The sequence below is a fragment of the Paenibacillus sp. GM2FR genome (genome assembly GCF_002803325.1).
Classification (GTDB): domain Bacteria; phylum Bacillota; class Bacilli; order Paenibacillales; family Paenibacillaceae; genus Paenibacillus_AQ; species Paenibacillus_AQ lautus.
Window position 1 is genome coordinate 4,262,444 of sequence record NZ_MKZM01000008.1, and the last position, 57,671, is coordinate 4,320,114.

The following is a 57,671-nucleotide window of genomic DNA, read 5'->3' on the forward strand; positions in this document are numbered from 1 at the left end:
TACCCCGTCACAAATACAATACAGAGATGAGGCTTCTGCTCAAGCAGCTGCTCTGCCAGCTCAATGCCGTTCAATTCCGGCAAGCTGATGTCCAAAAACACGATGTCGACGTCCCTTGCAAGTATTTCGTTTCGTCCTTCATAGGGATTCGTATATGTACCTATTACATCTATAGACAGGGTATCCAGTTTTAACAGCTGACGTTCTAAATATTTCAAGGCCAACGGTTCGTCATCTACGAGAATTACCTTCATTCATATTACTCCTTGGATTGGAAAAATACGGTCACATTTAACTATATTGATTCCTTCGCATGGTTGCAACAAGCGAAAGCATGTTTATCACAATATACTCGTTATTTTTCCTCTTGAAAAACTCACAATACCAAGTATAATACTTGGTATAAAGATGATTAGCAGTTTGCTAAGGGGGCTTTCAACTTGGATCAATGCGATAAAGAACCGACATCTCTGACCCTCGATGATTATCTGGATCTTCTCGGTTTGGCTATTCGCTTAGAAGATCGGAAGTGGCAAGCAGACATTATTCGTACACTTCATCACTTGCAGGAACCGCAGGGCGAGAACCAAGTGAAGTCGGAGGAATGCACGGAACAAGAGCTGTGGCAATGCGTGAACCAAATCAATGACCGCATGTTTGCCCTGTACAATGAACTGAAAGCAACAGATGATCAAGATATGCAGCGGAAGCTGCTGGACCAGATGTGGGAACTTAAAATAGCCCGGGTTGAGGTTTTCCGCAAAATACGCTCGATATATCAATAACAAACAAAGACGATACTCCGGAAGGAGGTATCGTCTTTGTTTGTTATTGATGACCCTGCGTTATGATAAATCCAAATAATAATACGCAAATTCTTCATCCTGCACATACCCTGCGGATTCATACAAATGCTGAGCAGGCACGTTATGAAGCTGCGTGGACAGGGTCAGCCCCTTGGCTCCGGTCTGAAGGGCGTGCGCTTGGGCTTGATGGAGCAGTTTCCTTCCGATACCAAGCCCGCGATATTCGGAATCCACGTACAGATCATTCAAGGTCCACAACCTGGACATCGATAGCGATGAGAAGGATGGATATAACTGTAGAAAGCCAGCCGTGACCAGGGTTCCCCCGCTATTGCAATCCGCTAAATAAATTACGGAATCGCCTTGGGTCAGCCTCTCCCTGATATATTGCTCGGCCCCATTCCAATCAGCTTCCCGCTTATAGAATTGACGATACTGATTAAACAGAGCGGCTGCCTTGTCCAGATCCTTCCGTTCCGCTTGATATATATGAATCTCTGTTTTCAAATCACGCACATCCTTTACATCCGACATTACCCCAAGCGTACTAGATGGCGGCAAGGGTTTGGAATGCAGAAAACCACGAATGGTTTGCACGCAACTTCATGGTTCAGGCAGCCAGGATGCTATTGCCCTTGATGGTACAGCGCCCTGTATTCCTCCTCCAGCATGCTCATTATAATGGAATCATGGTAACGATGTTGGTAGTACAAAGCGTCTCGCTGAACCCCTTCGCGCTTGAAGCCCACCTTCTCATATGCCTTGATGGCACGCTTGTTATAATCAAACACCTGCAGTTCGATCCGATGAAGATTAAGGATTCCGTAAGCGTATTCGAGCAAAAGCCTGATGGCTTCCGGTCCGTACCCCTTGCCAAGATGCTCACCATTATCAAGGGCGATTCGCATGTTGGCGTTCCGGTTCACATAATCGATATCCTGCAGCGCGATGTCGCCAATCATCTGATCGTTATCCGATAAAGCGATCAGCAGCAGGATGGTGTCATGATTACCGGATTTCTCCTCGATATACCGACGCACCCCTTCCATCGTAAAAGCCTGCTTCGTCCCGGTCAGCCTCCGTGTTTCAGGATTAAACAGCGTTTGAAAATACGCTGCGGTGTCCTCTTCTCCAAAGGGACGCAAGTAGATCCGCTCGCCTTCCAGAAACCGTATCGGCTTCATATTGGTTATGTTTGTGTTCATATCGAATATAACCTCCCGTTTCCTCTGGAACTTAAAGCCCCTTATACTATATCAAGAAATTAAACATATCCAAATATACAGCGCGAATGCTTCCTGTCAATATCATAACACCATGAAAAAGCTGTCCTCTCATTTACCGGAGGGACAGCTTTTTTATAGGTTAGTCTGCTACTTTAAAGAACAGCATAAATCAATCCATTAAACGAATCGACACTTAAACGGCACGACCTACAATGACCAAATCCCGCTTGATGCCGTCAAGCTCCGCAACCCCGGGGAGAAGCCCCCATTGTTCAAAGCCGAACTTCTTCAACAGCTTGAGGCTTGGTTCATTATGACCGAATACAAATCCGACCAGATTACTGACGCGAAGGCGCGGACTCTCCTCGATTGCCTTCTGAATCAATATGCTGCCGGCACCAATGCCGCGATATTTCTCGTTTACGTATATACTGATCTCAGCTGTGCCGTTATAGGCAGGACGACCATAAAAGGATTGAAAGCTCATCCATGCCACCATCCCGTCATCGGACCGCATAACCCACAGCGGACGAAAATCGTTGCTGTGCTCTTCAAACCAGCGTATACGGCTCTCCACCGTGACCGGCTCCAGATCGGCGGTTACTTTTCTGCCTGAGATCGTCGAATTGTAAATGTCCACAATGGCCGGCAAATCCTCTTTGACGGCATAATCGATACGATATTGATGCGTCACGATGCCCTACCTCCGAATAGATGCGTAATCTTTTTGTACGAGATCTATTGTACAAGAGGCAGCGAAAAAACGCTTCTATTTTTTCAAGGCGTTAATTTACGAAGGTGTTTCGCACACGCTTGGAGCGAATGAAATACGGGATCCAGATACTGGCGTATAATAACGACCGGATCCATTCACTCATGAATTTCCCGTTATCCCCCTGAGCCATAATTTCAATTTGGCTAACAGCAGCATAGTCCACGATGCTTACCAGCAAACTAAATGATATATAACCGATCATCAATTTGGGAAACGCCTTTTTTTTGCGATAAAGTATAAATAATGCGATGACTGCGGTGATAACAAATATCACATTAAACACGGTCTCAAATATGATGAGCTGGATGAGCGCTTGATTATAACCCGGTGACGTTTTATCCGTAATCAAATTCCACGTCTCGGGTTCGAATACCGGGAATAAAATAGTAACCAGCACATACATAATCGAGATCAACGAGAAATAAAGTGAAATCTGAACGAATACAAGCCATCCGCCAAGTCCCTCCACTTTACTTACGCGATTGAACGCGATACCCTAACATTAATGGTGTGACAACCGTCTTCGGATTAAGAAAGGAATGAACAGGATGAATGAACGAATGCAAAGTTTGCTACAATCCATGAATACACAGGGCTGGGATCATGTCCTGGTAACTGACCCCAAGCATGTTTACTATTTGACCGGATTTGCGAGTGATCCCCATGAACGCTTTTTGGGCCTGCTCCTCTCCTCTGCGAATGATCCGGTGCTGATCGTACCGGCGTTGGATGCAGACGCAGCCGAGGCTGCTTCAACGGTTAAGCATATTGTCACGCATCAGGATACCGATAATCCGTATCTCTTGCTGAAGCAGCAGTTTCAAGGCGCAGCCGGTACGCTGGCGCTAGAGAAGGATCAGCTTACCGTCTCCCGTTATGAGCAGCTGCAGCAGCATGTGAACGCGAACCGGATCGAGGATGTTGGCGCTGTGCTCCGAGATCTCCGAATCCGAAAATCGGCCGATGAAGTGAAGATCATCAAGCATGCAGTAAGACTGGTTGAGGATGTTCTGACACAAGGCCTCGCCCAGATCAAAATCGGCGTCAGTGAGATTGAGGTTGTGGCAGAACTGGAGTACTTAATGAAAAAATTGGGTGCGGATGCTCCATCCTTCGCCACCATGGTATTATCCGGCCCCAACACCGCCTTGCCTCATGGTGTTCCCGGTACGCGCCGGATTGAAGCAGGGGATCTGCTCATGTTCGATTTGGGTGTGTATGCGGGGGGTTATGCGTCGGATATTACCCGTACCTTTGCGGTAGGCGAGCTGAAGCCCGAAGCCGTCAACATTTATGAGACGGTTCTCGCAGCGAACCTGGCCGGCATTCAGGCTGTAAAGCCCGGCGTAACCTATGGATCGATTGACCAAGCCGCTCGCAAAGTGATTGACGACGCAGGATACGGACAAGCTTTTGTACATCGCTTGGGGCACGGGCTTGGCATGGATGTTCACGAATATCCATCCATCCACGGGTTGAACCAGGACATTTTGCAGCCGGGGGCTGTATTCACGATCGAGCCCGGCATTTATCTGCAAGGCGTAGGCGGCGTGCGGATCGAGGACGATGTGATCGTAACCAAGGATGGCGTCGAGGTGTTGACTTCTTTCCCGAAAGAACTGACCATCCTCGGATAATGCAATGTTCAGCATACGAAAAAAGCCCGAATTACCGTTTCACATACGGTATTCGGGCTTTCTCTATGTACTAGAAGAGCCATCCTCCGGCAGAAACAATGCCTTCAAGATGGCTCCCACGGATATGTTATGCCTGAACCATATCCAGTTCAATGTTGTCGTCGTTGTACACGTCTTTATCCACTTCATTCATGACTTTCCCGGTAATCACGCCGGCTGTCATGGAGTCATTCACGTTCAGTGCCGTCCGTCCCATATCGATCAGCGGCTCGACGGAAATTAACAGGCCCGCCAAGGCAACCGGCAGGTTCATCGTGGAGAGCACGATGAGCGATGCGAAGGTAGCTCCGCCTCCGACACCCGCCACACCGAAGGAACTGATCATCACGACCACGATCAGGGTAAGGATGAACGACCACGAGGTCGGGTCCACGCCGGCTGTCGGCGCAATCATGACGGCCAGCATGGCAGGATAAATGCCTGCGCAGCCGTTCTGCCCAATCGTGGCGCCAAACGATGCCGATAGGTTCGCGATGCCTTCCGAGACGCCCAGCTTTTTGTTCTGGGTCTGCACGTTAAGCGGGATCGTGGCCGCGCTGGAACGCGACGTAAAGGCAAAGGTCAGCGTCGGGAACACCTTTTTGACGTATTTGAACGGGTTGAACCCGAATATCGCCAGCAGCACCAGATGGATAATGAACATCGCGATCAAAGCCACGTACGAAGCAAGGACGAAATCGATCAGATTTATGATCACCGCAAGATCGGTCGTGGCGATCGTTTTGGCCATGAGTGCCAGAATCCCGTAAGGCGTCAGACGAAGCACCAGCGTCACAATGCGCATAACCACGCCGTAGACCGCAGAGATCATGTTGCGGAACGTTTCCGCCTGCTCCTTGTTTTTTCGGTCCAACCCGAGAACGGCGATCCCGATGAAGGCCGAGAAAATGACGACCGCAATCGTCGAAGTTCTTCGTGCCCCCGTCATATCGGCAAACGGATTGCTCGGAATGAAATCCAGGATCTGCTGGGGCAGCGTACGGCCCTCAACATCCCCGAGCCGCTCTTGCAGCAGGGCACCCTGCTGCTCCTCCGCAGCACCGCCCTGGATATTCACCGCGGACAAATCGAAGGCCAGCGCGGTCGTAATCCCGACAGCAGCGGCTACGGCTGTCGTCAGAAGCAGCACCGTAATGATAAGCCCGCTCATTTTGCCCAGATTCTTTCCGCCCTTCAGCTTCATGATGGCCGATATGATCGACACCATGATAAGCGGAATGACCATCATTTGCAGAAGTCTAACGTAACCGTATCCTATCAGATTAAACCAATCGGTGGATTTCACCACCACATCGGAGGTCGAAGTATAGATGAGCTGCAGTGCCACTCCGAACAACACACCCAATCCAAGTCCGGCAAACACGCGTTTGGTAAACGAGTAATGCTTTCTCTGCATCCAGTACAAAATACCGACCAGCAGAATCAGAACAAGGACATTGATGATAACCCAAAGCGTTTCCATCCTAATGATTCCTCCCATTCTTTAAATAAGGATATATGTGCTCCATCCTCATGTCATAAGTGCGCTAGTATGTATTCATATCCATTACAGCCCACTCTAAACATATCATTACCCGATTGAGAAAATTCCTGTCAAAAATCGTTAGTTTCCCATCGATGCGGATTATGTCGACTATGTTGATCGGATTACCACTGATATCACTCTACTATCATATCATGTAAACTTCAAAAGGAGAACCACAAATATTAACACAATCGTCTCAATCAGTTCATTAAGCGCTCCGTAAGTATCTCCCGTCAGTCCTCCAAGTCTTCGGCTCATCCGTTCTGCCGTTAAACTTCCAGCCGCCCAGGCGATGATGGGTATGACAAGGGTTCCTCCGATTTCAATCATCCCCAGATTAGTCTCGCCTGCCGTGATCCATAGCAAACCTACAATAACTAGCGTTAACAGGGCGGCCATTACGCCTGCCATCGATCTCCTTCCGGCGGTCAATCCGTGAAATAGAGCGGCAAGACCCTCGCTCCCCCGTGCCATCGGCCAGCGATACATCGCGTGGACCATAAACCAGCGGCTCCAAACGGGAGCGAGCACCAGCAGCCATGCCTCTTGTTTCCATGCCCCGGCTGACAAATCCCACACAGACACGATCAAGGAAGCTTTCAGAAGGAGCAGCAGCATACACGCCATGACCCCCATCGCACCTACACGGCTATCCTTCATGATTTCCAGCATCTTCTCACGCGAACGATGGCTGAGCAGCGCATCAGCACTATCCATCCAGCCATCGAGGTGCAGCCCTCCCGTCAGCGCTACCCATACAACCAGCAGAATGACAGCAGCAGGAAAAGAAGGCAGCACAAAGCTTAGGCCCAGTCCCAATCCGGCAACGATAATACCGATAACCGCCCCTACCAATGGATAAAAAATGACGCTCCGTTGCTGCACTTCCGGCGTAAAAGGAATTTCCCTCCGCACCGGCAGCCTCGATAGAAATTGAAAAGCGGCCGCAGCCGCTTCGATCATCTTGCTCATATGCGATACTCCCTGCTCTTGATTTCCATCGGAATTCCCGCAGTCACCAAAAACACTTCATCACATGCCTGGGCCAGCCTCTGATTCATAATCCCTGCCCAGTCGCGATATATTCGGCCTAGCGGGTATTCCGGAACAATCCCCGACCCCACTTCATTTGTTACCAGAATGACCATTCCCGGATAACCCTGCACCGCTCTTGCCAGTCTGCCGATTTGAAGTCTCAGCCGTTCTTCCATTGCGGCACTTCCTTCAGGCTCGGCTTGCAACAGCACGTTCGTAAGCCACAGCGTCAGGCAGTCCACTACCACCGCAGGGGCATCAGGTTGGGATTGGCCCAGCGTATCCAGCAGTTCCGGCAGGGCGACAGGCTCCTCGACCGTCTCCCAACCGTAGGCGGAATCATGCCGACGGCCTTGATGAATTCGGATCCGCTCCCTCATCTCATCGTCATAGGCTTGCGCAGTCGCCACGTACGTTCCGGACTCCGAGCGCTTCATGCACAGCTTCTCCGCGAATGAGCTCTTCCCGCTTCTGGCCCCACCCGTTACCAACACGCTTCCACGATGGCTCATATGGACCCTCCGCTGATTCCGGCGCTCTCAAACGTCGCCATCTCATTCATGATTCGGCACGCCGCCTCGACCAGATGCAGGCACAGTACTCCGCCTGTACCCTCGCCAAGACGCATGTCCATTTGCAGCATCGGATGCAGCCCCAGCTCTTTCAACAGAAGAACATGTGCCTGTTCATGCGAAACATGAGAGGCAATCATATAGGGGAGGGCGTCCGGACAGATGCATTTGGCAACCAGCGCCGCCGCACTGGATATGAAGCCGTCAATGATAACGGGACAGCCATGGGCAGCCGCACCCAGAATCAGTCCAGCCAACCCGCCGATTTCATAACCTCCAACTTTGGCGAGCACGTCGAGGGGATCATCGGCATGAGGTCGATTAACTTGTATAGCCTGTTCCACAACTCGAATCTTATGTAGCAGCCGTTCATCGGTTACGCCGGTTCCCCTGCCCACGACTTCAGATGGCTGTTTGCCGGACAGAACGGAGAAGATCGCCGCACTCGGTGTCGTGTTCCCAATGCCCATCTCCCCGGTCACGAACATTTGCGTTCCTTGCGATACCAACTCGGCGGCTACCTCAGCACCGGTTACAATGGACTGCAGTGCCGCTTCCTTTGTCATCGCGGGCCCTTTGGCCATATTGGCGGTTCCTCTGCCGACATTCCGCGACATCAGCTTCTCATGGTTCAGCTCGATCGCAACACCGATGTCCACACAATGCACGTTTGCCCCCGCCTGACGGGCCAGCACATTCACAGCCGCTCCGCCATTCAGGAAGTTCATGACCATCTGGGGCGTTACCTCAGCCGGAAATGCGCTGACTCCTTCTTCACAGACTCCATGATCACCAGCCATGACAACGACGGATTTTTGGGTGAACGACGGCTTCATATTCCTTGTGATCCCCGCTAATTGGATCGCTAGCGACTCCAGCTTGCCCAGACTGCCCGGAGGCTTCGTCAGCGTATCCAAATAAGCGGCTGTTTCGTTCTGCACCTCCACGCTCAGCGGTTTAATGTTTGCCATGATGCGATTTAAACGATTCACGATTGTATCCGTCAATGAAACGACCTCCTCATATCTTGTTCCTAAATCTTACATCCCCAGCGGAACATGCGGCAACATCGGTCAGGACCACGTGCTATTCGCCGTTAACAGCACCTGCGGAGCACCATTCTCGGGATGGGCGACAATCGAGGGCTCCACCCGAAAGATTTGGCGTATATACGCCGCTGTCAAAACTTCCTCCGGCTTGCCAACCCCCGCGATCTTTCCCTGATCAAGCACCAGCAGGTTGTCGCAAAATTGAGCTGCCAGATTCAGATCATGCAGTACGCTGATCACCGTAATCCCGGACGAGTTCCGCCACTCCGCCACCATATCCATGAATTGTAGCTGATAGCGGATATCCAGATAAGTCGTCGGTTCATCCAGCATCAGCAGCGAAGGCTCCTGGACCATTACCTTGCCAAGTGCTACACGCTGGCGTTGACCGCCGCTTAACTCGGTAAGCCGCCGTTCCTCCAGTCCATGCAGATCCAGCTTTCGGATAACGGCCTCAATGAGCGGTGCTGCATCCTTTTCTTCACGGCCAAGCCAGTTCAGGAATGGGAATCTTCCCATCTCCAGCACTTCCCGGACGGTAAAATCGGTAGGATCAAGCCCTTCCTGCTGAAGCACCGCCACGATCCGGGCCAGTGCCTTTCGATTATAGTGTCCAAGCGCCTTCCCCCGAAGCGTCACGATTCCTTTCGTAGGACTCTCCACACCGGATAACAGCTGCATCAAGGTAGACTTACCGCTTCCGTTCGGACCGATGATTCCCCACCATTCCCCTTCGGCAATATGAAGGTCCACGCCTTCAAGAATCGGCACCTTGCCATAGGCTTTGCCAAGTCCTTGAGCTGTAATCATGATAAACCCTCCCTGCGCCGTTTTTTGTTCCGGTATAGCAAATACGCAAAGAATGGAGCGCCTATGAATGCCGTAACCACACCGAGCGGTATTTCCGTTGGTGCCAGCACGGACCGTGCCGCCGTATCGCACCAGACCATGAATATCCCGCCGCCCAGAGCCGACAGTGGAACAATGACGCGATAATCGGAGCCGGTGATCAGCCGGATCATATGCGGTACCACAAGTCCCACGAATCCAATCACGCCGGAGACCGACACGGCTGCGGCGGCAAGCAGGGTAGCCACGATGAGCACGCTGGTCTTCAGCCGATCCACATTCAAGCCCATATGGGCGGCCTGCCGTTCCCCCAGCGACAAAATATTAAGCGCCCGGGACCTGCTCCATAAGTATATAAAACCTGCGATAAAATACGGGAAAAGGATGGCCGTATACGACCATCCACGCATGCTCAGGCTCCCCATCGTCCAGTACAGGATCTGGTTTACCGTATCTTTGGACATGACCGTCAAAAAGGAAACGACGGCGCCCAGAAACGACTGCATCACCACACCGGACAGAATGAGCCCGTGGATCGGCAGTTTTCCTTGATCCCTTGCCAACAGCAGAACAGCCCATAGGGTGCCTGCTCCGGTCATAAACGCTACCAGCGGCAGCGTGTAACCTCCGGCAAAGGAGTATTCCATCCCGAAAAAAATCAGGGATGCTGCGCCAAGCGCAGCACCCGAGGATACACCGAGCGTAAACGGATCCGCCAGCGGATTGCGAAGTACGCCTTGAAAGGCGGCTCCGGCCACCGCCAGGGAGGCTCCAACGAGCATCCCAAGCAGGATCCGCGGCAATCTCACCTTCATGAGGATTTGCTCGGAGGAAGCTTCCCAGCCCGGAACGATGGAATCGCCGATTCCCGGCAGCCGGTGCAGCAGCATCGCCCCAATCTCTCTCACAGGCAGGTGCACGGAGCCGATTCCGAGACTGACAACCAAGGTTAACAGTAATAGGAGTATGCCGGCCGCACCGAATCCTGCAAGTTTTTTACTCATGGATTCATCAGTTCCGGATAAACGGCCTTCGCCACTTCAATCAACCCTTGCGTCACACGGGGACCCGGACGGCTCAGCAGGTTCGCATCCACGGAAATGACCTGATCATTCTTGATGGCATCGATCTGATCCCAGCCGCCTCGCTCCTTAATCAGCTGATCCAATGTTTTCTTGGTTGCTTCATCTACCACATCGTCCGTGTACAAAATGACATCGGGGTTCGCAGCGATAATATTTTCCTCGCTGATTTCGAACCAGCCTTCCGCATCGCCGGCTGCGTTGACGCCGCCAGCTAAGGTGATGATCTCATCCATAAACTCGCCCTTGCCGACAGTCCATCCCGGAGAGAATTCTACGTATACTTTCTTCTTGTCTTCATCCTTCACGGCTTTCACGGCTTCCGTAACGGTAGCCAATTCCTGCTTCATCTGATCCACGACCGCTTTCGCCTCCGCTTGACGGTCGGTAATTTGCCCGATCAGTTCGATGTTCTCCATCACGGCATCAATGGTTTTCGGATCATTGACGAACAGGGTAACGCCAAGCTCACGCAATTTCTCGGCATTCTGGGCATTCATCGAAGCGGCAAATACCACATCGGCATCGGCTGCAATAATAGCCTCTTCATTCACTTGAAACCCGCCCAATTTAGGCTTGGATTTGGCCGCTTCCGGATAATCGTCATTATCGGACACGCCAACGATTTCCTCATCCAGGCCCAAGGCGAACAGTTTTTCCGTCTCGGACGGTGTCAGGGATGCAACTTTGGCCGGAGCTTTCTCAAACGTCATTTCAACCCCGGTTGAATCCTTAACGGTCAGCGGATACGCCGTTTTAAGCTCTTCGCCGGAATTTGCCGGCGCTTCGTTATTCTGCTCTTCCTGCTGTGCAGGCGGCGTTGTATCCTTCGGCGCCGCTTCTTCGCCTCCACAGCCGACCAAGGCCAGGGCCATCAGTATGGCTACCAGAAGTACGGACCATGTTTTGTTCAATGCTTTCATCTCTTGAAATCCCCCTATACATAATTGAGAACCTGGCGCTGCAAGTCTACATTCCTTCAACTGATCCTTACCGGGAGAAAAACATCAATCGTCATACTCCAAAAGAAGCAAAAATCCCTGACTCCTCGTAAACAAGGACTCAGGGATTACGTTTTAACATAAGGACATCTGGATAACCGTTCACAGATAGCGCCTTAAACTTCCGCCCATACAAACTGCATGGGTTCGGCAAACGTAATCCTCTCCTCGAAGGACCGTCATTCATTCGCCGAGGGCAGGTCTCCTGACTTGCAGGCTGTAACGACTTCTCCGCCTTCCCAAGCGCTATGGCTCAGTGGCATATGGAGAAGTCCCTGCTTCACAGTGGCGGGACCGTGCCGGACTTGCACCGGCTTCCCTATTAACCCGGCAGAAAGACAATAACGCCTTCTGTCCGGGACCCTCGCAAATAATATGAATTTATGTATGATAGGCCAAGCATGGTTTCTCTGCCCAAGATTATAGGCGATAAACCCTCCTCTTACAACCGAAAGTTTCGGTCGTTTCAAATGCATCAGGATACGGATTCATCCCGTTATCGCCCATTCCGCACCGATATCATACGATTTCATTTATTCGCTTACCCGTACGCCTTGCCAGCGTTCTCCATCCCATGTCAATTGCAGCTTGAGCTCCTCGCCCGGCGATACCTGCGTCCCCCAGAATTCCGTATGCGGAAGGGTGGCTGCGGCGATCTGCCGGATAACGCCCCCATGGGTGACCACAAGCACATCAAGCCCCGCTCTCTGTGTTCCCAGGCCGTAGCCAGCTGCCTCTGCCTCTGCCTCTGCCTCTGCCTCTGCCTCTGCCTCTGCCTGCACAAGGGTATCCGGATCTTCCTCCACATGCAACAGTTCCTTCAAATCCAAAGACAATCCGGTCAAAAATGCCTGAACCCGGGAACGGAACGCTTCCCAGCTCTCCCCATTCGGCGGCGTAACTTCTGCAGGGTTATCAATCCAGCGCCGATAGGAGGCATCCGACTTCAAATCCTCGTAGGTGTTCCCTTCCCAATCCCCGAAATCAAGCTCGCGCAGGCGCGGATCATACTCGACACCCGGTATAAACCTGCCCAAAGCTTCATCATCAGGAATAGCAGCCATTGTTGAATCCGATAGGATAACATTCAGCGTCTGCCTGCATCGAAGGAGATCACTGCAATAGATCCGGACAAACTGCCCGGTAAAAAACCTTTCCCGCAGCGGGAGAAGCTGCTGTCTGCCTTCCCTCAGAATCCCTTGATCCTCGTGACCGAGATAACGGCGCTCCTCGTTCCACAGCGTGCGGCCATGACGGACCAGATGCAGCGTGATCCTCATATCCATAACCTTCCTCCTGATGCGGCAACAAGTCCGAGCACCACGGTACCCAGTAACGTAAACAAAACCGATACGCCCAGCAGCAAACGGTTGGTCACCCGGATATCCTCCGCTTCAAGCGGGCGATCAGCATCCCCCATGTAAGCCCGGAACGAGATGATACCCTGATAGGAATTCTCGCCTCCCAGACGAATGCCCAGAGCACCGGCAACGGCCGATTCCGGGAAGCCGCTGTTCGGACTGGGGTGCTTTCGCGCATCTCTTCTGACCATCTTGATTGCTTTTTTCCATTGCAGCGAAAACATCGCAGCTACCATGGTCAACAGCCCTGCGGTCAGGCGTGCCGGTATCCAATTGGCCATATCGTCCAGCCTTGCGGATGCCCAGCCGATATGCTGGTATTTCTCGTTTTTATAACCGACCATGGAGTCGAGCGTGTTTACGGCCCGATAGGCCATCGCCAGCGGCGCTCCCCCGATCAGAGCAAAAAACAGCGGAGCGATGACCGCATCCACGATATTCTCCGCAACCGTCTCCACCGTTCCACGCACAATCTCCGGTTCATCCAGATGGCCGGTGTCTCTCCCGACAACCATGCTGAGCGCGCGCCGGGCCTCCGCGATATGGCCGGAGCGAAGATGGCCGTAGACCTCCAATCCTGCCTCTCGCAGCCCCTTGATGGCAATCGTAGTCGCAATAAGCACGATCTCCACCCCCCACGCAAGCCAAGGATGAATCGCCGCGCACAGCTCCAGCAGCAGCCACGCCAGCACGAAGGAGCCGCCGGCCACGATCACCGGCAGCAGTATCCCCGCCCGCTTCAGGCTCTGAGCGGAAGTCGCCCAATGGCGAATCCAGCCTTCAACCCGGCGGATGGCTTTCCCCATGCCAATGACGGGATGGGGGAGCCATCTCGGATCTCCGATCAGCAGGTCCAACACGACCGCAGCCCAAATGACCCACACGACGGTCATATCCGGTCCTCTCTTTCGGCGACAATGCTTTCCGTAACACTCTCGTAGACAAGGCGGCCGATCATGCCGCCCAGATCGGTTGCGGTTCCGGCATAATGGTGATTTACGCCATAGGCTGTATTGCCGCTGACCCCAAGGACCATGGCGTCCGTTGTCGTCCCGGTCGCGACGGCTCCGGTTTCATGATCCTTCACGCCCAGGTCATGCAGCGCGGCGGCCTTCGCTTCCGTCGCGGTCAACACGGCGTTCAGCATGCATGCCGGCGTCATCATCCCGTCGATCAGCAGCATAATATTAATCGTGCCCGGCTGGTAAGCCGCAAAGGTCGTCCGGCTCGACCCGGCACGGGCTGCATTGCCCACGCCGGCGGTGGTGCAGCAAAGGATGGAAACTTGTTCACTCCGCTCTTCCCGGATGGAGGCATATTTCAGTTTTACCGCCGTCATCAATCCAGCTGTGGATTCAGCCGGATAACCGTGAGCACCCATAAAGTTAAACATATCGTTCACGGGGTCGCTGCAATCATAATGCCGGTCCACATAACGGTTCACGATATGATCCAAACGTACGAATCCGCCGCCATATATAGCGCTGCTAATAAACGCAGCCGGCTCCGGAAGCGATATGCGGATATGCGGCTGTTCCTGCTCCGATTCGAGGGACACCACCGCTCCTTGCCACGCATTCGAACGATATAAGCGATTCTTGCCTTTCAGAAAAGGTACGGCCATGCTTCTCTCTCCCTGCTCTCTATGATCTAAATCCGCCTGATCCCAAACTCTTTTTTGCCGCTTGATACCCTAGGTTGCTTCTTCTTCAGAGGAAATCCCAAAAACCTCCGCCATAATGGCAAGCAGCCTGTCGTTATCTTCGACATGTTTAACGGCCAGCCGGATATGACGCTCACCGAGGCCCGGGTACATGGCGCAGCTGCGGACAAGCACGCCGCGTCTCCCCATCTCCGACTGAAACATCTCGGCATTCCAGGGCCGCGGAAGCTCCATGAGTAGAAAATTGGCCTCCCCCGGCGTAACGTCAAGCCCCAGTGCTCGTACACCCCGTATGAGCTTCTCGCGCTCTGCGCGAATCAAATGCAGCGTATTCTGCTCGTAGTCCCTGCCGCTGCCAAGACATGCCTCTCCTGCAAGCAGCGCCAGTCCATTGACGCTCCATGTCACCTGCTTGCCTGCCATCTTGCGTATCACATCGGGATGCGCGGCCGTATACCCGAGCCGCAAACCCGGAATCGCATAAAACTTGGTCATCGATCGGACAATCACGGTTCGAGGATAGTGATGAAGCTCTGGCATCAGGGTCTGTCTGTCTTCAAGCGGAATAAAGTCGATAAAGGCTTCATCCAGCACCAGCCAGGTCCCTTCTTGCTCTGCGCATGCCGCTATTTCACGGATATCCTCAAGGCTGTACTGAACCCCGTTCGGATTGTTGGGCTGTCCCAAAAACACGAGATCCGTGCGAGCCAACAGCTCCATCACATCCGCCTTGTCTGCACGCCAGTCCCTCTCCGGATGTCCGCACACGGAGCGGATGTCCGAGCCAAATTTTAAGGACAACTCCCGGTATTCGGAAAAACACGGGTCAACCACGCCCACAGTCCTTGGCGTAAGGCCCATTAACAACAGCGCCATACACTCGGCCGCCCCGTTGCCGACTAAGATTCGCCGGGGATCGGTGCCTAACTCCGCTGCGAGCAGCTCCTTAAACTTGCGGTGTCCCGGATCCGGATAACGAATGACTGCACTCATTCCCTCTTGTATGGCCGTAATTACCCCTTGCGGCGGTCCGAGCGGGTTAATATTGGCGCTGTAATCCAGGAAAGCCGAGGCTTGCCTTCCGAATGCGGCAGCCGCCGTCTCCACGTCCCCTCCGTGGCCGTACACCTCGATCAAGGGTTGTTTTTTGTCGTTCATAAGGGCTCCTCCTGTTCCATGCCTTGGCTCTTGCAAGCCCTGCCGTTATGTAATGCCATCATTATGTCGCTACCGTCCCTGACTCGTCAACATGGAATGCTTTGTCTCTGTCTTAAAATTGGTTTACAATAGTCTGGAAGCACCACATTTTGAATTGTGACGACGGAGGATACTATGCTATTTATCGATAATCAGGGGATCCATGATCCATCCATTAACCTAGCGATTGAAGAATATGCCTTGAAGCACTTGTCCATGGACGAGAGCTACCTTCTCTTTTATATCAACAAGCCTTCCATTATTATCGGAAAGCATCAGAATACGATCGAAGAGATCAACCAGGAATACGTTCGTGACAACAACATTCAGGTTGTACGCCGGTTGTCCGGGGGCGGGGCTGTTTACCATGATCTCGGCAACCTGAATTTCAGCTTCATTACGAAGGATGACGGACAGTCCTTCCACAACTTCCTGAAGTTCACGCAGCCGGTCATCAACTTCCTGCAAAAGATGGGCGTACCCGCCGAGCTCAGCGGCCGGAATGACCTGCAGGTCGGCGAGAAGAAAATTTCGGGGAACGCGCAGTTCTCGACGCGGGGACGCATGTTCAGCCACGGCACACTCATGTTTGACCTGAACCTGGATGATGTACAAGCATCGCTGAATGCCAATCCGGAAAAATTCAAATCCAAGAGCACCAAATCCGTCCGCAGCCGCGTGGCGAACATTAAGGAGCTGCTTGGTACGGATATGACGATTGAACAGTTCCGCGCGGAGCTGCTTCGCTCGATTTTCGGTATGGAGCCTGATCAAGTACCCCAATATGTCCTTCAAGAGAAGGACTGGGAGATCATCAACCAGATTTCGAAAGAACGCTACCAGAATTGGGATTGGAACTATGGACTATCCCCTGAAAGCAATGTGAAGCATGCCAAGAAGTTCCCGGTGGGCATTATCGATATCCGTATGGACATCCGTGAAGGGCATATCGGAGAGATCAAGATTTACGGCGACTTCTTCGGCGTCGGCGATGTGGCGGATATTGAAAACCTGCTGCGCGGCAAACGGTATGAAGAAACCGCGGTGCGCACGGCGCTATCCGGCATCGACGTCAAGCATTACTTCGGCAACCTGGAGTTCGACGATCTAATCGGCCTCATCTTTCTTGAGGAATAGATCCGGCTGAAATCTAAATAAGCCTCCCGCCCCGTGTGCAATTTGCATAAGGGTGGGAGGCTCTTTCATTTCAAACAGGAATACCTCGGATCAAGAGGAGGCCATAAACACATACCAAACAAGGACCAGCGTCAACACAATGCATGCATTCTCTACCGTGCGTCCCCATTTGCTTCCGGTGCTCATGATTTTCAGTTTAATTCTCCATTTGAATGGAGGAAGCGGACGAATTCCGCGGTTGGTCAGTGCATCTGCGAGCAAATGAATCGAGTAGGATAAACCGCCGGCAAACCACAGACTTTCCCCGTCGATCTTGCCCTGCGATGCAAAATACAGCAGACCCGTCCATCCGGCTGCGGCATAGACGGTATGGGTTAACCCCCGGTGGGTTACCAAGGAGCCTGCAATGAGCACGCTGCCTGCGATCGTGTTCCATGGGCTGAAGTCCTGCCCGAAGGATATCAGTCCGAGACCGATCAGGAACATGACAATATGGCGCAGGGTCCGGCTTGGCAGGTACGAAACAACCCCGATCAGCCCGGCCAGGGCGATGTTCCATGGGGCATACTCCTTGCCGTAGAAGACAACGAAGATGGCTGCGCCAATCATCGCCAGCTGAAGGATTCGCAGCAGCCCGGAAGGAATGGCTTTGCGAACCAGCAGGGAGTTGGGCTCGTCGATGTCGGGAAGCAGTGCGCTAACCAAAGCCACTGCGGCAGCCGGCAATGTGACAGGCACTCCGCTCATGCCCATGACGGATAACGTGACCCCTGTGCTAATAATCAAATGAGCTCTGCCCATCATGATGACAATCTTCCTTTCTAAGCTCAATGCTGACTATGGGATCGATGGATCGTTGCCGTCTTCACGTCCGATAGCCCAGGGTTATGAGAATATACGTTCGGTTCAATAGTATAGCAAAATCATCCTCTTTTTGTCTACCCCTTCCACTTGGGTTAGGCTTAAAAATGGTTGTCCGATTCTCTGATATGGGATACAATTTGATCACTTGCCCAAGGTTGCGACCAGGGACGAATGCACGGGAATCTCATCAGGAGTTTCACATCTTCAAGAAAGGATGACTACCGAGTGAATCGCTCACGAATTGCCGATCTCAGCCTGCTTCTGGTGGCTATGATGTGGGGATCTACGTTCCTCATCGTTCAGCATGCGGTCCGCGTGCTCCCGCCGATGGCTTTCAATTCCGTCCGCTTTTTGGGAGCGGCCCTGCTCCTTGCATTGATCATCACCCTCTTTTACCGGAGCCAGTGGAAGCTAATATCCGGCAAAATGCTGCTGCATGCTTGCCTGCTGGGTCTTTTTTTATTTATAGGATACGCCTTTCAAACCGCGGGCCTTCTGTACACAACCACGTCCAATACAGGCTTTATTACCGGCTTGTCCGTCGTGCTGGTCCCTTTCATATCCTATGCCCTGTTAAAGCACTCCATCTCCAGATTCACCTGGATCAGTGCCTTGCTTGCGGCAGCGGGTCTGTATCTGCTTACCTTCACGGGTTCCGGCATGAGCTTGAATAAGGGGGATTTGCTGGTATTCGTCTGCGCCATCGGTTTTGCGCTCCATATTGGTTATACGGGCGTGTATGCCGGTCGATATCCCTCTTTGCTGCTGGCGGCGCTCCAGATGGCTGTCGTGGGGGTATTTAGCTTAGCGGCATCTGCACTAACCGAACATGTCGGCAATGTAACCGACCTGATGGACAAGCTAACCCAACCGAACGTGCTGTGGGCACTGGTGGTATCCATCGGACCCACCAGCGCATTCGCCTTCTGGATCCAAACTGTCTGTCAAAAATATACGACGCCGTCCAGGGTGGCCATCATCTATGCAACGGAGCCGGTATTCGCCGCACTGACCGGAATTCTGTTTGCGGGAGAGCGGCTTACGCTCACCGGCGGCATCGGTTGTCTATGCATTTTGGCAGGAATGATGATTGCGGAATTGAAGTCTGCGCCACAGAAGGTACAATAGAGTTAAAGACAGAGACAGAATCCAAAGGAGAGATACCCATGACAACTTACAAATTGATGGCGATCGACATTGACGACACCCTGATCAATGACGATAAGGAAGTAACCCCCGGCGTCCAGCAGGCGCTTGAGCAAGCCGTAGCCCACGGTGTCGTTGTGACACTGGCAACCGGACGTGCCTATGCGTCGGCTCAGGCAATTGCCCGTCAAACCGGACTTAATGTTCCTATTATCACCTACCAAGGTGCCTTAATTAAAAATCTGCTCGACGAAAAGGTTCTCTACGAACGCTTCGTTCCCGTCGACGCTGCCGTGAAGCTGTATGAATACTGCGTAGAGCATAATCTCCATCTGCAAACCTACATCGATGACAAGCTTTATGCCCGTGAAGAGAACCAGAAGCTGATCGATTACTGCGCCCTGAACCGGACGCCGTATTATATCGAGCCTGATTTTATGAAGATGGTTCAGAAGCCGACCCCGAAAATGCTCATTATTGACGATCCCGACTATCTGGATGAACTGATCCCTGTATTCCGCGAGCTGCTGGGCGATGAAGTGCATATTACCAAATCCAAGCCTCATTTTCTTGAATTCATGCATAAGGAAGGCACGAAAGGACATGCCCTCACCTTCCTAGCCGATCATTTTGGCTGCGATCTCAAGGAAACCATCGCTGTCGGCGACTCCTGGAACGATCACGAAATGCTGGAGGCCGCCGGACTTGGCGTCGCTATGGGCAATTCGATTGAGCCGCTTAAGGCGATTGCCGATTACGTAACGCTTGGGAATAACGAAGACGGCGTGAAACATGTCATTGATAAATTCGTGCTTAACCGAGGTTAATATCCGGGACAAATAGATATACGCAAATAAGCCTCCATGATATCCATGGGGGCTTGTTCATGTCTATACATTGAGTCCATGGGTTCATTAACAAGTAAATGGGCAGCGGAAAGCCGTCTCGGCCTATCCATCATTCCCGGTCCGGGTTAAATGTTAGAATCGGCTTCAGAAGTGCCGCATCGTTGAACTCCAGCAGGCCTACCTCCATGCACAGCTCCATCAATTTATGGATGCCGTTAAATTGCTGCAGATTCCGCTTATGAATGACGGATAACGCTTCGCGAACCATTTTTTGGGCCTGCTCAATGCTTTGATGCTCCACGGCCTGAATAATCTCCTTGATGCTCTCCAAGTAATACACGGTGCGCCTTAGCGAGCGAATCAGCAAAATCTGCCTGACTTGCGATGGGCTGTACAGCCGATATCCATTCTCGGGATTTCGATCCGGGGTGATCAACCCTTCCTTCTCCCAGTGACGGATGGCGGACGACTCCACGTTGGTCAGTTCGGCGACTTCCCCGATCGTCATATGGGCTTTGAGCTTTCTGTCTTTGATAATGTTAAGCTCCGGGTTCTCGAGCAAGGCAAGCGTTTCGCCCGCAATATTTTTTTCCTGCTGAAGCTTGACTTGCTCCCCATTCACGATCCAGAGGGCTTCATCCATCTCCCTCTTCTGAATGTGGCGAATCACATCATAAGTAACCGCGTAACCGAACCCGGGAAACATGGCGCGGAGACAACGGAAGTAGGCCAGATGCATCTGCGTGTATAAACGGTATCCTTTCTCGTTCCGGTCAGGAGGGGGTACCACTCCCCAAGATTCATAATGCCTTAAAGCACTCGTGCTGATTTGCAGCTCTTTGGCGATATCTTTCGGCTTGTAGTAATGCACGCCGGTTCCCTCCCCAATCACGATTGAGAACCTACTTTACCAGAATCGCAGGCCATTGGCAAACCTTAAATTAAAACATTAAAGTGCTATGAGAAGGTCTACGGGACAACATCCTCGGCTTGGTTGAATTTGCTACAAGGCATCTTCTCACTTGCATCAATGTTGTATATTGAGTGTTGTAGAGGCAAGTGGAACTCATTTCTTAACAGCGGGAGGCTGATTATGATGAATATGCACATAACCGAAGAATGTCCACAGCGTAAAGAATACATGGACCTAAGATTAGATGCAGGACTGCCTGAGGTTGAGATTTCGGCCATAGAGACGGCGCTAAACCGCAGCTTGCTGTCCCTTCTAGCCCGAGACGGCAATGACCAGCTAATCGGGATGGGAAGGGTCGTGGGCGATGGCGCGTTCTATTTTCAACTGGTGGATATTATGGTTGCGGACTCCTATCGGGATCAAGGGCTTGAAGATACGATCGTGTCCGAACTGCTGGCTCGCCTGAAAAAAATAGCACCAAGCGGAGCCGAGGTCACCGTCATCACGGACGTGCCCGGAATCAAGCTGTACCAGCATGCCGGCTTCAAGCTGCTGTACCCTGATCGATACGGCATGGCCAGGTCTGTGTAAGAGAGCGGAGCCTTCAAACCTGTGCAAGGCATCCCACTGGGCTGCGAAATCGCCTCCGCTACATTTTTGCACTCCTAGTCACACAAACTCACTATTTTTTTCATTTACTCAGCTTTACGGTCATCCCCGTCCTCGCCACACGGACTCCCTCCGGAAGAGGCAGCTCCTTCCGAACATCGACGTCATGAGACATATGGGTATACACCGTTTGGCGAGGCTTCACCTCGGAGAGCAGCTCTGCCGCTTCCTTCATGTCATAGACGGAGCGCGTCTCGAATTTGGCGGTTTCATGAACAAAGCTGGTCCCCAGCACCAGGAGATCCACACCTTTCAGCGGCTCCTTTTCCTCAAGGCTTAGATTAATCGAATCCGAGTTGTATACCCATGTGTACCCGTCCTTCTGGAACCGGTATGCGTAGGAATACCCGTTCTGGCCATGGTTTACCTTCCAGCAGGAAATCTCCCAGCCGCCAAGCGTCATCCCATCGTCCACAGCCGTCATCTCCATCTGGCGTGGAAGCCATGGGTACTGGCGTACAATCTGCTCCAGCACCTCGGCAGGGGCGTATAACCGACCTTTTTCCCTCTGCCATCTGCAAGCATCGCTCCATTCCGGAAGGCCGCCGATATGATCAAAATGGGCGTGCGTAACCAGCATATCGCTCATCTTCCGCTTTCCCAGCCCTTCCATCATCGAGCGCCAATCCGGGCCGCAATCGATCATGAAGGACGTTTCGCCGCACTCCACCATCACGGAAGAGCGCAAACGCCGATTGATTCCCGTATTCCGGGCTTCCGTGCATACCTCGCAATCGCAATATACCCTTGGAACGCCCATGGCATCTCCCGTTCCCAAAAAAGTTAATGTATCCCCGCTCACATGGCATCCCCCACTTGTGTTTATAGATTCGTTCTTGGTTATGCAAACCTTGTCCCTATATTGTATAAGCGCACAAAGAAAAAACAAAGACCGCCCGGCTCATCCCGAACGGTCTTTCGTCATTTCTGTCATACGATAGATATGGCTATGATAGCAATTCATTAAGCAAACGAGGGCTTATTATCGTCAACGGCTCCGCTGATGACCTTGACGTATTTCTTATCTACACCTTCTACGGAAGGACCAACATATACACTATTCTTGCTTGGGCGTCTAACCGAGCGCTTCCGGGATTTCAGCGTACTCATCATCGGTACGGGTCCCCGAACCACCCAGCTGCTGCCATTGGCGGACCCCTGCGGATGACCTGACGTTCTCTTCTTCTCATTCCTGCTCACGACGAATCCCCTCCAACTAAATGCCTGATGGTACGAAGCAGCTCACGATTCTGTTCTACAACCTCCGCGAGATCTTCATCCGTAAGAATCTCATGTCCCGTAAAATGCACGGACAATACATGATTTACACCTAAAGGATAGCAGAACACATACACCTGTGCAACTTCCTCTTCGTGATAAAATGCCCATTTTCCACTATTATAGACATCCATCACATAAATCGACTGGTTACTTGGCGAATGTTCCTTATTCCCATCGAACGGGAAATACCGTCCTCTACCTACATTACCCCCAATTTGGGCAATGCCTTCATCTCTTCGGCCCCAGAAGGCGGCGCCGGTCACCCTGAAATCCCCTGCAGCCGGCGGGAGCAAGGAGTTTCGGACAGCTTCACTCAGTGCATGATATTTTTCCGATTCATCCGTCACATGCACATTTCGATTATATTCCCAGAAAAAATGCAGCACACTTTGCTTGCGCCTCAGCTCTGCATCCTTCTGCTCAATCACGGTGCTCGGGTTGTTGTAGAACCCTTCGGTTTCGATCGCACTCAGAATATGCCCGCAAGCGACATCGACCGCTGATTTGTAATCGTCATCGCTTCGCAGTTCGTATTCGAGCAGCGTTAAGCCCTGCAGGTCGGAGAGTAGATGGTAATCCTTAACAATAACGTCTTGAACGGAGCTGCTGTCTGCCTCCACTTGATCCGGGATGATGCAGTACACCCTTCGCCGCCCGAGCCTTCCCCAATACAGCCCCATCTCGAACAACGTGTTGTCGCGGGTAACAAATACATGCTTGCCTCGAATGAGTGCGACATCATCCGGAGAAAAGACGAACACACCAAAATCACTGGACGCCAGCTGTTTCTCCAAAGCTTCCATCGTATACATGTTCGCCCCGAACGTTCCGCCGTACCAAGGTGTCACTTGAGCGGATCGTTTGAGCTGTTCGTGGATCGCCCTTGCATACTTGATGGCCTCTCTGGAAGAACCTATGAATAAATTCGGCTTCGGTATGGTCATAGGCACATCCTATTCTCCCTTTGTTATACATTTTAGTCTTATTCGACCATTATAACAAAGTTGCCTATTTTTGGGTGAAAATTATGGCAGGCGCATGTTGGTATAGTATATGCTACGGTTTCAAAACAGACCCCATAAATAACCATGCACCCGTGTCCCGATCTTCAATGGCAAAGAAAAAAGGGCGGTTGATATTCATGGCGATCGGCTCGGTAGGCTCGGCGCTTTCCGTTATTCCCACCGCTGTCACAGCTGCAGCCTCTGTCCCTTTTTCGCTGACATCGACAATTGTCCGGTGTGTGACATGATCGATCCAAAATCCATCCCCTTGTTCGGCCATTTCGCTAAAATCAGCCTCGGCGGTATCAAACGCTTTGACCATGCCAAGGCTCTTAAGGGCATCCGGAAGCTCGAAGCTCTGCTCCGCCTTGAACTTGGGCAGACCGAGCTGAACCGTCTCGTACGAGTAATCGCCTTTCCAGACGGACGCATCCTTCCACAGCTGCCGATGCAGCTTATCCATCGATGAGGATTCCTTCGGCAGGATGACCAGCATATGCATCCGGCCGTCTCCATATGGAATGCGAATGGCCTGCCAGGACTCCCCTTCTTTATAGCTGTATCGTCCTTCCCGCTTCATCATCGGGACTTTTTGAGTGGTGCCGTCAGATAGCGTGAATTCTTCATCCACGGTATTCGCCGGATCAAATTCATCCGTCCATCCTCCATTGAAATAAATGGCATTGATCAGGACCGCAACACCCCCTGGCGGCTCATTATATATCGAAGGGATCATGCCGCTGGTCTTGTCATTCACCCACTGGTTAATCTCATTCATCGCTTCCTCCTGCTTAAGGTCCGTCTCCCTGACCTCCGCGCCATAACTGTCCTTTACGGCTTCCATATAGGACTCCTTCAGCTTAAGACCTGGCCGGTGCCACACGGAATTGGCCACATTCAGCACGACGCCTCCCCCGTTCTCCAGCAATGATCGCAGCTGGCGGTTCCCATCGTTGATATGGGCCACACTCATGCCCTTCCATCCAAGTACGTCGGACATCTCGGCGGCCGTATCGCCCGCTGTCCCGTTATAGGCCAGTGCCAAAGCTTGCGTAATGCTGTACGGAGAAATAATCAGATTACCGTTCGAGTACTCCGGGTTATTCGATAACGCTTGATGCAATCGTAAGCCAAAATCATTCTGCGCTTCCACCATGCCGGTATCAATCTTGGTCAACACCTCTTTGCGTTCCTGAGCCGACAATTCCTTCACTTTGGGCTGCTTATGCACAATGTCTTGCGGTTCCCCTGATTGGATCTCGCTGCCCGGAGCGCAAGCGGTAAGCCCAATAAGCAAACATAGGCCTGTGAGTATCTTTATTTTCCGCATAACCTTGTCCCCCTTCAATGTCAGATTCTTTGTCTATCTACTATTGACGGAATGACGTCACCTAATGTTTCATATAAAGGAGCATTTATCCAAATTCAGTTGGCAATCAACTTCATCACCGTTACAATGTAGAGAATCAGCACCGTACTTCAGCCTATACAGAATACAGAGCGAAGGGAATTTCTACATATGCAAAAAATCCGCCTTGAAGGCAGCAAAGTTACGCTAAGATCCAGGAAACCCGAGGATACCCCGGTTTTATATAATCTGATCTATGGCACCAAGAATCCGGAATGGAAAAAATACGACGCTCCTTATTTCCCGCTCAAGCCGATTTCCTACGAAATATTTGAAACGCAGTGGAACGCCGACTTCGAAACCGATCAATTTCCGAATGACCTGCTCATCGAAGCGGAGGGAAAGACGATTGGCATCGTCACGTTCTATTGGGAGCATGAAGCCTCACGCTGGCTGGAAGCCGGAATCCTGATATACGATCCGAGCCATTGGAGCGGCGGGTACGGCACCGAAGCGCTGTCGCTGTGGATTGAATGCCTGTTTCAAAATCTCACCATTGCCCGTGTCGGCATCACCACCTGGTCCGGCAATCCGAGAATGATGCGCTGCGCGGAGAAGGTCGGCATGCAACTCGAAGGCCGCATGCGGAAGTGCAGATATTACGCGGGCGTCTACTACGATTCCATTCGCATGGGCATTCTGCGCGAAGAATGGGAAGCTCGGAAAGCCCAAGTATAAAGCAAAATTGTTACTGCACAATCCGTATACGTGGCATCCTTGCAGCACACGAGGCGTCATTCAAACGATTGCTAATGTTCTCTACACAAATAAGCGAGCCGGCCCAGGAGATCCTGGACGGCTCGCTTTCTCTTTTTTTGATCGACGGGCCATTTACGAAACGGAACTCAGCACACGACTATCCCTCATGAGTCACCCTCATGTGTCCATCCAATCGCTCCGTCTGCGATCGAGCGTCATAGCCCGGCGAGCACCTGATACCAGACTCCGCGCTTGGAATACAGCGTCTCGCGCACGTGATCCCATCCGCCCAGATACTCGATATCGAATAGCCCCGGCGGGTTGGAAAACTGATCCTTCGTCTGTTCATACACCGATTCTTCAACCGGACGGAACCCATATTTCACGAATATGCTCTGCGCCTCCGGCGTGCGCAAGTACTCCACAAAAGCCGCCGATACATCCTGCGTGCCATGTTTTTCAGCGAAACGCTTGACGACTGCAGCAGGATTCTCGATCAGCATCGTATGCTGCGGCACAACGATATCATACTGGACGCCTTGGGCAATCCGGGCAAGCAGCTCATTCTCATACGTTACGATTACATCTCCGACCCCGTATTCAAAGGCCGCCATCGAAGCCCGCCCGCTTTTATCGAGCGATTCCACATTGCGGTGAACCGCTTCAAGGAAAGCTTTCGCTTCGGCAGGATCACGCTTTCCGTTCTCTTCCGATTGTTTCAGCCCCGCGCCGTAGATCGCGTTAATGTCCCACTGCGCACCGCCCGAGGTCTTCGGATTCGGATACAGCACCTTAACGTCCGATCGGGTCAGATCGTCGAAATCCCGTATCCCCTTCGGATTTCCCTCGCGCGTGCCGAGAACGACAATCGAACGTGTCACCATGCCGTTATACGGCTGAGATTTCCATTCGGGGTCCACAAGCCCTTCCCTGACCAGCTTGTCGACATCCCCTTCCATAGCAAGCAGCGTGACGTCGGCCTCGAATCCGCCCGTGATGGCACGAGCTTGTGTTCCGGAAGCCTCGTAGGACTCCTGAAACCGAATGGTTTCTCCCGTCTGTTCCTTCCACTTCGCTTGAAAAGCAGGGATGATCTCGGACAGGGCGTCTCTGGCCACGCTATACGCGCCCAGAACGATCGTTCTCTCTCCGGCTGGGGATGTCACTTCCTCGCTATCCGGCTGATCACTGACGCATCCTGCCATGAAAAAACTGAAGAGAAGCGCCATGCCAACCAGCAGGAATGAGGTACGTTTCATATTCAAGATCCGCATGAATGAATCCACTTCCCTTCGGATATTTTGACCCATCAGATCATAATTGGCATCGGGTCGACCTTCAGTCGATTCTCCTCGATCCAGCTGTGCTCCTCATTAAAGAGATAAGCCCGGTGAACGAGGACGCGGACCTCTTGACCCGGATACAGCGTTTCCTTCTCCAGTGAACGGTAGGTGATCAGCTTATGTCCCTTAACCTCCACCTCCACCAGCCATTCGCTGCCGCGGAAATGCAGATGACGAACGATCCCCGTCTCCGTTGCAGACAGCACGCTGAAATCATGCTTGTTTCCAATCTCGATATATTCCGGGCGAATCAGCGCACGCGTCGCATTCTTGTTAGCCGCTGCCTCAAATCCCTTCAGCTCGGCCGCGCTCGAAATCACGGTAGATTCCCCTATGAATGAAGCGACAAACGGCGTCTTCGGCTCCTTGTAAATATCCCAAGGCGTCCCCTTCTGCTCAACGCGCCCCTGATTAATAATCATAATTTCGTCGGCGACTTCAATCGCCTCATCCTGGTCATGCGTAACAAAAATCGATGTAATGCCGACCCGCTCGATCAGCTCGCGAAGCCAGGAGCGCAGCTCCTGACGGATCTTTGCATCGATGGCGGCGAACGGTTCATCCAATAAGAGCAGCTGCGGTTCGGGCGCCAGCGCTCTGGCAAAGGCTACACGCTGACGCTGTCCGCCCGATAACTGGTGCGGATAGCGGCTCTCGAAGCCTTTTAAACCGGTCAGCTCCACCAATTCCATCACCCGGTCCTTGATGATGGCTTTGGGAGTCTTCTTCACCTTCAAACCGAAAGCGATGTTATCGAACACGGTCATATGTTTAAACAAGGCATAGTTCTGGAACACAAAGCCGATCCCGCGCTCTTGCGGCGGTAGATCATTGACGACTTGGCCATGAAAGGAGATTTGTCCGGAGTCCGGATTCTCAAGCCCGGCCAGCATGCGCAGGATGGACGTTTTACCGCCTCCGCTGGGCCCCAGAAGTCCGATCAGATGTCCCTTCTCAATCTCAAAGCTGACATCTTTGACGGCATGAAACGTACCGAAATGCTTGTTCAGATCGCGAACTTCCACATGCATATCAATGCACATCCTTTCTTTTTTTGGCCCATTCCATCAGCAGCAAAAGTCCTACCGAGAAGGCAGCCAATACCAATGCGACGCCATTCGCCGCAGCCACGTTAAAATTCTCCACATCCTGATATACCAGCGTCGTCGCCGTCTGAGTTTTGTTCATGATATTACCGGACACCACCAGCACGGCACCAAACTCGCCCAATGAACGGGCTACCGTGAGCACCAGGCCATATACGACAGCCCACCGGATGGAAGGCCACGTTACTTTCCGGAACGTTGTCCATTCGTATGCCCCTAGCGTCGCTGCCGCTTGTTCCTGATCATTTCCAATTTCCTGCAGGACAGGCATGACTTCGCGAACCATGAGTGGAAACGTGACGAAGAGTGTCGCGATCACCATGCCCGGGAAAGCATATACCACCTTAAACCCGATCCCTTCAAAAAAACCGCCAATGATGCTGTCAGGTCCGAGCAGCAGGACAATCATCAAACCGCCGATAACCGGCGATACAGCGTAGGGCAGATCGACAATGCTGTTCAGGATGCCTTTGATCTTTCGGCTGAGCCAATTCGCCCGTACCAGGTACAACGCCATCATGATGCCAAATAACGCATTAAAGAACGTAACGAATACCACAATAAGACCCGTCATCATCAGGGCATGCAAGGCTTCCGGCCTGAACAGACCTTCGGCAAACCCGCTCAGCCCTTTATCAAACGCGCCGATCGCAATTCGGGACAGGGGAATGATTAGCAGAATGATAAATACGGCGTACGTAAGTCCGATCCACAGACGTCTCAAACTCGTCTCCCCCTCTGCTGAACGGCATTGATCACCCAGAGGATGATGAAAGAGAGGGTAAGGAGCAGAATCGACACCGCAGCTGCTCCAGCAGGATTATCGCTCTCGACCTCACCAAAAATAAAAACCGATGCAATCAGCGTTCTTCCCGGAATGTTGCCGGCCACCAAGACAACGGCACCGAATTCGGCCAATGCCCTTGAGAATGCCAGCATCCCTCCGCTGATAATCCCCGGCAGCATCGACGGCAGGATAACCTTAAAAAAGGTTCTCGTCCTGGAAGCCCCCATCGTATAGGCCGCTTCTTCCTCCAGCGGGTCAAGCTCCTCCAGCAGCGGCTGAACCGCCCGGATAACAAACGGAAACGTGACAAACATCATCGCTATCACAATCGCGGGCTGGTGGAACACAATTTCAAAACCCAATTTCTCTGCCAAACCACCGAGAAAGCTCCCGGGTCCTAGCAGCAGCAATATCATCAGACCGCCTACGGCTGTCGGCAGCGCAAAGGGCAGGTCGACCAGACTGTTCAGCAGCGTCCTTCCCGGAAACTTATAGCGTATAAGCACCCATGCAATCATCGTTCCGACAAGCACGTTGATGAAAGTAGAGATGACGCCCAGCTTGATGGTAAGCAGCACAGCTTTCCATGCTATCGGATCCATAATGCTCTCCGTAAAATGACTCCATCCTGCAGAGAATGATTGCACATATACCCCAAAGATCGGCAGTACGATCAAGGCAAGAAAATAAAGCAGTACGGTACTTCGAAACCCCCAAGTCCAACCTTTATGACGAATCCATGTTGTCATATCGTATCCCTCCCGCCTCCGGATGGCATTCCGGTCGACACTTTCCCAAACCATCTTTATATTTCCTATTTGTATACTTGGTTTTCTTTACACATACTTTACCAAAAGCGGAATCCCATCGTCAATCCATCTTTTGCACTTTATCGGGTAAAATAATAGAAATGGGAAGAAAAACGTCTGTCGACGTACTTTCTCAGTAGACAGACCGCATTTAGCGGAAGTTTTTCTTGCGAGATAAGGATGCTAAGCTTCGGATGTTTATACTTTCTTATCTCTTAAAAAATGAGGAGGTATGGTACATGCTGTATACCGGTGAATTGGATACGCAAGGTCGTGATGAGATGAGGGATATTACAAGGGAGATCCACTCCTACGTAAAACAAAGCGGGGTCCAGCAAGGAACGGTCCTGATCTATTGTCCGCATACGACGGCGGGGATTGCCATCAATGAGAACGCGGATCCCGATGTGAAGCGGGACGTCCTGATGTCGCTCGATGAGGTCTATCCTTGGAATCATCCCAAGTATCGCCATGCGGAGGGCAACACCGCTTCCCACCTCAAATCGATCACCTGCGGCCCTTCCCAGACCGTTATCATTCAGAACGGGCACCTGCTTCTCGGACGTTGGCAGGGCATTTATTTCTGCGAATTCGACGGTCCATGGCAGCGCCAATATCATGTGAAGATCATGGAAGGATGATCCCTTAAATAAGATGTATGTTGACGCCAGCGTATGTATAACAACACAAAAAGCAGACAGGCACATGCTAGGGGGCGTGTGGACCTGTCTGTGTTTTATTCATTAGGTGATTGACGTTTCAACGCTAGGTCGTTGTAACGGATTGAAGTATCAAACTGCACGTCTTGGCAGCATTTAAAGATCAGACCCTGCTGTACAGACTCCGGCATAACACTTTGATATGGGTAAGAGCGGCTGGTTTAATCTCATCAAAACCAATTCTGTCCTGAATATAATACGATATAAATCCATGCAGCGACAAAAACAAAGTCAGCGGAACGGTTCGCCGTTCTTCCTCACTGTAATTCTCCTCAAGCAAATACTGACGGACCAGCATAGCAAACATTTCAAAACAGCGTCCCTGCTCAGAGCGACAGTAGGACAGCAGCTCTTCGTCCCGAATCATGAACATGATTTCGTACTGGTAAGGATTATCCAGACCGAAACGAACGAATTCCAGCATCAGCTGCTCCAGCTTCGATACCCCGTCACAGGGAGGCTTTCCCGAGACATCCAACAGCAAATCATTTAGATCATTAAAGTCCTTCATGACAATGGCGTAGAAAAGCTCCGCCTTTTCCTTAAAATGATAATACAAGGAGCCGTGGCTATAACCCAGATGCTGCCCGATGCTTCGCATCGATATGGCCCTGTATCCTTTGGTTATGAACAAATGCCTGGCTGCTTCCAGTATCCGCTCTCTCGACAACTCGCGTTCTACAGCTCTTCTTGCCATATTATTTTATTCCCCTTCAATAAAATAAAGCCGCTCTCCCTCCGTGATCAAGGACTGCCCCTGTGTCAAATCCACCATCCAAGTCATAAAGCTCTCCGCATCACCATCGAGCGGCAAGCAGGTCAAGGTTACCGTGTCGGCAAAGTTTGTCTCTCCCATTCGAACGCCCCGGTTACGAAGCTCGTTCTCCACCTTACCCAGCCAGGTATAATCCAGCTCCACGAAAATCTCCCGATGCAGAACCCTTGTAATCGGTTCGCCTGACTCAATTGCAGCCACGGCTCCGTCGGTGTACGCCCGGATCAATCCGCCCGCACCCAGCATAATGCCGCCAAAATAACGCGTGACCACAATGGCTACATTCTTCCGCCCCTGATTGCGGATCACCTCGAGAATCGGCTTACCCGCCGTTCCGCTCGGTTCCCCGTCATCCGATTGCTTCTGAATCTCATCCCGCTCGCCGATCATATAAGCGGAACAATTATGCGTAGCATTCCAATGTTTTTTCTTGATCTCTTCAATAAAAGCGACGGCTTCCTCTTCCGTTTCAACCGGCATCACATGCCCGATGAAACGCGATTTCTTGATGACAATCTCTTTGGAGCCCGCCTGACGTACCGTTTTGTAACGATCCAGCATGAAACTACAACCACCTCTATATTGCCAAGAAAGCAGTCCACGGCAACGATATGCCAGCGGACTGCTTCCTTCAGCGTCTTACGTCTAATCCAATGAAAGTGTCAGGTTATTCGGAAAGTCTAGCTTCCAATTCGGCCTTCTCTTTCTCATACCCAGGTTTGCCGAGCAATGCGAACATATTTTTCTTGTACGCCTCTACGCCCGGTTGGTCAAACGGGTTGACACCCAACAGATAGCCGCTGATACCGCAGGCCTTTTCGAAAAAGTATACCAGATATCCGAACGAATAGGGAGTGAAATCTGGAATTGTCACAATCAAATTCGGAACTTGTCCGTCTGTATGAGCCAGCATGGTGCCTTGGAAGGCCTTTTTGTTGACAAAATCCAATGTTTTCCCGGTCAGGAAGTTCAATCCGTCCAGATCGTCCGGATCCGATTCAATCGTAATATGCTCGGATACGTTCTCAACCTGAATGACCGTTTCGAAGATGTTGCGGCTGCCTTCCTGGATGAATTGACCCATGGAGTGCAGATCGGTAGAGAAATCGACGGAAGCCGGATAGATGCCCTTGTAATCCTTGCCTTCGCTCTCGCCATATAGCTGCTTCCACCATTCCGATACAAAATGCAGGGAAGGCTCGTAGTTCACGAGGATCTCGATGCCTTTGCCTTTACGGTAAAGCGCATTACGAACCGCCGCATATTGGTAAGCCTCGTTCTCGGCTACGTTCGGGCTGCTGTATTCCTTGGATGCGTCCGCCGCGCCCTGCATCATTTCTTCAATGTTGATGCCTGCCGTAGCAATCGGAAGCAGACCGACCGCAGTCAGCACGGAATAACGTCCGCCCACATCGTCAGGGATGATAAAGGACTCGTAGCCTTCCTCGGTAGCCAGCTTCTTGAGGGCGCCCTTCTCTTGATCCGTTGTAGCGTAAATGCGCTTGCGAGCTTCTTCCTTGCCGTATTTCTTCTCCAGTTCCGCACGGAAAATACGGAATGCGATAGCCGGTTCTGTCGTTGTGCCGGATTTGGAGATGACGTTGACGGAGAAATCTTTGCCTTCAATCAATTGAAGCAGGTGAGTCACATAAGTGGAGCTGATGTTGTTACCCGCAAAATAGATTTCCGGTGTCTTGCGCTGGTCCTTCGACAGCTCATTATAGAACGAATGCGACAGCATTTCGATGGCAGCGCGTGCCCCGAGGTAGGAACCTCCGATTCCGATAACGATCAGAACGTCCGAATCGCTTTGAATTTTGGCAGCCGCTTTCTGGATGCGCGAGAATTCTTCTTTATCGTACTGCGTCGGCAGGTCGATCCAACCCAGATAATCGGAGCCGGCTCCCGTACCGTTATGTAACTGTTCATGAGCTGTGCGGATCGGCTCTGCGAAATAATCAACTTCGTGCTGGTTGACAAAAGTCAATGCTTTACTGTAATCAAACTTGATTTTTTTAGACATGCCTTAAACCTCCTGTGAATTTAGAAATAGGATACTTTAATTTAATAAAGACCGCAAGTTTCACGGGCCAACTGTCATCTATTCTTCATGCGCGGATTTCCTTCCCGCTTCCATTCCTCACAAACGCTGGCTTCGTTTCAGGAACCCATGCTAAGATAGAGTGGATCAGGAATCCATAATCGAAGGTGATATAGCTATGAAAAAAATCGGGTTTATCGGACTGGGCACCATGGGCGCTCCCATGGCCTCCAATCTGCTGAAGCAGGATTACGATGTGACCGTGTATAACCGCACCCACGAAAAGTGCCGTCCGCTCGCCGAACAGGGAGCCTCCATTGCGGAGACGCCTCGTGAAGCGGCTGATGGACAAGATCTTGTCATTACAATGGTAAGCAACGACCAATCCATCCGCGATGTATTCTATGGCGAGAATGGTCTGCTTGGCTCCCTGACGAGCGGGATGACCGTCATTGACTGCAGCACGATCTCCGAGAGCCTTGTCAAGGAAATGGCTTCCGCCGTATCCGGTCTCGGCGCTTCCTTCCTGGATGCCCCGGTAACCGGCAGCAAGCCTGCAGCGATTGATGGAACCTTGGTCTTCATGGTTGGCGGTGATGCCGCCGTCATCGAAGCGCATGCGGACGTATTTGACACCCTGGGCAAAAAAGTCATCCACATGGGACCTAACGGAAGCGGCGCTGTTGCGAAGCTTGCGCATAATACCATTGTGGGCATTAACAATCTGGCGCTAGCCGAAGGCTTCGCCATCGCCGCGAAGTCAGGCATTCCCGCTGACAACTTCCTGGAGCTTGTGCAGCTGGGATCGGCCGGCAGCAAAGCGGCAGAGCTGAAGGGACGCAAAATTATCGAGGGCGATTTCAGCAACCAATTCTCGCTTGCGCTCATGCTCAAGGACCTCAAGCTGGCCTCTTCACTCACGGATGGCATCGGAATGCCTTCCCCTATGCTGAATCTGGCCAAGAGCCTGTTTCAAGCCGGTGCCAGCGAAGGCTATGGCGAAGAGGATCTTTCCGCTGTCGTGAAATGCTATGAAGCCTGGATCGGCCAAAAAATCGGCGGACAGCAGCAGTAATAACAAACAAGCCGTGCTATATCTTATAATGGCTCCTTCTTGCTGGTTTGCGGTTCATCCGGACTAGGAGGAAGGAGCTATTTTTTTGGTCATTCCATCATTTTCCTCTCGGAAAGAAACTTTTTGCATTTCACTTCCGTCTACTATGCAAAGGGAGGAATTACAACATGAAATGGACCAAAAGATTAAAAGCAATGGCAGCTGCTGTCATACTAACCGCTGTTCTGTCTCCTGCAATAGCCGGTTCACCGGCTTCTGCCGCAGCCAAACCAACCGCTTCGATTAACAATGTTACCGCAAGCGGTGACGTGCTGATCAGGCAGGGCACCACCTTTGTTACCCTTACCGATCTCAAGCCTCTGGGTAACTACGTCATGAAGTACGACAACAGCAAGAAACAGGTGACGATTCAGGGCGACCATCGAACGGTGATTCTCACGGCCGGAAACGCCCACATGGATGTGGACGGAGTTAAGAAGGCACTGCCTGCAGCCCCGCTGCTACATAAAGGCAAGACCATGATTCCCCTGAGGGCCGTAGCCCAAGCTTTTGATGCCAGCGTCTATTGGAATGGCTCTTTAAAAACAGCTTATATCAATAAGGCAGATGCCACTATGCTCGCTGACTTAAAGAGCTCCGATCTGACCACCGCCCGGAATGCTGCAGCCAAGCTGCCTTATTCATCCCATCTGCAGAAACCTGAGCTGGAAATGCTCCCTGTGGAAATGCAAGGCGTGGATTATTATTTTCCAAAAGGCAAATCCAATCGCTTCTTCCTGGTCGATAACGACATCGCCGAATATTACGAGATCCAGGGTGGCGTCAAATATTTGAAATGGCAAGGCAAGCTGGATTACTCCGCCAAAGCGGCTGCGAATCAGAACCTGTTCTTCCTGCCCCCGGTTCAAGCCGAGATCGGTAAGCAGCCTGATGCCAGAAACTGGACTGTAGCCGAATTCGCATTCCGTTATCCTTCCGGCGTCACCAGCTACAAACTGCTCGACCGTAATCAGGAATGGAGCAAAGGATACGTAGAGCTTGACAACCGGGCTCCCGGATATAAAGGCGAGATCGTGACGATCCCGGAGGAATAAGTCCATTATAACAACCACCGTTAACCGCATGCGTTGACATCCGGCATTGACAGTAAGGGTTCAGAGCCAACGGCTCTGAGCCTTTTTGTTGTTTATTTACGGACACGAAGTCATGTGCAGCGCTGAATCTATTACATGGTCGGATAAGAGCAGCAATAATCCGTAACGGTGCGGATTTCCAGTTTAAAGCTTGAATTGCCCGGAACGTTAAAGGTAGCGGATCCTTGAATCTCTAACCACTCCTGCTCTCCGGGCAGAAGGACACGCAAATCGCCCGACAAAATCTCCATAATCTCAGGGCCATCCGTTCCGAATTCATAGCTTCCCGGAAGCATGATACCGAGCGTTACCTTCTCGCCATTCTCCAGCAGCACCGTACGGCTGGTTACCTTCCCCTCATAGTAAACGTTGGCTGCCTTTGTAACGGTAGCATTCTTAAATTGTGACATCGACAAACTCTCCTCCTCCAACATCGTTATGGCTTGATATATGGACGGCACCCGCAGGATGCGGGTGCCGGAAAATCAATATAGAGTTAGATCCGTTGGATTACAGCAAGCCTTTTACGCGGCTAACCACGTTCTCAACGGTAAATCCGTATTCGGCAATGACGCGGTCGCCAGGAGCCGATGCGCCAAATGTGTTGATGCCCAGGATGTCGCCTTTGTCTCCGACATAACGCTCCCATCCGAACGGATGAGCCATTTCAATAGCCAGACGGGCTTTTACGTCAGGAAGCAGCACGGAATCTTTGTATGCCTGATCCTGGCTGTCGAACAGATCCCAGCTCGGCATGCTGATGACGCGTACGGCGATTCCTTCTTCAGCCAATGCTGCTTGCGCTTTAACGGCAAGCTGAACCTCGGAACCCGTTGCAATAATTTGAGCTTGCACGTTGCCATCCTTCGCATCGGCAACAACATAAGCACCGCGTTTGATGCCTTCACGTGCATGATCCACCGTGCCTGGAAGGATTGGCAGATTCTGACGAGTCAGCACCAATGCTACCGGACGGTCTGTGTTCTCAACCGCATAAGCCCATGCCGCGGAAGTTTCGTTGGCATCCGCAGGACGGATCACCGTCAGACCTGGAATGATGCGCAGGGAAGCCAATTGTTCAATCGGTTCATGCGTAGGACCGTCTTCGCCGACAGCAATGCTGTCATGAGTCAGCACATACGTAACCGGCAGCTTCATGATGGCAGCCAGACGTACAGCCGGACGCAGATAATCCGTAAATACGAAGAACGTGCCGCCGAAAATCTTCAGTCCGCCATGGAGAGCGATACCGTTCATCGCGCCGGCCATTGCGAATTCACGAACACCATAATACACGTTGCGGCCTTCATAGCTGTCCGCCGTGAAAGAGGCCAGGTCGTTCAGGTGAGTCATGGTGGAGCTTTCCAGGTCAGCTGATCCGCCAAGCAGCTGCGGCACGCCTGCAGTCAAACCGTTCAGCGCTTTACCGGAAGCCACGCGAGTGGAAACCGCTTTGTCATCCGCGCTGTATTTCGGAAGGTCTTTATCCCAACCGGAAGCCAGTTCACCGGATTCGCCGCGCTCGAATTGCGCTGCCAGTTCCGGGTAAGCCTCTTTGTATTTCGCAAATTGGTCAACCCAAGCTTGATAGGCTGCGATGCCGCGTTCTTTCACTTTGCCAAAATGCTCGCGCACTTCATCAGGCACATGGAAGTCCTCTTCATATACCCAGTTATAGAATTCCTTGGTCAGCTTCGCTTCATCAGCTCCAAGCGGAGAACCGTGCGTACCGCCATGGCCGCCTTTACCTTGTTTGTTCGGGCTGCCGTAACCGATGACGGTCTTCACTTCGATCAGCGTCGGACGGTTCGTATCGGCTTTCGCTTCCTCGATCGCTTTCTCGATCGCAGGCAAATCGTTACCGTCTTCTACGCGCAGCACTTGCCAGCCATAAGCATCAAAGCGCTTCGCTACGTTCTCGGAGAATGCCAGGCTGAGCTCGCCGTCAAGAGAGATATCGTTGGAATCGTACAACATGATCAATTTGCCAAGCTTCAAATGACCTGCCAGGGAAGCTGCCTCGGAAGCCACGCCCTCCATCATGTCACCGTCGCCGCAAATCGCATACGTATAGTGGTCAACCACGTTGAAGCTCTCTTTATTGTAAGTCGCGCCCAAATGAGCTTCAGCCATTGCCATACCTACAGCCATGGCCACGCCTTGTCCAAGCGGACCTGTCGTTGCATCAACGCCGGCCGTGTGGCCGAATTCCGGGTGACCCGGGGTTTTGCTTCCCCATTGACGGAACTGCTTCAGATCCTCAATGGACAAGTCATAACCGCTCAGATGAAGCAGACTGTAGAGCAGCATGGAGCCATGGCCTGCAGACAAGACAAAACGGTCGCGGTTAATCCACGCCGGTTGGTCCGGGTTATGGTTCATCGTCTTCGCGAACAGTTGGTAGCCCATAGGTGCAGACCCCATCGGCATGCCCGGATGACCGGAGTTTGCTTTTTCGATCGCGTCGATCGCCAATGTCCGGATCGTTGCGATGGACAGGTTGTCGATCGTTTGGTTATGTTCAGTTGTCATGATTCGTCCTCCTCAAATCTTTTCCATAGTAAGCTTCGAAAATGAAGGCTTCTTACGCCCCTCCAGCCCCAATCCATATGGTATCAGAGCAGTTAGGAATGTTGAGAATATCATTTTGACTCTTATTGTATCACCACACGTCTTTCATTTCCATAACGTAATTGTCAAAGTTGTGTAAAAGCCGTCAGGGAGAGCGACATCCCCCTTGCATTATTTCCCTTAATAGTCCGGTTATAACCGGATTCGACATCCGTTAAACGATTTTACGGACATCGGCGGCATGGAAAAAGTTACTTCATCCGACAATTAAAAAAAGCTTCGGTCCGGCTGTATATTGAACAGCTGGACCGAAGCGTGAGGCGGCACATCAGCGCGTGCCGCGTTTTTTGGCTTTGAGGAGGCGATCCATGGAGGAGCCTCCTTCCGGAGCCGGCCCGGTTCCCTCGGGCCGGCCTTGGCCGTCCCCCTGCGCCTGCGGCGGCGGGGGAGGCGGCGGGGGCGCGCTTCCCTTGCGCGCGCCCTGGCTTGCGGCCGGCTTCGCCTGGGCCGGCCGCTCTTCCCGCAGCGGGGCATCCGCCCGCTGCGAATCGCGCGCCTCCGGCGGGGCCTTGCGGCCCCCTGCCGGAGCTGCGCCGGGTGCCGGGGCAGGGCTTCCGCCCCCGGCACCATGGGCCGCGCCGCTGCGCTCGCGCGCGGGCGGGGCCTGCGGCGGCTTCGCGGAGCTGCCGCCGTAGAACTGGGCGGAGCGGGCTTTGCGCGCCGCCAGCCGCTCGAGGCCGGCGTCACGCGCGGCCTCGCCGGCAGGTGCCGGCCGCCTGCGGAGCAGGGCGGCCAGCCTTGCGCCGATGGCGCCCCATGGCAGAGCCAGGCGCCGCACGGCGATGTCGGCGACCCACAGCAGCAGGGCCGCCGCCAGCAGCGGATAACTCCAATCGTGGAGTTTCATCCGCGAGGTCGCCTGCCGGTCGAACACTTCGGCCGGGTTATCCCAGGATAGTACACGGCCACCGGTCACCTCGGCCAGCCGCTTCATGGCTTCCTCGCCGCTGCCGGAGGACAGCCGGTATTCCGGAGAATACGGCACGACAAAACCGGTGCCTGGCGCCGCCTGCAGTGCTTCTTCCCCGCTGGCATCCTCTAGAGACATGAGGAAGGCTCCCGGCTTCGTGACGTTGACCAGTCCGGTATAACGGCCGGGAGCCTCCTGGATAAGCTCTACCGTCTGCTCGCCGGCTTCATCGTCCCCGATCACCGCATTCAGCTTCTCCGGCGGATTCTCGCCCTCTGCAATTACTTGGAGCTTTACTTGGTTGCCGGCCGTCTCGGTTGTCACTTCATAGGGCGACGACGTAAACTGCGGGAACGTCCACTTCACGATTTCGGTCAACGTGTTGGCAAAGCCGGACCACGATACCCATTCCTTGGACCACTTTCCGCTTAAATCGCTCGTCCACGCCACCGTTCGCCCGGATCCGTATTGCCAGCGCGACAGGATGGGGTCCGGCTCCGGACTGGACAATACCGTCTGGGCGGAAGACTTCGGCGTTGCAGCAACATAACCATAAAGCCCCGGAACGCCCTGCTGGAATAGACTCGCCCAATCGCCCGCATTCTGAACGGCCGGGACAAAGGGTTTATCCACGATATAGGATTTGGCCAGCATGACGGCCTCCCGGCTGAATACCGCCGGCAGCGTCGTTTCATCCTCAACGAAGTAATAACGTCCTTTGGCCGCATCCGCCAAGGATTGAAGCAGGCTGGTATCGGCATCCATCCCGACCGCTACCGAAGACATCGTGATTTTGTTCTCCACCATCGTATCGGTCAGGTCCTGATACCCGGAATTCATGGCGGATTGTCCGTCGGTCATCAGAATGATATGTCTGCGCTGGGCGTTAATCTTCAGCATTTCTTCAAGCGCCGAGGAAACGGCAGGATAGATGTTGGTTCCTCCTGCGCTCGGAATCGACTGGATGCTGCTGAGCACCTCTTCCTTGTCCCCGAGCTTCTGCGGCGGAACGACCCACCACGGCTGATCGTCAAAAGCAACGACGCCGACGGTATCCTTGGCTCTCAGCAGCTCCACCGTGCGCATGGCCGATTCCTTGGCCAATTCGATCTTGTTGCCATCCATGCTCCCCGAACGGTCAATGACGAGGATGAGACCAAGCGATGGAATCTCCCGCTTGCCTTCCAGCTCCATCGAGACCGGCAGCGCTTTTTCAATCGGGGTTTTAAAATATCCGCCCATCCCGAAGCTGTCCTCGCCCCCCGCCATCATAAACCCGATGCCGAAGCTGCGGACCGCCTGCTCGATCAGCTCCATCTGTTTGCCGCCGACGTCACTGCCCGAGACATTATTAAAGATGATGCTGTCGTATACGGCATACTTGGCCGCTTCCAGCGGAAGCAGCTCCGGCGGAATCACTTCGGTGCCGATCATTCCGGACTCGAGTGCCGCCGTGATATTACCCGACGTTCCCGGGGTTCCTTCAACGATCAGTACGTTCGGCGGACCTTCCACCCGGGTAAAATCGAACGCTGCATTATTGGCGGATGCTTCATCCCCGTCCATGAAGATTTCGGCACGGTAACGATGAAGTCCCGGATTCTTGGCCAGGCCTTTCACGGCATACCGGTTCTCGCCCGGGGTTACGTCCACTCTTTCCCGGCCGATCTCGCGGTTGTCCTCGTAAATGCGCAATTCACCGGAGGTCTTAAACGTGCTCCGGATCATGACCTCCACGTAGAACGACTCTGCTTGATACAGTTTATCCGGTACCTTCAGTTCCTCCACGGCAACATCCTGGATCGCGTGCTTCGGAGTCGGAAGCACATCAACCGCAATGCCCCGATCCTTCAGCAGCCTTCCCGCCGCTGCCATGCTGCCTACATTCTCTTCCCCGTCCGAAATCAACACGATTCTGGAATCGCTGTTCCCCTCGAACAAGCTTCCCGCGAGCTGAAGACCGGACTCCAGCCCCGTAAACTGCTGCTCCAGCAGCGCATTTAAAGAGGCACCTGCATTCTCGGCAGAGGATAAACGCCGTTCCACGGCGCCTTCAAGACCTGTAGAAACTACAGCCGTGCCATCCTTCTCGCCTTTTGCCGCAAGGGAATCGTTAATCCAGTTCGTGATCCGGGCCGAATCCCCCATACTGTCGGAACGGTCCGCCAAGTACACGACCTGTTTATCCCGCAAGACGGTATAACCGTGCAGACCCGAAAGCATAAGAATCAATAACAGAATGACGCAGGTTCTAAAAAATAAGGCCAATTTCTTGCGAAAACCGCTGAGCCGAAAATCCGATGTGTATGCGTAATAGAGAAACACTCCTGCCGGAATCAACAGCAGCAACAACCATGGTTGGCTAAATTGAACGCCCACGCTGGTACACCCCCCATTCCGCTGCGATCACAGCAAGTGCCAAGGCAGCCAGCCATGGCATTAACGAACCGGCACGGCTTGCCGTTTCGCTGTCCCCGGACATCCCGGCACGATCACCAGCCGCCGGATCATCCGAATTCGGTGACGTTTGACTCACGGTCGGGCTTTGATCGTTGCTCCAATCCGCCTCGTACGGGTCTGCCGTTACAGCAAGCCAAAAGCTAAGCTTCTCGCCAGCTTCATTCTGCTGCTCAAAAGCGTACAGCCCCGGATATTCCGGCACGAGCTGTACCGGCGATATCCCTTGCTCATTCCGGAGAGCTTCCGCAGCAGGAAGGCCGTCAGTAAGAGCAAGACCGCTCTTGGGTACCCATTTGGCCGCTACCGTATCCGCCGCAATCGGGATATCCGCTTGCGTGCCGGCCATATATCGGCCTAGACCGCTTCCCTTGCCTGAGGTCATCCACTCCAGTGCATTGCTGACCATGACCGGGAATTCCGGCGACAACGGAAGATCGCTTTCCTGAAGCAGGAAATTAAACGACAATCGCGGTCGCCCGTTTTCGCTTCCCGCATAGACGATGGGTTGATTCCCCAGCTTGACTACAGGTTCCCCCCAGACAGGGGCCTGATCCACCAGCGTGCCGAAATAGACGCCCGATAAGGTTACGTAGGCGGTCACCGGATGCTTGGCAAGCACGGCGCGTCCTCCTTGGCTTCCGACTTTGGAACCTTCTCCGCCGATCGTCCAGAGCGGCGTTTTGGCAGCCAGCTCCGCCCACTTCCCTTGCTTGAACCCTTCCGGCATGCTCCCGTCTATGACGAGCAGATCAAATTCGCCATCGGGTACGGGCGGTACATCCGATGCGGCGCTGCCCTTGTCCGTATTTTGATCCGGGCCTGGATCCTCATCCTTCTTGTCTTCGGAGCCATCTAAGGCAACCCGGGTGACTTCGGCTCCGCTTAGCTGCAGGGCCTTCTCCAGGAACAAATTGCCCGAAGTCAGCAGAAGGACGCGAGAAGATCCGTGACCCAAACCGAATGCAAAGGATTGATTGTCTGCCGCATACCCGTCATCCCGGGTTAATTCAAGTCGGTACACTTCGGCAAACGGCAGATCGGCAAAGGATTCGGTCAATCTCTTCCCCGGCTCCAATTCAAGTACCTTGCTGGTCAGCAGTTGTTCATCTCCGTAAAGATTCACTTCGGTCGACATCGATTCCCTGGCATTCGTGCTGAGGACGGCGACCGCCGCATAGGCTGAACCTGTTTCACCCTTGAGTGAAATGCCGAATTGGTCGATGGAAACGTTAAGAGGGTGTTCCCCTTGTACCTTCTCCACGGATACTGGAACCTGAAACGATATGGGAGCCGTATCCTGCTTCCAATAGCTATCTGTAAAAATAACGACTTCTGCATCATGTTCTTCCCGTGTCAGAGCGGAAGCGAGCGATAAGGTTTCCCTGTAGGATGCCTGGCCGTAATAGGGCCGCAACCCATCCACGGCCTTATCGATGGCGGCGCGGTCGCTTTCATGGGAGACCAGCGTCATGGGACTTGCTCCCACGGACAGGAGGGTGATCTCGCTCCGTCTCCCTTGGTCCTTCACGTATTCCTTAATTCGTTCCTGCATCCATTGCAGCCTGGATGCGGCTTCACCTTCGGCCGAAGGCTGAATCTGCGCGCTCATGCTGCCCGAGGTATCGGCAACGATGACCACATGGGCGCTGCCTCCGCCAGACACCTGCATAAAGGGCTGCATCAGTGCGAAGACCATCAGCGCAGCAGCAAGCAGCTGGAGCCACAGCAGAAGCCGGTTCTGCAGCTTCTGCCACGGCCTGTTGGCCTCCAGGTTCCGAAGCACCCGCTCCCACAGCAAGTGGCTGGGAACGGTTGTATCCACATATTTTCGTTTGAACATATACATAAGCACGATGGCCGGCAGCGTTAAACCGAACCATAAACTCAGCCAAGATTGAATCCCCAACGTGTCCCCTCCTTACTCCCGTGGACCCTGACTAACGAGACTTGCCTGTTTTCCCCAAGCATCGGATGTAGGCCTATCCTCTCTTCCTAGATTTAATGCGTTTCCTGCTTGTTCGTTTCTAGAGATCACAGACAGGTGCTAGTGAAGCCTACTATTCATAGCTTGTGTATTTACCGGTGTTCCCTTGTCGCCAAGCTTTCGAAAGCGGAGAACATCCGGCAGATGCTCAGACACCGGACCCTGCATGAGATCTCGCCTTATCCAGTAACCAGTCCTGCTCCTGCCAGTACCCCGAACATCGCGTCCGTAAGCGGCATATCCGCCGGAATGAGCACGTAAGACATTCCCCGCTCCGCGCACACGCGGGAGAGCATCGTCCGGTACCGCTCCAGCTCCTCTTTGTAAGCATCGAGCACTTTACCCGTCAATGCCACTTCCTTGCCGCTCATCGTTTCGCTGTCGACCAATCGCAAATCGCCGGTCAATTTAGGCTCCAGTTCTTCCCTCGACAAAACATGCACCAGCACCACTTCCTGTCCGGTACCGGACAAAAGGGAAAGTGCTCTGAACAATTCCTCCTCGCCGCCCTCCAGCCAAAAATCCGAGAACACCCAGGTCATCCCCGGCTGCCGGGGGAGTGCACCAGGAACGGCAAGCGTGGCACCCAAGCTGCCCTCACCTCCCGTTTCTGCCCCTTGCAGGAATGAAAACAGACGATGGGCCGAGCCCTTTCCTCTCATGATCGGAAGACGGGCGTTAATCGAACGGCTGTAACAGGCGACCTGCAGCCTGTCGTAGGAGGACAATGCCATGTAGCCGATGCTGGCGGCGAGTTGACGTGCGAGCAGCCATTTCGGGCTTCCCTTCGTTCCCGCCGGATCCGCAGCCGATGATTCAGATGATGATGACATTTCGGCCCCCATGGATGCCGAGCAATCCACGAATAGACTGACTGTCAGCTCCTGCTCGTCCATGAATTGACGCACGAATGCTTTTCCCGTACGGGAATAGACGCCCCAGTCAAACCTGCGGACATCATCCCCGGGAGAATATACTCGGTAATCGGCGAACTCGAGGGATGAACCAAGCCGGCGGGATCGTCTCTTTCCCTGCAGTGTTCCGGCAACCCGTCGCTTGGCCTCCAGACTCAATCGCTCCAGACGCGGAAGCCACTCCGGAGGAAGCAGGTGCCCGCCCCCGCTCACGCGGATGCCTCCAGCGCTTGCAGAACCTCCTGAATGACATGGTCTGTCGTGATGCCGAGCGCCTGCCCCTCGAAATTCAGGAACAAACGGTGGCGCAGCGCCGATAAAGCCACGGCGCGAATATCCCCCGTCGATACATGCATCCGCCCGCTGCACAATGCACGGACCTTACTCACGGATATGATGGACTGAATGCCCCGCGGTCCGGAACCGAACTGGACGTATTTTCGTACCGCCTCCGGGGCCGCAGCCTCTTGCGGATGCGTCATCATGAGCAGGCGAACCGCATAGTCCAAAATCTCCTCGGCAACCAGCACTTCCCGGGCTCCGCGCTGGATTTCCAGCAGCTCGTCTCCGGTCATTTGTCGTTCCACCTGGAATTCGTGGGAGGACGTCGTCCGCTTCACGATTTCCTTCAGTTCATCCGCACTCGGATACGATACTTCGATCTTCAGCAGAAAGCGGTCAAGCTGCGCCTCCGGCAAGGGATACGTCCCCTCGTTTTCCAATGGGTTTTGCGTCGCCAGAACAAAGAAAGGTTTGGGCAGCTGATGGGTTACCCCGCCCACCGTGACGGTCTTCTCCTGCATGGCCTCCAGCAAGGCGCTCTGGGTTTTGGGCGTAGCCCGGTTGATCTCATCAGCCAGCACGATGCTGCTGAACAGCGGGCCCTTTTGAAAGGTCATCCCGGTGTCTCCATGCTGCCCGAACGACAAGATGTTGGTGCCCGTTATATCGCTCGGCATCAAATCCGGCGTGAACTGAATACGGGAAAAGGACAATTCCAACGCTTCCGACACCGTGCGGACGAGCATCGTTTTACCGAGGCCCGGAATCCCCTCCAGGAGGGCGTGCCCTCCAGCAAAGATACACCAGAGCATCTGCTCCACAACATCCTGCTGCCCGACAATCACCTTCCCGATATGTTCCCGCAGGCCTGATATTTTCTCCATCCATTCCTGTGGTCTCACTGCAATATCCGACATGGACGAAACCTCCATCTTCTTGGTAAAGTTCAAGTACTCATTCTAGCTTCCGTGATCGGTTGGCTCTTCCATCCCCTACGGATTCGGATTGATCTGTATGAAATATTCCTCAACCAAGCCTTGCATCTGGTCAGGCAGCGGATTGCGATCTAACGTTTTGCGCGCTTCGGTCTCATAATCGCGGTACACTTCCTCATAAGGCCTGGACATGCCGGGAACGGTCGGCGAAACGCCGCCCTTCTGAATATCTCCGCCGCTGCCTTTGATCTGGCCGGAATCGTTTTGCACATTGCCGCTACCCTTGTAATCCCTGGGGATCGTCACAAGCTCGCGACCGCCTGAGCCAAGGCCGGCTCCGCTGCCGGTCCCGCTTCCCGATCCTCCACTGCCGCTGCCACCTGAGCCGGAGCCTGCTCCTGACCCAGAGCCGCTCCCCGAACCGGACCCACTGCCGGCACCTTGACCTTGACCTTGACCGGCCCCGGAGCCGCCTTCCCCGGAGCTTCCCTCCGAGCCTTCGCCTTCTTCTCCCGAGCCTTCCCCGGATCCGGCCTGCGCCAGCGCCTCGGCACTGCCGCCGTTACTCCAGGCATCGGATACCGACATCCCGGCAGCCGTCATCTGATCGGCCAAGCTCAGTCCTTGCGAAGCAAGAGAGGACGCCAGCGAAGCGGCGGATTGCGATTGACTGTCCGCCGCGGCTTTGGCTTGCGCCGCTTTGGCCAGCTCCTCGGCCAGCTGCTGGAGCGCTTCTTCCAGCTCCTTCGGCAGCTTGCCTTCCTTCAGCGAATCGGCCGCTTTCTTGAGCTCTTGCTCCAGCTTCCCGTCCTCCATCTGCTTGGCGGCTTCCTCAGCCAATTTTTTCAAAGCATCGGACAGTTCGTCCTTCTCTTCCTGGGACATCTTTTTCACCTGCTCGGTGAGTTTCTTCATTTCCTGCTTCAGCTCATCAGCCATGCCTTCGGCAAGCTTTTTTCCCACCTGGGACAACGCCTTCTCCTGCTGCATTTGCTTAGCCAGCTCAGACAATGCCTTTGCTTTTTCCTCCTGCTGTTTCGCTATTTTCTCCAGCTCTTTCATCGCTTCTTCCAGCTTCTCCAGCGCTTGCTCGGGATGCTTCTCACGGTCCAGCGCTTTTTTCAAGGCATCCAGCTTCTCCTGCAGTTTCCTACTGTCGGCAGGATTGAGCGTTTCTTTCGGGATCTCTTCCGCAAGCTTTTCGGTTTTGGCTGCCTGCTCCTTCATCCAGCTCTGCACCTCTTTTGCCGCTTCCACCTTCTTATCCATCGGGTTTGGAACAAAAACAAGGATGAGCACGGCAGCCAGCGAAGCGCCACAGATCAAGAGATGTCTTTTACGACTAGGGTACGGAAGACGCTCCGGCAATTGCTCCGCAAAACGTGCACCATAGCGTTCCGCCTGCTCGCGCTGCCATTTAGCGGCCTGCGATTCCTCTTCTTTGAACGATAGTGCCGTCACCATCATGTCGCTTCGCTCCGCTCCGTCCGGAACATGATCCATCGCTGAAGCGGCCTCTTCGATCGGAACCCGATGCAGCCATCCCCATAACCAGCCCACGAAGCCTGCCCCGACAGGAACGGCCACGGATGCGACGGGAAGCCAGGCTATGGGCACGAATCTCCCCAGCACCAGAAGCAGCAGCAGCGCGGCAAACCCTGCCATCAGTCCGTATAAAACATACGTGATGATGCGGAAGCGCTGCAGCCGCCGTCTCGCAGCTTCGATAAAACGCATGATGTTGTCCATTGCTCTTCCTCCTTAGCGTACTCTTATGCTTTAGGTTACGCTTCGTCCCGCGTCATTTCCGGTTCTTGCGGGAGCTGTGCTTCGTTCTTATCCTTACGTTTCCGCCTTGCGACAGGGCGGATATTCCGTACGGCAACCCACAGCGCGAGAACGATCACCACCGAATAGACGATGAAAAATTCCAGCCACAATTCAATGGGTGCCTTGCTGTTCAAACTTCCGCCGTGCAGCAGGAATACTTCTTTTGAGAAGGACGGGTTAAACAAACTCATCATCGCCCCGGCCGGATTCAGACCCAGCAAATATCCGACCCAGGAATAGCTGCCCGGCGTTGGCGCCTGCCCGCTTTGATACATATTCTGCTGTTCAATCCCCATAAAGAACAAATACAGCAGCCCTGTTATAAGGAAGATAATTAGTCCCGCACCGTAGGTGACAATAATCGCAACGATGGTTCTTTTGAATAAAGTCGAGAACATCACGCCAAGCGAACCGAGCAGCAGCATCACGAATAAATAAAAAACAAAGACGGATATGAGCTGTTTCGGCGAAATCCCCCCATACAGGAAAACAATGCTGTATACCGGCAGGGTGGCCAGCACGATCAATGTCATGAAGCTGAGTGCCGACACCAGCTTGCTCAGCACAATCGTCGCCGAGCTCTGCTGCGTCGTCAGCAGCATGCTCAGCGTTTGCTTCTCCCGCTCGCTGCTGATGACGCCGGCGGTAAGAGCAGGCGCCATGAACGCGATGAGGACAAGCTGAGCAAAACTCAGCACATAGAACATCATTTGGCTCATCTGCGGATCGAATCGCTGGGGTCCTCGCTGTCCCAAATATAAGAAAAGGTAAATGAAGCCCATCGCAACGGCTCCGAGCGCCAACACATAAAATAACACCGACAGCATGGAACGCGTAGAACGCATCCGCAGCCGAAATTCCTTGTCAATGACCGGATTAATTAGCTTTCTGCTCCAATTCATTCGCGGGGTCCTCCTTTGGTAATTTCGAGGAATACATCCTCCAGATTGCTCTGCGCTTCCTGAAACGAGACAATCGGAATTTCCCAGGAGACCACCTGCCGCAGCAGAGCGCTTTGCTGCGAATCATCCCCGCCGTAATGAACATGGACGCCCGTGTTATCCGTTAATACCGACGTGACAAACGGTTCGTCCCGCAACTTCTCGGCCAGTTCCTCTTCGCGCTCGAGCGTGCGGATGTGGATGACTTTTTTCACGCGGAGACGGCTCTGAATATCGGCCACCTTGCCTTGGGCAACCATCTCGCCGTGCTCGATCACGCCGATTTCATCCACCATCTCCGCCAGCTCAGGCAAAATATGCGACGAAATGATGATCGTCTTGCCCATAAGCTTCAATTCCTTCAAGATTTCACGCATCTCGATCCGCGCCCGCGGATCCAGCCCCGAAGCCGGCTCATCCAGAATCAGTACGTCCGGATCATGCACCAGGCACCGGGCAAGACATAAACGCTGCTTCATGCCACGCGAGAGACTGTCGACGTACGTATCCGCTTTGTCGCTCAGGTTGACGAGCTCCAGGAGCTGCGGAATGAGCTGTTCCCGCTCGGCGCGCGGAATGCCGTAACTTGCCCCGTAAAAATGCAAATATTCAGTAGACTTCAACTGATCGTACACGCCGAAGAAGTCGGGCATGTAGCCGATTCGCTTGCGGACCTCTTTAGGATGCTGGGTCACGTCATAGCCGCCGACCTTGGCAACGCCCGATGTTGGCAGCATCAAGGTGGCCAATATGGACATCGTCGTGGATTTGCCTGCTCCGTTCGGACCAACAAATCCAAATACCGTCCCTTTTTCGATATGAAGACTGATGTCCTTCAACGCATGGAACGTTCCGTATTTTTTACTCAGTTTTCTAATTTCGATCATGGAGTGGCCTCCCCCTTCACAGACAGCTCAGGCATCATAAAGTTGGTCTGATCCTTGGCGGTGATCATGAAACGGATCCGATTCCCTACGATATATTGCTCCGGATTTTTGGTAATGGTAAACACATTGTTCGTGTTTGTAGCAGGCTCCCATTCACTCTTCTTGGAGTTCCAGATCTCCATCGTGACGTTGTTGTTGAATTTGGTGCCTTTCATGGACAATTCCGAATACTTTACGTTGCCTTCAGATATTAATGGGAATTCGGCAATCAAGCTGCCCTGTCCCATTTCGACCCCATGAGGGTAAACCCCGAACATCGGCGCATTCACCTGTGAGATCTCAGGAGACAGGAAGCCGTAAGGAATGTTGATCTCCCCGTTCAGTCCCCAATCCATCTCCACCGGCTGTATCCAGAAATTGAGCTGATCGCTGTCCACCTCAGCGCCTTTCAGCGTATAATTCGTCAAATGATCCTTGCTCCATCCCAAAATGTAAGCATCCCTGTTAACCATTCTGTTGGAATATCCGTATTGGGACAAAATATCGCGCTCGCGCTGTTTCGGATCATTCTGCGAATAAGGGTACAGCATCCCGGACAAGTCACCGCCCGTAAATTTGATGATTTGTTTCGGGTCCTGAGGAACGGCTGCCGCCTCTCCCTTCTTGATATCTCCCAGCTTGTAGGCTTTGCCTCCGACAACCAACACAACCTCGGTCAAATCGTTAATCGTGTCATTGGTGACCTTACCGTTTAATTCCCCTTTGGGATCCAGCTTCAAATCCATGCCCAGACGCCCCATCTCCTCGGTCCCTTGATTGTCCACCCATACCTTGGCTAATGACCATTGGGACATGTCGCGAAGCTCCAGCGTCGTGGACTCCTGCTCCACTCGGACAAAATTCTTATTCTCGCCCATTCCTCCAAACCTGTTCTGAGACTGCCCCGTTCTCAAATACGTATTCTCCGGAAACTCCAAAGCATAGTTCCCGCTTCGAGGCGTGAAAAATGCCGAAGCCGTCGATTTAACCGCATCCCCTTGACCGTTTAGTTCAATCAAGTTGATGGTGTGCGCGAGTTCCCGCGTCTTGTCCGATGAACCGACCACGTAGACGGAACCGCTCGCGATGACGGCAATGATCGGGATCAAGAACCATGCCCATTCCCGCTTGTCCGCCTTTTTCAAGATGTAGTAGAGCAGCGGCGCAACAACGATCGCATAAATAATGAGCATCCACAACAACAGAGTGAAGGAAGGCATCTTCAACGATGGAAAATACTCCAAAACGTAATTCAAACTGTCCATAAGCGAATTGGAGTACATGCCATTCTGCGCACCCATCATGGGAAGGTTATTGCGCAATATCGATGCCCACGCATCCGGATGGCCCGCCCATGAGCTCACCGGTTCCATGGCCAGATCATAAGCCGCATATTGAACACTTCCCTGGCCATAGGCCTTCGAGGCAAACAAAGGTTGTCCGTCCGCTTCAATCCCGATTTGGGCGCCTTCCACCGCTTTCGCTGTAGAAATGGTAAAGGCCCCATCCAGTTTCAGCGGTTTCCCGCCAAGCTTCTCCAGCTCGGCCAGTGAGTTCACGGTTGTAGTGCCATTCGCCACGACCGGCGTTATGTCGGCAAACGGCGCCGCTGTTTTGGTATATCCCGCGCCACCGGCCAGAATCAGGGTGCCGCCGCTATTTACCCAATCTGTAATCGCCTTGCGCTGCGGCTCTGACAGCGTATCGGAAGCAAAATTGTTGATCACGATGACGTCCAGTCCGTTCAGCAGCATTCCATCCGATGGAACGCTGGCGTTCTTAAGCGGGAACACGTTCACGCTGTTGCCCTTGCCGTTAAGGACATTCATGAAATTCATCGTATCCGGATCATCGGATAACACGGCGATGAGTGCGCCTTGATACGGAGAAGCCTGCACGTAATTTTTACCTGAGGCAAACGGAATCTGCTTCCCCTTGGTATAAGATCCTTCATAGAAGAGGATCTGGTTATTATCTTTATTCAGCACGGCCCCTGGAATGCCGATCACGACTTCCTTCGGCGTATCCTTCGGCAGGTCGACCTGCTGGACGTAGGAAGTTTGATATCCAAAGCCATTGTAGTTCTGAATCTGCACAACCACGTCACCGGATATATCCCGGTCGCTGGTTAAGGTCAGTTTGAGCGGATTCCATTTATCATGTTTAATCTTGCCTTGATAACCCATTTCGGATTGAATCCCAATCTTCGCTCCGTCGGCGTAGACGTTTCCGGCCGGAATCGACAAGGATAACGTTGCAACAATCAGCAGCGCCACCATCGGCAGCAACATCCACGTTTTTTTTGTATAAAACGACAACTGATGATTCCCCTCTCCACATATAAATTGCTTTCGCATGAAAAATGACACATAGGTTCATAAGACGTATGTAAAGGTTCTCTTCACAAGTTCAACTATATTGACGAGTCGAATTTATAAAAAGTTTGACGTTTCCTTCCATAAATAAAAATCCCACTCCAATAAGAGGAGCGGGATCAAGGGGTAATCCATTGCAGCGTTAAAGTGTTAGGCTGCTCCATTGTACTATCTATGATGAATCGTCCGAATACAGCCTTATTTGCAATCGTTAGTTGAAGACAACCGTTTTATTGTTATGCACCAGAATACGATCCTCGACATGCCATTTGACGGCTCTTGCAAGCACTACGCGTTCGATGGTACGGCCAATACGCTTCAACTCGTTGACATCGTCACGGTGACTAACGCGCTGCACGTCCTGCTCAATAATCGGTCCGCCATCCAGCTCTTCGGTTACATAATGGGCAGTGGCTCCGATAATTTTCACCCCGCGGTTATAAGCTTGCGCATAAGGCTTGCCGCCGACAAAGGCCGGAAGGAAGGAATGGTGAATGTTGATAATCCGGTTCCGGTAATGTTCGATAAAGGTTGGCGAAATAATCTGCATGTAACGTGCAAGGATAATCACGTCGATATCATCGCCGATCACATCCAGCTGACGCTGCTCCGCTTGTGGCTTCGTATCCGCCGTAACCGGAATATGGTGATACGGGATACCGAACGATTCCACGTATTCCTTCATATCCAGATGGTTGCTTACGACCAATGCGATATCCGCATCCAGGTCGCCGGCCTGCCATTGCCACAACAGCTCAACAAGGCAGTGATCTTCTTTGGAAACAAAAATCGCCAGTCGTTTCTTACGGGCTGCATGGTAGATATTCCATTCCATACGGAATTGATCGGCAACTTCCCGGAAGGATTCTTCCAGCTTGGGAAGCTTTGTATTCAAATCCTCCAGATCAAATTCAACCCGCATAAAAAACATGCCGCCGGCCGGATCCATCGTGTATTGGTCAGACTGAACGATGTTGGCGCCATGCTGGTACAGAAACTGGGAGACCGCTGCCACAATTCCCGGTCCATCCGGACAGGAGATCAGCATGCGGGCACGATTAGGGTACTGACCTGCCGCAGACGGCAGATCCTTCTTGATGTGAATTTCCATGAGACTCGGTGATCCTCCTTTTAAATCTGCAATTAACGTCAAACGGCCTCCCAGGAAAACATACCGCGACATGCGGACGTTATCCTGAGAATGCCTTAGTATTCTTAATATAAAGCCATTTTTAATGAAGCTTATGAATTCAGGGGAGCACCGGACAACCAAGCGATCAGGCGCTGATTGATCTGCTCCTCCGAAAGGTCGGACAGCAGGCCTGCTGCCATGACCATATCGTACAGGCGCTCCATCGGTTCGCGCGGATCGGCTTTTTTGGCTTTGGCATCATTCTTCAACAGTGTCCAGGTATCCAGCACAAACGAACGGGATTCGATGCCTTCCTTGGCAAAGAAAGCGCCCAGTTCTTCTACTTGCTCAGCAAAAGTTGACCCGAAACGGCCTTCCACATCCCCGCGCAGAAGCGCAATCTCGATCTCATACATCGGACGCTGCGTCTTTGGATCCTTACCGATCCACGGCGTCTCCAGAATAAACGGTCTGCCCTGGAGCTTCTCATGATGAACCACTCTTTGGATGGCTTCATAGCCGATCCATCCGGTTCCAATTGGCGTATGACGGTCTTTGCCCGCTCCACGCGGATTCTTGCTGTCATTCACGTGGACGACCGTTAAACGGTCGAGTCCGATCAGCTTGTCGAACTGCTCCAGGACGCCGTCCAGATCATTTACGATATCATAACCCGCATCATGAATATGGCAGGTGTCGAGACAAATGGCCAAACGGTCATTGTACTTCACCTTATCAATAATGGAAGCAATTTCTTCAAAACTGCGTCCCATCTCGGTGCCTTTGCCGGCCATCGTCTCCAGCGCAATCTTCACTTCGGTCTCATCCGTACCGCCGAGCACTTCATTGAGCCCTTCGGCAATTCGGTCGATGCCGTATTCCGCATCCTTATCGGTATATGCGCCGGGATGGAGAACGATGTTCTTCACGCCGACCGCATGCGTGCGGCGAATCTCCTCCTGCAGAAAGCTGACCGCCAGCTCAAACGTATTGGGCTTGTACGATCCGAGGTTGATAATATACGGCGCGTGGACCACGATCTCTTCGATCCCGCTTTCCTGCATGGCAGCCTTGCCTTCTTCGATAAACATGGAATCGATCGGCTTGCGGCGCGTATTTTGCGGTGCGCCGGTATATATCATGAACGAGCTGGAGCCGTATGACGTGGCTTCAGCCGTCGCAGTCAGCAATCCCTTGTCCGAAAACGACACGTGGGAACCAATTTTCAACATGCTGTATCCCCCTTTTTTAACACACAATTACACCTATTTTAGCTTGTATATCGAAATAAATCTAGAAATGCGTTATAATTCTCATGAAAGTGTCATGTGACAATAATCATTGAGGTGATATACAGATGAACAGCACAGGGGCCGTCATGGGCTATTTGTCGTCCAGTGCACCGCCGTCATGGTTCATGAACTCCATTGCCTTCTGGGGATGGGTCATGCTCGGGCTGATGGGCATCGGCGGATTTTTCATGTTCCGCAAGTTTCTGAAAGTGCTTCCCAAAGCCGACGGCAAATCAAAGCTAGATTGGCAAAATTACTGGGTAGAGCGAAGCCGCCCGCTGTGGACGGATGAATCCAAAGCATTTCTGAACGAGCTAGTGCAGCCTGTACCGGGGCCGTTCCGGGATATCGCCAAACACTCCATTGCAGCCGAAATCGGCAAAATCGCCGTCGAATCCGGCGCAACCGAAGTCACCCGGGATCACTGCATCAAAGGTTACATCGTGGCTACGCCGAAGCGGGATTATAAATTCCTGATGAACTTCCTCCAGAAGAAGGAAATCGACTACAAGCCTTATCAGCATTTGATCAATAAGTAGAAGTCTGTTGAGTTTAATGGATCGGCCAGGCTTACAAAAAAGAGAAACAAAGCCCAGTCAGCCCGTGGTGCATGGCGGTTGAATTCCGCACATGCCCCACGGGCTGGTTTGTTCCACATCAGGATATAATCCGAACCGCAGGTATCATGCAATTCTTGTACTAATTTGAAGACGGAAAGATGAGGCGTTCCGCCTGCCCCATCCTTATCCCTCCAAACAGAGCCGGATTAGATCGTCCACATGAGCGGTAGCCAAGCATTCCACTGTGTCGGCGGCCCCGTAATAGATTTTCACTTCTCCATCCTCCTCCAGCACCATGCCGCCGGGGAAAATGACATCATTGCGGAAGCCCCCATCCGTCTCGTACAGTGCCTCAGGCGCAAGCAGGGGCGATGCGCTCATGCCAAGGATCTTCTTCGGATTGTCAAGATCGAGAAGCATAATGCCGGCAGTATACCGCTTCTTCCAGGTCGACTCCCAGCCGTTCTTCCCTCTAGCGGAATCAATATCCACCGCATGGAACGTAGTGAGCCAGCCCTTATCTGTCTTCACGGGCGGTGCGGCCGGACCGATCTTGTCATTGGCGAACGGCACCTGCTCCACCGCCAGCAGGAGCTCGGAACGGCCCCAATAGATCAGATCCGGCGACTCCGAGATCCAGGTGTCGAATCGGTCCACTCCGCCGCGGCTATATACCGTGAACGGTCGTTCCAGCCGGACGTAGTTGCCGTTGATCCGTTCCGGGAATAGCACCATATTTCGCAAGTCTGGTGTTGACATGCTCAATACTTCAAAGGATTCAAAATCGTCCGTTACTGCGATACCTCCCCGGATGCCGTGCCGCGTATCTACGGCGAAGCACATGTAGCAGCGGCCGTCAATGACCGTCAGACGCGGATCATAGGCGCGCACGATCTCTTCGTCGTGCAGCTTGAAGATCGGCTTCGGCCCCGCCGTCCAGTGAATGCCGTCGTCGCTGAAGGCGATGCCGAGATCTGTCGTATGATGCGGATCAATGATCTGCTTCTCCAGCGAGCCATAGTCATTGCGGAATACCATGATGTAGCGGCCGTTAAACTTAGCGACGCCTGCATTGAAGACAAGTGCGGTTGGATACGGCACACGTGCCGCATCCAACACGGGGTTGGCCGGATGGCGACGAATGAACGGGCTGGACGCCAGCGTTCCAATGTTGGGCATATTCGAGGTTTTCATCTATTACTATCCTCCTTGTAAGCTGAAAAGTACAATTTCCGGGTTATCAACGTGTCCTTCGCGAGTGCGAATTCTCCCATGAGCTTCTAAACAAGAAGCCCATGCCTTGCGAAAGGATAGTCGATCGTAATGCGTCCTGCCTGACAATCACTAAGACCACTGTAAAGATCAGCCTTGCCGTCCGGGCGCATGACAATGCCAGAAGAAAAAACACAGTCCACCAAATACGGTGCTTTGGCAGGTCCTGCCGGGTAGCAGGAACGACTACCGATCACATGAAGGTTCGATGACTCACGGGTGGCTGGATCGAAGACGAAGGCCATGTTCAGGTACACCTTCAATTCCCCTCCGTTCTCATCCTTATCCAAGTAACAAATGTGGCCAATGATTCCGATTTTGTCACTGTCGAGGAGATACGCCTGATTGACGCCTCCCCATTCGCCTTCCCCGAAAATGCCATGAATGTAAGGTGCGTTCTCGATGACGTCCGCAGTCAAATCTTCCAGTCTGTCAATGATCGTAAAGCCGATCATGGATTCGCTCCCGAATTTGCCCCTCATCTCGGCGCTGCGCGGACGCGAGAAGACGCCGATCCTGTCGTCCGACAACGGAACAAGGCGAATATCCTTCATTTTGTTAGGTCCGGTCGTGAAGTAGTACAAATTATGGAGGTCGGTGCCCCGAAAGAAATAACCGAAAAATGTGCTGTATCTTCCACTTTGGTATTGCACATGAGTCCCGCCCATTACGAGCTCATCACCGATCTCGCTGATGTAAGGGTCCTCCAGCGTATAGATCATGCTATCTTCCACCACGCTCCATTCATCCTGTCCCGTTTCCTCGAACAGGCGGACCCAAGAGCGGGCCCATTCCTCGCGACGTTCTACCCGCCCGAACAAATAGCGCTTCCCATCCCGTTTGAATGGAATCGAAATATTGTAGACATCAAAACCATCAACGCCATGAAATTTCAAGGTTGCACTTTCATAGATCGTTTTTGTCGCTTCAAATTCAATTCGTTGCTTCTGCAAGGTCAAAATTCCTCCACACCTTCCTTTTGTTTTTCAACTCGTTTATTTAAGTGAAGCTTGATACTCCTGAAATTGCTTCTGGTATTCAGCAACCACTTTATCCAGACCGGCTTTCCTCATTTTTTCTAGTGCAGCCGGGAAGGCCTTATCGTATTCTTGAACCCCCATATAAATCGGAGTGATGCTTGCCGAAGCTTCCGACAAAATATTGGTGTATTCGGCCCTTACATTCGTCGGGTCAAAAATAAAATTCGCCGCGATACTGTTGATTGCATTCGGATTTGGCTCAAACAAGACTTTGTTGTTATCTGGAATGCTGCTCTCCAAGTCAAATCGCATGAAGTTTACGTTGCCGTTTTGCGAATCAGAACCTCTATACCCCGGATTATTATTGTTATTCGGATCTTTGATCGGCTTAAAGCCCGTCTCACCGTCCTTGGTGTAGTGCTTGCCTTCAATGCCATATTGTACAAGATCATAATTTTCTTGACTTGCCAGCATCCAATCCATGAATTTGACGGCCGCTTCCGGATTTTTGCTATTTACCGGTACGGCATTTCCGTTCTTGAAGGTGAGCGGACGCATATATTCTTTCTCCGGGTTAAACCATACAACGCCGATATCGTTTACAGTGGCTTCTGGATTGTACTTTTTGAGCCCGTTCAAGCTTCCGCCAGTT

Annotated in this window: 55 protein-coding genes and 1 riboswitch (2 of these 56 running past the window's edge); of the genes, 11 read left to right on the forward strand and 44 right to left on the reverse strand. The window is 52.7% G+C overall.

Going from position 1 to position 57,671, the window contains the following annotated elements:
* Positions 1 to 254, reverse strand: the 5' end (the start) of a protein-coding gene (locus PAEVO_RS19300) for a response regulator (RefSeq protein ID WP_100538998.1). 904 nt of this gene lie to the left of the window's left edge; only the first 254 of its 1,158 coding nucleotides appear in the window; its start codon is at positions 252 to 254; the stop codon falls past the left edge of the window.
* A 186-nt stretch (positions 255 to 440) separates the two neighbouring features.
* Here PAEVO_RS19300 and PAEVO_RS19305 point away from each other — a divergent pair, with 186 nt between their 5' ends.
* Positions 441 to 785, forward strand: coding sequence for a hypothetical protein (locus tag PAEVO_RS19305; protein WP_100538999.1), 345 nt, complete (start codon positions 441 to 443; stop codon positions 783 to 785).
* Between the two features lie 60 nt (positions 786 to 845).
* On the opposite strand, the gene PAEVO_RS19310 is transcribed toward PAEVO_RS19305, so the two are convergent.
* From PAEVO_RS19310 to PAEVO_RS19325, 4 genes are all read right to left on the reverse strand, one after another.
* Positions 846 to 1,322 (reverse strand): GNAT family N-acetyltransferase, encoded by a 477-nt coding sequence (locus PAEVO_RS19310; protein ID WP_100539517.1) that lies wholly within the window; start codon positions 1,320 to 1,322, stop codon positions 846 to 848.
* A 110-nt stretch (positions 1,323 to 1,432) separates the two neighbouring features.
* A complete protein-coding gene (locus tag PAEVO_RS19315; RefSeq protein ID WP_100539000.1) occupies positions 1,433 to 2,011 on the reverse strand; it encodes a GNAT family N-acetyltransferase in 579 nt (192 codons plus the stop codon).
* 214 nt (positions 2,012 to 2,225) lie between these two features.
* Complete coding sequence (locus PAEVO_RS19320; protein ID WP_100539001.1) at positions 2,226 to 2,726, reverse strand: GNAT family N-acetyltransferase; 501 nt, start codon at positions 2,724 to 2,726, stop codon at positions 2,226 to 2,228.
* 91 nt (positions 2,727 to 2,817) lie between these two features.
* Complete coding sequence (locus tag PAEVO_RS19325; protein ID WP_165789686.1) at positions 2,818 to 3,276, reverse strand: DUF2569 domain-containing protein; 459 nt, start codon at positions 3,274 to 3,276, stop codon at positions 2,818 to 2,820.
* A 79-nt stretch (positions 3,277 to 3,355) separates the two neighbouring features.
* Between PAEVO_RS19325 and PAEVO_RS19330 the strand changes: the two genes are divergently transcribed.
* Entirely contained in the window at positions 3,356 to 4,444 is a 1,089-nt protein-coding gene (locus PAEVO_RS19330; protein WP_100539003.1) for a M24 family metallopeptidase, read from the forward strand.
* A 127-nt stretch (positions 4,445 to 4,571) separates the two neighbouring features.
* Here the strand turns inward: PAEVO_RS19330 and PAEVO_RS19335 are convergent, their stop codons facing one another.
* The 11 genes from PAEVO_RS19335 to cobD all read right to left on the reverse strand — a co-directional run bounded on the left by PAEVO_RS19335 (position 4,572) and on the right by cobD (position 15,799).
* Positions 4,572 to 5,966 (reverse strand): L-cystine transporter, encoded by a 1,395-nt coding sequence (locus PAEVO_RS19335; protein WP_100539004.1) that lies wholly within the window; start codon positions 5,964 to 5,966, stop codon positions 4,572 to 4,574.
* Positions 5,967 to 6,179: 213 nt separating this feature from the next.
* Positions 6,180 to 7,001, reverse strand: coding sequence for an adenosylcobinamide-GDP ribazoletransferase (cobS, locus tag PAEVO_RS19340; protein ID WP_100539005.1), 822 nt, complete (start codon positions 6,999 to 7,001; stop codon positions 6,180 to 6,182).
* Positions 6,998 to 7,576: a bifunctional adenosylcobinamide kinase/adenosylcobinamide-phosphate guanylyltransferase gene (cobU, locus tag PAEVO_RS19345; protein WP_100539006.1), complete on the reverse strand. Its 579-nt coding sequence runs from the start codon at positions 7,574 to 7,576 to the stop codon at positions 6,998 to 7,000. The genes cobS and cobU overlap by 4 nt, the downstream gene beginning before the upstream one ends.
* Positions 7,573 to 8,643, reverse strand: a complete 1,071-nt coding sequence (gene cobT / locus PAEVO_RS19350) for a nicotinate-nucleotide--dimethylbenzimidazole phosphoribosyltransferase (protein WP_100539007.1) — start codon at positions 8,641 to 8,643, stop codon at positions 7,573 to 7,575. The genes cobU and cobT overlap by 4 nt, the downstream gene beginning before the upstream one ends.
* Before the next feature lie 66 nt (positions 8,644 to 8,709).
* Positions 8,710 to 9,495 (reverse strand): ABC transporter ATP-binding protein, encoded by a 786-nt coding sequence (locus tag PAEVO_RS19355; protein WP_100539008.1) that lies wholly within the window; start codon positions 9,493 to 9,495, stop codon positions 8,710 to 8,712.
* Positions 9,492 to 10,538 (reverse strand): FecCD family ABC transporter permease, encoded by a 1,047-nt coding sequence (locus PAEVO_RS19360; RefSeq protein ID WP_100539009.1) that lies wholly within the window; start codon positions 10,536 to 10,538, stop codon positions 9,492 to 9,494. The genes PAEVO_RS19355 and PAEVO_RS19360 overlap by 4 nt, the downstream gene beginning before the upstream one ends.
* Positions 10,535 to 11,539 (reverse strand): ABC transporter substrate-binding protein, encoded by a 1,005-nt coding sequence (locus PAEVO_RS19365; protein ID WP_100539010.1) that lies wholly within the window; start codon positions 11,537 to 11,539, stop codon positions 10,535 to 10,537. The genes PAEVO_RS19360 and PAEVO_RS19365 overlap by 4 nt, the downstream gene beginning before the upstream one ends.
* Positions 11,540 to 11,795: 256 nt before the next feature.
* Positions 11,796 to 11,998, reverse strand: a riboswitch (cobalamin riboswitch).
* Positions 11,999 to 12,150: 152 nt separating this feature from the next.
* Positions 12,151 to 12,903 carry a histidine phosphatase family protein gene (locus PAEVO_RS19370; protein WP_100539011.1) on the reverse strand — a complete coding sequence of 251 codons (753 nt, stop codon included), beginning with the start codon at positions 12,901 to 12,903 and terminating at the stop codon, positions 12,151 to 12,153.
* Positions 12,894 to 13,871, reverse strand: coding sequence for an adenosylcobinamide-phosphate synthase CbiB (gene cbiB, locus PAEVO_RS19375; protein WP_100539012.1), 978 nt, complete (start codon positions 13,869 to 13,871; stop codon positions 12,894 to 12,896). The genes PAEVO_RS19370 and cbiB overlap by 10 nt, the downstream gene beginning before the upstream one ends.
* Complete coding sequence (locus tag PAEVO_RS19380; RefSeq protein WP_100539013.1) at positions 13,868 to 14,602, reverse strand: adenosylcobinamide amidohydrolase; 735 nt, start codon at positions 14,600 to 14,602, stop codon at positions 13,868 to 13,870. Before PAEVO_RS19380 ends, cbiB begins: the two co-directional genes overlap by 4 nt.
* Positions 14,603 to 14,671: 69 nt before the next feature.
* Positions 14,672 to 15,799, reverse strand: coding sequence for a threonine-phosphate decarboxylase CobD (gene cobD, locus PAEVO_RS19385; protein WP_100539014.1), 1,128 nt, complete (start codon positions 15,797 to 15,799; stop codon positions 14,672 to 14,674).
* A gap of 174 nt (positions 15,800 to 15,973) precedes the next feature.
* Here cobD and lplA point away from each other — a divergent pair, with 174 nt between their 5' ends.
* On the forward strand, positions 15,974 to 16,975 hold the full coding sequence (gene lplA, locus PAEVO_RS19390) for a lipoate--protein ligase (RefSeq protein ID WP_100539015.1): 1,002 nt from the start codon (positions 15,974 to 15,976) through the stop codon (positions 16,973 to 16,975).
* A 90-nt stretch (positions 16,976 to 17,065) separates the two neighbouring features.
* On the opposite strand, the gene PAEVO_RS19395 is transcribed toward lplA, so the two are convergent.
* On the reverse strand, positions 17,066 to 17,779 hold the full coding sequence (locus tag PAEVO_RS19395; RefSeq protein ID WP_100539016.1) for a metal-dependent hydrolase: 714 nt from the start codon (positions 17,777 to 17,779) through the stop codon (positions 17,066 to 17,068).
* 285 nt (positions 17,780 to 18,064) lie between these two features.
* On the opposite strand from PAEVO_RS19395, the gene PAEVO_RS19400 reads away from it, so the two are divergent.
* Positions 18,065 to 18,967, forward strand: a complete 903-nt coding sequence (locus PAEVO_RS19400) for a DMT family transporter (protein ID WP_100539017.1) — start codon at positions 18,065 to 18,067, stop codon at positions 18,965 to 18,967.
* A 38-nt stretch (positions 18,968 to 19,005) separates the two neighbouring features.
* Positions 19,006 to 19,812 (forward strand): Cof-type HAD-IIB family hydrolase, encoded by an 807-nt coding sequence (locus tag PAEVO_RS19405; protein ID WP_100539018.1) that lies wholly within the window; start codon positions 19,006 to 19,008, stop codon positions 19,810 to 19,812.
* A gap of 130 nt (positions 19,813 to 19,942) precedes the next feature.
* Here PAEVO_RS19405 and PAEVO_RS19410 read toward each other — a convergent pair whose 3' ends face one another.
* A complete protein-coding gene (locus PAEVO_RS19410) occupies positions 19,943 to 20,704 on the reverse strand; it encodes a TioE family transcriptional regulator (RefSeq protein ID WP_100539019.1) in 762 nt (253 codons plus the stop codon).
* Between the two features lie 225 nt (positions 20,705 to 20,929).
* Between PAEVO_RS19410 and PAEVO_RS19415 the strand changes: the two genes are divergently transcribed.
* Entirely contained in the window at positions 20,930 to 21,337 is a 408-nt protein-coding gene (locus tag PAEVO_RS19415) for a GNAT family N-acetyltransferase (RefSeq protein WP_243390824.1), read from the forward strand.
* A gap of 100 nt (positions 21,338 to 21,437) precedes the next feature.
* On the opposite strand, the gene PAEVO_RS19420 is transcribed toward PAEVO_RS19415, so the two are convergent.
* From PAEVO_RS19420 to PAEVO_RS19435, 4 genes are all read right to left on the reverse strand, one after another.
* A complete protein-coding gene (locus tag PAEVO_RS19420) occupies positions 21,438 to 22,217 on the reverse strand; it encodes an MBL fold metallo-hydrolase (protein ID WP_100539021.1) in 780 nt (259 codons plus the stop codon).
* Positions 22,218 to 22,378: 161 nt separating this feature from the next.
* Entirely contained in the window at positions 22,379 to 22,615 is a 237-nt protein-coding gene (locus PAEVO_RS19425; protein WP_071222624.1) for a hypothetical protein, read from the reverse strand.
* The gene (locus tag PAEVO_RS19430) at positions 22,612 to 23,640 is read right to left on the reverse strand and encodes a TIR domain-containing protein (RefSeq protein ID WP_100539022.1); all 1,029 of its coding nucleotides are present in this window, start codon (positions 23,638 to 23,640) and stop codon (positions 22,612 to 22,614) included. Before PAEVO_RS19430 ends, PAEVO_RS19425 begins: the two co-directional genes overlap by 4 nt.
* 112 nt (positions 23,641 to 23,752) lie before the next feature.
* Positions 23,753 to 25,030, reverse strand: coding sequence for a serpin family protein (locus PAEVO_RS19435; RefSeq protein ID WP_100539023.1), 1,278 nt, complete (start codon positions 25,028 to 25,030; stop codon positions 23,753 to 23,755).
* A gap of 189 nt (positions 25,031 to 25,219) precedes the next feature.
* Here PAEVO_RS19435 and PAEVO_RS19440 point away from each other — a divergent pair, with 189 nt between their 5' ends.
* Positions 25,220 to 25,786 (forward strand): GNAT family N-acetyltransferase, encoded by a 567-nt coding sequence (locus tag PAEVO_RS19440; protein ID WP_100539024.1) that lies wholly within the window; start codon positions 25,220 to 25,222, stop codon positions 25,784 to 25,786.
* A 236-nt stretch (positions 25,787 to 26,022) separates the two neighbouring features.
* On the opposite strand, the gene PAEVO_RS19445 is transcribed toward PAEVO_RS19440, so the two are convergent.
* Genes PAEVO_RS19445 through cysT form a run of 4 tightly spaced genes read right to left on the reverse strand, consistent with a single transcriptional unit; the run spans position 26,023 to position 29,792 of the window.
* Positions 26,023 to 27,081 carry a sulfate ABC transporter substrate-binding protein gene (locus tag PAEVO_RS19445; protein WP_100539025.1) on the reverse strand — a complete coding sequence of 353 codons (1,059 nt, stop codon included), beginning with the start codon at positions 27,079 to 27,081 and terminating at the stop codon, positions 26,023 to 26,025.
* A gap of 35 nt (positions 27,082 to 27,116) precedes the next feature.
* Complete coding sequence (locus PAEVO_RS19450) at positions 27,117 to 28,181, reverse strand: sulfate/molybdate ABC transporter ATP-binding protein (RefSeq protein WP_100539026.1); 1,065 nt, start codon at positions 28,179 to 28,181, stop codon at positions 27,117 to 27,119.
* Between the two features lies 1 nt (position 28,182).
* Positions 28,183 to 28,980 carry a sulfate ABC transporter permease subunit gene (locus PAEVO_RS19455; RefSeq protein ID WP_071222618.1) on the reverse strand — a complete coding sequence of 266 codons (798 nt, stop codon included), beginning with the start codon at positions 28,978 to 28,980 and terminating at the stop codon, positions 28,183 to 28,185.
* On the reverse strand, positions 28,977 to 29,792 hold the full coding sequence (gene cysT / locus PAEVO_RS19460; RefSeq protein WP_100539027.1) for a sulfate ABC transporter permease subunit CysT: 816 nt from the start codon (positions 29,790 to 29,792) through the stop codon (positions 28,977 to 28,979). Before cysT ends, PAEVO_RS19455 begins: the two co-directional genes overlap by 4 nt.
* A gap of 299 nt (positions 29,793 to 30,091) precedes the next feature.
* Between cysT and PAEVO_RS19465 the strand changes: the two genes are divergently transcribed.
* Positions 30,092 to 30,493 carry a secondary thiamine-phosphate synthase enzyme YjbQ gene (locus PAEVO_RS19465; RefSeq protein ID WP_100539028.1) on the forward strand — a complete coding sequence of 134 codons (402 nt, stop codon included), beginning with the start codon at positions 30,092 to 30,094 and terminating at the stop codon, positions 30,491 to 30,493.
* A gap of 181 nt (positions 30,494 to 30,674) precedes the next feature.
* On the opposite strand, the gene PAEVO_RS19470 is transcribed toward PAEVO_RS19465, so the two are convergent.
* The 3 genes from PAEVO_RS19470 to PAEVO_RS19480 all read right to left on the reverse strand — a co-directional run bounded on the left by PAEVO_RS19470 (position 30,675) and on the right by PAEVO_RS19480 (position 33,369).
* Positions 30,675 to 31,268, reverse strand: coding sequence for a TetR/AcrR family transcriptional regulator (locus PAEVO_RS19470; protein ID WP_100539029.1), 594 nt, complete (start codon positions 31,266 to 31,268; stop codon positions 30,675 to 30,677).
* A 6-nt stretch (positions 31,269 to 31,274) separates the two neighbouring features.
* Positions 31,275 to 31,907 carry a YigZ family protein gene (locus PAEVO_RS19475; RefSeq protein WP_100539030.1) on the reverse strand — a complete coding sequence of 211 codons (633 nt, stop codon included), beginning with the start codon at positions 31,905 to 31,907 and terminating at the stop codon, positions 31,275 to 31,277.
* 106 nt (positions 31,908 to 32,013) lie between these two features.
* Positions 32,014 to 33,369 (reverse strand): glucose-6-phosphate isomerase, encoded by a 1,356-nt coding sequence (locus PAEVO_RS19480; RefSeq protein WP_006212326.1) that lies wholly within the window; start codon positions 33,367 to 33,369, stop codon positions 32,014 to 32,016.
* Positions 33,370 to 33,565: 196 nt separating this feature from the next.
* Between PAEVO_RS19480 and PAEVO_RS19485 the strand changes: the two genes are divergently transcribed.
* Positions 33,566 to 34,462, forward strand: coding sequence for an NAD(P)-dependent oxidoreductase (locus PAEVO_RS19485; protein WP_100539031.1), 897 nt, complete (start codon positions 33,566 to 33,568; stop codon positions 34,460 to 34,462).
* A 167-nt stretch (positions 34,463 to 34,629) separates the two neighbouring features.
* A complete protein-coding gene (locus PAEVO_RS19490) occupies positions 34,630 to 35,556 on the forward strand; it encodes a copper amine oxidase N-terminal domain-containing protein (protein WP_100539032.1) in 927 nt (308 codons plus the stop codon).
* Between the two features lie 131 nt (positions 35,557 to 35,687).
* On the opposite strand, the gene ppnP is transcribed toward PAEVO_RS19490, so the two are convergent.
* The 12 genes from ppnP to PAEVO_RS19550 form a co-directional block, all read right to left on the reverse strand.
* Entirely contained in the window at positions 35,688 to 36,005 is a 318-nt protein-coding gene (gene ppnP / locus PAEVO_RS19495; protein WP_006212330.1) for a pyrimidine/purine nucleoside phosphorylase, read from the reverse strand.
* 100 nt (positions 36,006 to 36,105) lie between these two features.
* On the reverse strand, positions 36,106 to 38,127 hold the full coding sequence (tkt, locus tag PAEVO_RS19500; RefSeq protein ID WP_100539033.1) for a transketolase: 2,022 nt from the start codon (positions 38,125 to 38,127) through the stop codon (positions 36,106 to 36,108).
* A gap of 367 nt (positions 38,128 to 38,494) precedes the next feature.
* Entirely contained in the window at positions 38,495 to 41,515 is a 3,021-nt protein-coding gene (locus tag PAEVO_RS19505; protein ID WP_100539034.1) for a VWA domain-containing protein, read from the reverse strand.
* On the reverse strand, positions 41,499 to 43,502 hold the full coding sequence (locus tag PAEVO_RS19510) for a vWA domain-containing protein (protein WP_100539035.1): 2,004 nt from the start codon (positions 43,500 to 43,502) through the stop codon (positions 41,499 to 41,501). The genes PAEVO_RS19505 and PAEVO_RS19510 overlap by 17 nt, the downstream gene beginning before the upstream one ends.
* A gap of 257 nt (positions 43,503 to 43,759) precedes the next feature.
* A complete protein-coding gene (locus PAEVO_RS19515) occupies positions 43,760 to 44,707 on the reverse strand; it encodes a DUF58 domain-containing protein (protein WP_100539036.1) in 948 nt (315 codons plus the stop codon).
* Positions 44,704 to 45,693, reverse strand: coding sequence for an AAA family ATPase (locus PAEVO_RS19520; protein WP_100539037.1), 990 nt, complete (start codon positions 45,691 to 45,693; stop codon positions 44,704 to 44,706). The genes PAEVO_RS19515 and PAEVO_RS19520 overlap by 4 nt, the downstream gene beginning before the upstream one ends.
* 75 nt (positions 45,694 to 45,768) lie before the next feature.
* On the reverse strand, positions 45,769 to 47,460 hold the full coding sequence (locus PAEVO_RS19525; RefSeq protein ID WP_100539038.1) for a phage tail tape measure protein: 1,692 nt from the start codon (positions 47,458 to 47,460) through the stop codon (positions 45,769 to 45,771).
* Between the two features lie 35 nt (positions 47,461 to 47,495).
* The gene (locus tag PAEVO_RS19530; RefSeq protein ID WP_100539039.1) at positions 47,496 to 48,443 is read right to left on the reverse strand and encodes an ABC transporter permease; all 948 of its coding nucleotides are present in this window, start codon (positions 48,441 to 48,443) and stop codon (positions 47,496 to 47,498) included.
* On the reverse strand, positions 48,440 to 49,369 hold the full coding sequence (locus tag PAEVO_RS19535) for an ABC transporter ATP-binding protein (protein ID WP_100539040.1): 930 nt from the start codon (positions 49,367 to 49,369) through the stop codon (positions 48,440 to 48,442). The genes PAEVO_RS19530 and PAEVO_RS19535 overlap by 4 nt, the downstream gene beginning before the upstream one ends.
* Complete coding sequence (locus PAEVO_RS19540; RefSeq protein ID WP_243390825.1) at positions 49,366 to 51,726, reverse strand: DUF7408 domain-containing protein; 2,361 nt, start codon at positions 51,724 to 51,726, stop codon at positions 49,366 to 49,368. Before PAEVO_RS19540 ends, PAEVO_RS19535 begins: the two co-directional genes overlap by 4 nt.
* Before the next feature lie 268 nt (positions 51,727 to 51,994).
* On the reverse strand, positions 51,995 to 52,894 hold the full coding sequence (gene purU, locus PAEVO_RS19545; protein ID WP_100539042.1) for a formyltetrahydrofolate deformylase: 900 nt from the start codon (positions 52,892 to 52,894) through the stop codon (positions 51,995 to 51,997).
* A 131-nt stretch (positions 52,895 to 53,025) separates the two neighbouring features.
* Positions 53,026 to 54,147 (reverse strand): deoxyribonuclease IV, encoded by a 1,122-nt coding sequence (locus tag PAEVO_RS19550; RefSeq protein ID WP_100539043.1) that lies wholly within the window; start codon positions 54,145 to 54,147, stop codon positions 53,026 to 53,028.
* Between the two features lie 125 nt (positions 54,148 to 54,272).
* Here PAEVO_RS19550 and PAEVO_RS19555 point away from each other — a divergent pair, with 125 nt between their 5' ends.
* Positions 54,273 to 54,746 (forward strand): DUF2621 domain-containing protein, encoded by a 474-nt coding sequence (locus PAEVO_RS19555; RefSeq protein ID WP_100539044.1) that lies wholly within the window; start codon positions 54,273 to 54,275, stop codon positions 54,744 to 54,746.
* A 204-nt stretch (positions 54,747 to 54,950) separates the two neighbouring features.
* Here PAEVO_RS19555 and PAEVO_RS19560 read toward each other — a convergent pair whose 3' ends face one another.
* From PAEVO_RS19560 to PAEVO_RS19570, 3 genes are all read right to left on the reverse strand, one after another.
* Positions 54,951 to 55,961, reverse strand: a complete 1,011-nt coding sequence (locus tag PAEVO_RS19560) for a glycoside hydrolase family 130 protein (RefSeq protein ID WP_100539045.1) — start codon at positions 55,959 to 55,961, stop codon at positions 54,951 to 54,953.
* 86 nt (positions 55,962 to 56,047) lie between these two features.
* A complete protein-coding gene (locus PAEVO_RS19565; protein ID WP_243390826.1) occupies positions 56,048 to 56,992 on the reverse strand; it encodes a DUF1861 family protein in 945 nt (314 codons plus the stop codon).
* Positions 56,993 to 57,034: 42 nt separating this feature from the next.
* On the reverse strand, positions 57,035 to 57,671 hold the 3' end of the coding sequence (locus tag PAEVO_RS19570) for an extracellular solute-binding protein (protein WP_100539047.1). Its footprint extends 899 nt past the window's final position; the window shows 637 of its 1,536 coding nt (coding positions 900–1,536); its start codon lies beyond the right edge, outside the window; it ends in the stop codon at positions 57,035 to 57,037.

Coding starts and splice junctions, on each gene's coding strand:
- PAEVO_RS19380 (WP_100539013.1), bottom strand. CDS start 14,602: ATGGCCGTACCTTTTCTGAAAGGCAAGAATCGCTTATATCGTTCGAAT.
- PAEVO_RS19470 (WP_100539029.1), bottom strand. CDS start 31,268: ATGGCAAGAAGAGCTGTAGAACGCGAGTTGTCGAGAGAGCGGATACTG.
- PAEVO_RS19530 (WP_100539039.1), bottom strand. CDS start 48,443: ATGAATTGGAGCAGAAAGCTAATTAATCCGGTCATTGACAAGGAATTT.
- PAEVO_RS19525 (WP_100539038.1), bottom strand. CDS start 47,460: ATGGACAACATCATGCGTTTTATCGAAGCTGCGAGACGGCGGCTGCAG.
- PAEVO_RS19490 (WP_100539032.1), top strand. CDS start 34,630: ATGAAATGGACCAAAAGATTAAAAGCAATGGCAGCTGCTGTCATACTA.
- PAEVO_RS19560 (WP_100539045.1), bottom strand. CDS start 55,961: ATGAAAACCTCGAATATGCCCAACATTGGAACGCTGGCGTCCAGCCCG.
- PAEVO_RS19520 (WP_100539037.1), bottom strand. CDS start 45,693: ATGTCGGATATTGCAGTGAGACCACAGGAATGGATGGAGAAAATATCA.
- PAEVO_RS19435 (WP_100539023.1), bottom strand. CDS start 25,030: ATGCGGAAAATAAAGATACTCACAGGCCTATGTTTGCTTATTGGGCTT.
- PAEVO_RS19465 (WP_100539028.1), top strand. CDS start 30,092: ATGCTGTATACCGGTGAATTGGATACGCAAGGTCGTGATGAGATGAGG.
- PAEVO_RS19445 (WP_100539025.1), bottom strand. CDS start 27,081: ATGCGGATCTTGAATATGAAACGTACCTCATTCCTGCTGGTTGGCATG.
- PAEVO_RS19485 (WP_100539031.1), top strand. CDS start 33,566: ATGAAAAAAATCGGGTTTATCGGACTGGGCACCATGGGCGCTCCCATG.
- PAEVO_RS19440 (WP_100539024.1), top strand. CDS start 25,220: ATGCAAAAAATCCGCCTTGAAGGCAGCAAAGTTACGCTAAGATCCAGG.
- cobD (WP_100539014.1), bottom strand. CDS start 15,799: ATGAACGACAAAAAACAACCCTTGATCGAGGTGTACGGCCACGGAGGG.
- PAEVO_RS19330 (WP_100539003.1), top strand. CDS start 3,356: ATGAATGAACGAATGCAAAGTTTGCTACAATCCATGAATACACAGGGC.
- PAEVO_RS19365 (WP_100539010.1), bottom strand. CDS start 11,539: ATGAAAGCATTGAACAAAACATGGTCCGTACTTCTGGTAGCCATACTG.
- PAEVO_RS19430 (WP_100539022.1), bottom strand. CDS start 23,640: ATGACCATACCGAAGCCGAATTTATTCATAGGTTCTTCCAGAGAGGCC.
- PAEVO_RS19335 (WP_100539004.1), bottom strand. CDS start 5,966: ATGGAAACGCTTTGGGTTATCATCAATGTCCTTGTTCTGATTCTGCTG.
- PAEVO_RS19415 (WP_243390824.1), top strand. CDS start 20,930: ATGAATATGCACATAACCGAAGAATGTCCACAGCGTAAAGAATACATG.
- tkt (WP_100539033.1), bottom strand. CDS start 38,127: ATGACAACTGAACATAACCAAACGATCGACAACCTGTCCATCGCAACG.
- purU (WP_100539042.1), bottom strand. CDS start 52,894: ATGGAAATTCACATCAAGAAGGATCTGCCGTCTGCGGCAGGTCAGTAC.
- PAEVO_RS19405 (WP_100539018.1), top strand. CDS start 19,006: ATGACAACTTACAAATTGATGGCGATCGACATTGACGACACCCTGATC.
- PAEVO_RS19450 (WP_100539026.1), bottom strand. CDS start 28,181: ATGCATGTGGAAGTTCGCGATCTGAACAAGCATTTCGGTACGTTTCAT.
- ppnP (WP_006212330.1), bottom strand. CDS start 36,005: ATGTCACAATTTAAGAATGCTACCGTTACAAAGGCAGCCAACGTTTAC.
- cobU (WP_100539006.1), bottom strand. CDS start 7,576: ATGAGCCATCGTGGAAGCGTGTTGGTAACGGGTGGGGCCAGAAGCGGG.
- PAEVO_RS19315 (WP_100539000.1), bottom strand. CDS start 2,011: ATGAACACAAACATAACCAATATGAAGCCGATACGGTTTCTGGAAGGC.
- cysT (WP_100539027.1), bottom strand. CDS start 29,792: ATGACAACATGGATTCGTCATAAAGGTTGGACTTGGGGGTTTCGAAGT.
- PAEVO_RS19535 (WP_100539040.1), bottom strand. CDS start 49,369: ATGATCGAAATTAGAAAACTGAGTAAAAAATACGGAACGTTCCATGCG.
- PAEVO_RS19550 (WP_100539043.1), bottom strand. CDS start 54,147: ATGTTGAAAATTGGTTCCCACGTGTCGTTTTCGGACAAGGGATTGCTG.
- PAEVO_RS19480 (WP_006212326.1), bottom strand. CDS start 33,369: ATGTCTAAAAAAATCAAGTTTGATTACAGTAAAGCATTGACTTTTGTC.
- cobS (WP_100539005.1), bottom strand. CDS start 7,001: ATGAGCAAGATGATCGAAGCGGCTGCGGCCGCTTTTCAATTTCTATCG.
- PAEVO_RS19360 (WP_100539009.1), bottom strand. CDS start 10,538: ATGAGTAAAAAACTTGCAGGATTCGGTGCGGCCGGCATACTCCTATTA.
- lplA (WP_100539015.1), top strand. CDS start 15,974: ATGCTATTTATCGATAATCAGGGGATCCATGATCCATCCATTAACCTA.
- PAEVO_RS19475 (WP_100539030.1), bottom strand. CDS start 31,907: ATGCTGGATCGTTACAAAACGGTACGTCAGGCGGGCTCCAAAGAGATT.
- PAEVO_RS19555 (WP_100539044.1), top strand. CDS start 54,273: ATGAACAGCACAGGGGCCGTCATGGGCTATTTGTCGTCCAGTGCACCG.
- PAEVO_RS19395 (WP_100539016.1), bottom strand. CDS start 17,779: ATGATGGGCAGAGCTCATTTGATTATTAGCACAGGGGTCACGTTATCC.
- PAEVO_RS19370 (WP_100539011.1), bottom strand. CDS start 12,903: ATGGATATGAGGATCACGCTGCATCTGGTCCGTCATGGCCGCACGCTG.
- cbiB (WP_100539012.1), bottom strand. CDS start 13,871: ATGACCGTCGTGTGGGTCATTTGGGCTGCGGTCGTGTTGGACCTGCTG.
- PAEVO_RS19355 (WP_100539008.1), bottom strand. CDS start 9,495: ATGATTACAGCTCAAGGACTTGGCAAAGCCTATGGCAAGGTGCCGATT.